Annotated in this window: 55 protein-coding genes (2 of these 55 running past the window's edge); 16 read left to right on the top strand and 39 right to left on the bottom strand. The window is 71.4% G+C overall.

Going from position 1 to position 55,588, the window contains the following annotated elements:
- On the bottom strand, positions 1 to 931 hold the 5' portion of the coding sequence (gene ald, locus ACUYMY_RS16640; RefSeq protein ID WP_481704631.1) for an alanine dehydrogenase. Its footprint begins 188 nt before the window's first position; the window shows 931 of its 1,119 coding nt (coding positions 1-931); the start codon lies at positions 929 to 931; its stop codon lies off the left edge, out of view.
- Positions 932 to 1,179: 248 nt separating this feature from the next.
- Here ald and ACUYMY_RS16635 point away from each other — a divergent pair, with 248 nt between their 5' ends.
- Positions 1,180 to 2,376, top strand: coding sequence for a PucR family transcriptional regulator (locus tag ACUYMY_RS16635; RefSeq protein WP_481704630.1), 1,197 nt, complete (start codon positions 1,180 to 1,182; stop codon positions 2,374 to 2,376).
- Between the two features lie 26 nt (positions 2,377 to 2,402).
- Here the strand turns inward: ACUYMY_RS16635 and ACUYMY_RS16630 are convergent, their stop codons facing one another.
- From ACUYMY_RS16630 to ACUYMY_RS16620, 3 genes are all read right to left on the bottom strand, one after another.
- On the bottom strand, positions 2,403 to 2,798 hold the full coding sequence (locus ACUYMY_RS16630) for a helix-turn-helix domain-containing protein (RefSeq protein WP_481704629.1): 396 nt from the start codon (positions 2,796 to 2,798) through the stop codon (positions 2,403 to 2,405).
- Complete coding sequence (locus tag ACUYMY_RS16625) at positions 2,795 to 4,075, bottom strand: MFS transporter (protein WP_481704628.1); 1,281 nt, start codon at positions 4,073 to 4,075, stop codon at positions 2,795 to 2,797. The genes ACUYMY_RS16630 and ACUYMY_RS16625 overlap by 4 nt, the downstream gene beginning before the upstream one ends.
- A 124-nt stretch (positions 4,076 to 4,199) precedes the next feature.
- On the bottom strand, positions 4,200 to 5,669 hold the full coding sequence (locus ACUYMY_RS16620) for an amino acid permease (RefSeq protein WP_481704627.1): 1,470 nt from the start codon (positions 5,667 to 5,669) through the stop codon (positions 4,200 to 4,202).
- 228 nt (positions 5,670 to 5,897) lie between these two features.
- On the opposite strand from ACUYMY_RS16620, the gene ACUYMY_RS16615 reads away from it, so the two are divergent.
- Positions 5,898 to 6,116: a hypothetical protein gene (locus ACUYMY_RS16615; protein WP_481704626.1), complete on the top strand. Its 219-nt coding sequence runs from the start codon at positions 5,898 to 5,900 to the stop codon at positions 6,114 to 6,116.
- A 100-nt stretch (positions 6,117 to 6,216) separates the two neighbouring features.
- Here ACUYMY_RS16615 and ACUYMY_RS16610 read toward each other — a convergent pair whose 3' ends face one another.
- The 9 genes from ACUYMY_RS16610 to ACUYMY_RS16570 all read right to left on the bottom strand — a co-directional run bounded on the left by ACUYMY_RS16610 (position 6,217) and on the right by ACUYMY_RS16570 (position 15,143).
- Positions 6,217 to 7,611 carry a sugar porter family MFS transporter gene (locus ACUYMY_RS16610; RefSeq protein WP_481705084.1) on the bottom strand — a complete coding sequence of 465 codons (1,395 nt, stop codon included), beginning with the start codon at positions 7,609 to 7,611 and terminating at the stop codon, positions 6,217 to 6,219.
- 283 nt (positions 7,612 to 7,894) lie between these two features.
- Positions 7,895 to 8,911 carry a cyclase family protein gene (locus ACUYMY_RS16605; RefSeq protein WP_481704625.1) on the bottom strand — a complete coding sequence of 339 codons (1,017 nt, stop codon included), beginning with the start codon at positions 8,909 to 8,911 and terminating at the stop codon, positions 7,895 to 7,897.
- Positions 8,908 to 9,156 carry a hypothetical protein gene (locus ACUYMY_RS16600; RefSeq protein ID WP_481704624.1) on the bottom strand — a complete coding sequence of 83 codons (249 nt, stop codon included), beginning with the start codon at positions 9,154 to 9,156 and terminating at the stop codon, positions 8,908 to 8,910. The genes ACUYMY_RS16605 and ACUYMY_RS16600 overlap by 4 nt, the downstream gene beginning before the upstream one ends.
- Before the next feature lies 1 nt (position 9,157).
- On the bottom strand, positions 9,158 to 10,501 hold the full coding sequence (locus ACUYMY_RS16595; protein ID WP_481704623.1) for a TRAP transporter large permease subunit: 1,344 nt from the start codon (positions 10,499 to 10,501) through the stop codon (positions 9,158 to 9,160).
- A 121-nt stretch (positions 10,502 to 10,622) separates the two neighbouring features.
- Positions 10,623 to 11,411, bottom strand: coding sequence for an NAD(P)-binding domain-containing protein (locus ACUYMY_RS16590; protein WP_481704622.1), 789 nt, complete (start codon positions 11,409 to 11,411; stop codon positions 10,623 to 10,625).
- 17 nt (positions 11,412 to 11,428) lie between these two features.
- A complete protein-coding gene (locus tag ACUYMY_RS16585) occupies positions 11,429 to 12,058 on the bottom strand; it encodes an RraA family protein (RefSeq protein ID WP_481704621.1) in 630 nt (209 codons plus the stop codon).
- 31 nt (positions 12,059 to 12,089) lie between these two features.
- Positions 12,090 to 13,091, bottom strand: a complete 1,002-nt coding sequence (locus tag ACUYMY_RS16580; protein ID WP_481704620.1) for a tripartite tricarboxylate transporter substrate binding protein — start codon at positions 13,089 to 13,091, stop codon at positions 12,090 to 12,092.
- 41 nt (positions 13,092 to 13,132) lie between these two features.
- Entirely contained in the window at positions 13,133 to 14,635 is a 1,503-nt protein-coding gene (locus ACUYMY_RS16575; RefSeq protein ID WP_481704619.1) for a tripartite tricarboxylate transporter permease, read from the bottom strand.
- Position 14,636: 1 nt separating this feature from the next.
- A complete protein-coding gene (locus ACUYMY_RS16570; RefSeq protein WP_481704618.1) occupies positions 14,637 to 15,143 on the bottom strand; it encodes a tripartite tricarboxylate transporter TctB family protein in 507 nt (168 codons plus the stop codon).
- Between the two features lie 132 nt (positions 15,144 to 15,275).
- On the opposite strand from ACUYMY_RS16570, the gene ACUYMY_RS16565 reads away from it, so the two are divergent.
- From ACUYMY_RS16565 to ACUYMY_RS16550, 4 genes are all read left to right on the top strand, one after another.
- Complete coding sequence (locus ACUYMY_RS16565) at positions 15,276 to 16,064, top strand: IclR family transcriptional regulator (protein ID WP_481704617.1); 789 nt, start codon at positions 15,276 to 15,278, stop codon at positions 16,062 to 16,064.
- 360 nt (positions 16,065 to 16,424) lie between these two features.
- The gene (locus ACUYMY_RS16560; RefSeq protein ID WP_481704616.1) at positions 16,425 to 18,668 is read left to right on the top strand and encodes a heavy metal translocating P-type ATPase; all 2,244 of its coding nucleotides are present in this window, start codon (positions 16,425 to 16,427) and stop codon (positions 18,666 to 18,668) included.
- An 82-nt stretch (positions 18,669 to 18,750) separates the two neighbouring features.
- Positions 18,751 to 19,176 carry a hypothetical protein gene (locus ACUYMY_RS16555; protein WP_481704615.1) on the top strand — a complete coding sequence of 142 codons (426 nt, stop codon included), beginning with the start codon at positions 18,751 to 18,753 and terminating at the stop codon, positions 19,174 to 19,176.
- A 46-nt stretch (positions 19,177 to 19,222) separates the two neighbouring features.
- Complete coding sequence (locus ACUYMY_RS16550) at positions 19,223 to 19,831, top strand: DUF305 domain-containing protein (protein WP_481704614.1); 609 nt, start codon at positions 19,223 to 19,225, stop codon at positions 19,829 to 19,831.
- A 40-nt stretch (positions 19,832 to 19,871) separates the two neighbouring features.
- Here ACUYMY_RS16550 and ACUYMY_RS16545 read toward each other — a convergent pair whose 3' ends face one another.
- A complete protein-coding gene (locus ACUYMY_RS16545; RefSeq protein ID WP_481704613.1) occupies positions 19,872 to 20,543 on the bottom strand; it encodes a GntR family transcriptional regulator in 672 nt (223 codons plus the stop codon).
- Between the two features lie 150 nt (positions 20,544 to 20,693).
- Here ACUYMY_RS16545 and ACUYMY_RS16540 point away from each other — a divergent pair, with 150 nt between their 5' ends.
- From ACUYMY_RS16540 to ACUYMY_RS16520, 5 genes are all read left to right on the top strand, one after another.
- Positions 20,694 to 21,980: an MFS transporter gene (locus ACUYMY_RS16540; protein WP_481704612.1), complete on the top strand. Its 1,287-nt coding sequence runs from the start codon at positions 20,694 to 20,696 to the stop codon at positions 21,978 to 21,980.
- A gap of 196 nt (positions 21,981 to 22,176) precedes the next feature.
- Entirely contained in the window at positions 22,177 to 22,800 is a 624-nt protein-coding gene (locus ACUYMY_RS16535) for a TetR/AcrR family transcriptional regulator (RefSeq protein ID WP_481704611.1), read from the top strand.
- Positions 22,801 to 23,115: 315 nt separating this feature from the next.
- Complete coding sequence (locus tag ACUYMY_RS16530) at positions 23,116 to 24,327, top strand: NAD(P)-dependent malic enzyme (protein ID WP_481704610.1); 1,212 nt, start codon at positions 23,116 to 23,118, stop codon at positions 24,325 to 24,327.
- Between the two features lie 84 nt (positions 24,328 to 24,411).
- Positions 24,412 to 24,915: a DUF456 domain-containing protein gene (locus ACUYMY_RS16525; RefSeq protein ID WP_481704609.1), complete on the top strand. Its 504-nt coding sequence runs from the start codon at positions 24,412 to 24,414 to the stop codon at positions 24,913 to 24,915.
- Between the two features lie 85 nt (positions 24,916 to 25,000).
- Complete coding sequence (locus ACUYMY_RS16520; RefSeq protein ID WP_481704608.1) at positions 25,001 to 25,930, top strand: hypothetical protein; 930 nt, start codon at positions 25,001 to 25,003, stop codon at positions 25,928 to 25,930.
- Between the two features lie 60 nt (positions 25,931 to 25,990).
- Here ACUYMY_RS16520 and ACUYMY_RS16515 read toward each other — a convergent pair whose 3' ends face one another.
- From ACUYMY_RS16515 to ACUYMY_RS16500, 4 genes are all read right to left on the bottom strand, one after another.
- Positions 25,991 to 26,311 carry a hypothetical protein gene (locus ACUYMY_RS16515; protein WP_481704607.1) on the bottom strand — a complete coding sequence of 107 codons (321 nt, stop codon included), beginning with the start codon at positions 26,309 to 26,311 and terminating at the stop codon, positions 25,991 to 25,993.
- A 307-nt stretch (positions 26,312 to 26,618) separates the two neighbouring features.
- Complete coding sequence (locus tag ACUYMY_RS16510) at positions 26,619 to 27,164, bottom strand: Lrp/AsnC family transcriptional regulator (RefSeq protein WP_481704606.1); 546 nt, start codon at positions 27,162 to 27,164, stop codon at positions 26,619 to 26,621.
- A 444-nt stretch (positions 27,165 to 27,608) separates the two neighbouring features.
- Positions 27,609 to 27,893 (bottom strand): WXG100 family type VII secretion target, encoded by a 285-nt coding sequence (locus tag ACUYMY_RS16505; RefSeq protein ID WP_481702737.1) that lies wholly within the window; start codon positions 27,891 to 27,893, stop codon positions 27,609 to 27,611.
- A 126-nt stretch (positions 27,894 to 28,019) separates the two neighbouring features.
- On the bottom strand, positions 28,020 to 28,517 hold the full coding sequence (locus ACUYMY_RS16500) for a hypothetical protein (protein WP_481704605.1): 498 nt from the start codon (positions 28,515 to 28,517) through the stop codon (positions 28,020 to 28,022).
- Positions 28,518 to 28,690: 173 nt separating this feature from the next.
- Between ACUYMY_RS16500 and ACUYMY_RS16495 the strand changes: the two genes are divergently transcribed.
- Positions 28,691 to 29,716, top strand: a complete 1,026-nt coding sequence (locus tag ACUYMY_RS16495; protein WP_481704604.1) for an LLM class flavin-dependent oxidoreductase — start codon at positions 28,691 to 28,693, stop codon at positions 29,714 to 29,716.
- 142 nt (positions 29,717 to 29,858) lie between these two features.
- Here the strand turns inward: ACUYMY_RS16495 and ACUYMY_RS16490 are convergent, their stop codons facing one another.
- From ACUYMY_RS16490 to ACUYMY_RS16430, 13 genes are all read right to left on the bottom strand, one after another.
- Positions 29,859 to 30,743, bottom strand: a complete 885-nt coding sequence (locus ACUYMY_RS16490; protein WP_481704603.1) for an HAD family hydrolase — start codon at positions 30,741 to 30,743, stop codon at positions 29,859 to 29,861.
- Positions 30,736 to 33,651, bottom strand: a complete 2,916-nt coding sequence (locus tag ACUYMY_RS16485; protein ID WP_481704602.1) for a phosphoribosyltransferase domain-containing protein — start codon at positions 33,649 to 33,651, stop codon at positions 30,736 to 30,738. Before ACUYMY_RS16485 ends, ACUYMY_RS16490 begins: the two co-directional genes overlap by 8 nt.
- Entirely contained in the window at positions 33,648 to 34,919 is a 1,272-nt protein-coding gene (locus ACUYMY_RS16480; protein WP_481704601.1) for an HpcH/HpaI aldolase/citrate lyase family protein, read from the bottom strand. Before ACUYMY_RS16480 ends, ACUYMY_RS16485 begins: the two co-directional genes overlap by 4 nt.
- A gap of 48 nt (positions 34,920 to 34,967) precedes the next feature.
- Positions 34,968 to 35,816, bottom strand: coding sequence for a hypothetical protein (locus tag ACUYMY_RS16475; RefSeq protein ID WP_481704600.1), 849 nt, complete (start codon positions 35,814 to 35,816; stop codon positions 34,968 to 34,970).
- Between the two features lie 32 nt (positions 35,817 to 35,848).
- Positions 35,849 to 36,412, bottom strand: coding sequence for a TerD family protein (locus ACUYMY_RS16470; RefSeq protein ID WP_481704599.1), 564 nt, complete (start codon positions 36,410 to 36,412; stop codon positions 35,849 to 35,851).
- Positions 36,412 to 36,966, bottom strand: a complete 555-nt coding sequence (locus ACUYMY_RS16465; RefSeq protein WP_481704598.1) for a hypothetical protein — start codon at positions 36,964 to 36,966, stop codon at positions 36,412 to 36,414. The genes ACUYMY_RS16470 and ACUYMY_RS16465 overlap by 1 nt, the downstream gene beginning before the upstream one ends.
- A gap of 114 nt (positions 36,967 to 37,080) precedes the next feature.
- A complete protein-coding gene (solA, locus tag ACUYMY_RS16460; protein WP_481704597.1) occupies positions 37,081 to 38,244 on the bottom strand; it encodes an N-methyl-L-tryptophan oxidase in 1,164 nt (387 codons plus the stop codon).
- Between the two features lie 16 nt (positions 38,245 to 38,260).
- Complete coding sequence (locus tag ACUYMY_RS16455; RefSeq protein WP_481704596.1) at positions 38,261 to 39,667, bottom strand: NAD(P)/FAD-dependent oxidoreductase; 1,407 nt, start codon at positions 39,665 to 39,667, stop codon at positions 38,261 to 38,263.
- A 37-nt stretch (positions 39,668 to 39,704) separates the two neighbouring features.
- Positions 39,705 to 40,439 carry an SDR family NAD(P)-dependent oxidoreductase gene (locus ACUYMY_RS16450; RefSeq protein ID WP_481704595.1) on the bottom strand — a complete coding sequence of 245 codons (735 nt, stop codon included), beginning with the start codon at positions 40,437 to 40,439 and terminating at the stop codon, positions 39,705 to 39,707.
- A gap of 78 nt (positions 40,440 to 40,517) precedes the next feature.
- Positions 40,518 to 41,621 (bottom strand): alanine racemase, encoded by a 1,104-nt coding sequence (locus ACUYMY_RS16445; protein WP_481704594.1) that lies wholly within the window; start codon positions 41,619 to 41,621, stop codon positions 40,518 to 40,520.
- A gap of 28 nt (positions 41,622 to 41,649) precedes the next feature.
- Positions 41,650 to 42,135, bottom strand: coding sequence for a RidA family protein (locus tag ACUYMY_RS16440; RefSeq protein ID WP_481704593.1), 486 nt, complete (start codon positions 42,133 to 42,135; stop codon positions 41,650 to 41,652).
- Between the two features lie 38 nt (positions 42,136 to 42,173).
- Positions 42,174 to 42,863, bottom strand: coding sequence for a haloacid dehalogenase type II (locus ACUYMY_RS16435; RefSeq protein ID WP_481704592.1), 690 nt, complete (start codon positions 42,861 to 42,863; stop codon positions 42,174 to 42,176).
- Positions 42,864 to 43,257: 394 nt separating this feature from the next.
- Positions 43,258 to 43,737, bottom strand: a complete 480-nt coding sequence (locus ACUYMY_RS16430; RefSeq protein WP_481704591.1) for an Lrp/AsnC family transcriptional regulator — start codon at positions 43,735 to 43,737, stop codon at positions 43,258 to 43,260.
- 297 nt (positions 43,738 to 44,034) lie between these two features.
- Between ACUYMY_RS16430 and ACUYMY_RS16425 the strand changes: the two genes are divergently transcribed.
- Positions 44,035 to 44,703, top strand: coding sequence for a haloacid dehalogenase type II (locus tag ACUYMY_RS16425; protein ID WP_481704590.1), 669 nt, complete (start codon positions 44,035 to 44,037; stop codon positions 44,701 to 44,703).
- A 44-nt stretch (positions 44,704 to 44,747) separates the two neighbouring features.
- On the top strand, positions 44,748 to 45,773 hold the full coding sequence (locus ACUYMY_RS16420) for a threonine ammonia-lyase (RefSeq protein WP_481704589.1): 1,026 nt from the start codon (positions 44,748 to 44,750) through the stop codon (positions 45,771 to 45,773).
- A gap of 285 nt (positions 45,774 to 46,058) precedes the next feature.
- On the opposite strand, the gene ACUYMY_RS16415 is transcribed toward ACUYMY_RS16420, so the two are convergent.
- Positions 46,059 to 46,706, bottom strand: coding sequence for a GntR family transcriptional regulator (locus ACUYMY_RS16415; protein ID WP_481704588.1), 648 nt, complete (start codon positions 46,704 to 46,706; stop codon positions 46,059 to 46,061).
- 214 nt (positions 46,707 to 46,920) lie between these two features.
- Here ACUYMY_RS16415 and ACUYMY_RS16410 point away from each other — a divergent pair, with 214 nt between their 5' ends.
- Positions 46,921 to 48,837 carry a vWA domain-containing protein gene (locus ACUYMY_RS16410; protein WP_481704587.1) on the top strand — a complete coding sequence of 639 codons (1,917 nt, stop codon included), beginning with the start codon at positions 46,921 to 46,923 and terminating at the stop codon, positions 48,835 to 48,837.
- A 17-nt stretch (positions 48,838 to 48,854) separates the two neighbouring features.
- The gene (locus ACUYMY_RS16405; protein WP_481704586.1) at positions 48,855 to 50,018 is read left to right on the top strand and encodes a hypothetical protein; all 1,164 of its coding nucleotides are present in this window, start codon (positions 48,855 to 48,857) and stop codon (positions 50,016 to 50,018) included.
- Between the two features lie 7 nt (positions 50,019 to 50,025).
- Here ACUYMY_RS16405 and ACUYMY_RS16400 read toward each other — a convergent pair whose 3' ends face one another.
- The 7 genes from ACUYMY_RS16400 to ACUYMY_RS16370 form a co-directional block, all read right to left on the bottom strand.
- On the bottom strand, positions 50,026 to 51,228 hold the full coding sequence (locus ACUYMY_RS16400) for a toxic anion resistance protein (protein ID WP_481704585.1): 1,203 nt from the start codon (positions 51,226 to 51,228) through the stop codon (positions 50,026 to 50,028).
- 49 nt (positions 51,229 to 51,277) lie between these two features.
- Complete coding sequence (locus tag ACUYMY_RS16395) at positions 51,278 to 51,859, bottom strand: TerD family protein (RefSeq protein WP_481704584.1); 582 nt, start codon at positions 51,857 to 51,859, stop codon at positions 51,278 to 51,280.
- A 36-nt stretch (positions 51,860 to 51,895) separates the two neighbouring features.
- Positions 51,896 to 52,477, bottom strand: coding sequence for a TerD family protein (locus ACUYMY_RS16390; RefSeq protein WP_481704583.1), 582 nt, complete (start codon positions 52,475 to 52,477; stop codon positions 51,896 to 51,898).
- Between the two features lie 25 nt (positions 52,478 to 52,502).
- Complete coding sequence (locus tag ACUYMY_RS16385; RefSeq protein ID WP_481704582.1) at positions 52,503 to 53,105, bottom strand: TerD family protein; 603 nt, start codon at positions 53,103 to 53,105, stop codon at positions 52,503 to 52,505.
- A 55-nt stretch (positions 53,106 to 53,160) separates the two neighbouring features.
- Entirely contained in the window at positions 53,161 to 54,267 is a 1,107-nt protein-coding gene (locus ACUYMY_RS16380) for a DUF475 domain-containing protein (protein ID WP_481704581.1), read from the bottom strand.
- Between the two features lie 293 nt (positions 54,268 to 54,560).
- Positions 54,561 to 55,430: a metal ABC transporter permease gene (locus ACUYMY_RS16375; RefSeq protein WP_481704580.1), complete on the bottom strand. Its 870-nt coding sequence runs from the start codon at positions 55,428 to 55,430 to the stop codon at positions 54,561 to 54,563.
- On the bottom strand, positions 55,430 to 55,588 hold the 3' end of the coding sequence (locus tag ACUYMY_RS16370) for a metal ABC transporter ATP-binding protein (protein ID WP_481704579.1). 603 nt of this gene lie beyond the right edge of the window; only the last 159 of its 762 coding nucleotides appear in the window; the start codon falls outside the window, past its right edge — the gene reads right to left on this strand; the stop codon is at positions 55,430 to 55,432. The genes ACUYMY_RS16375 and ACUYMY_RS16370 overlap by 1 nt, the downstream gene beginning before the upstream one ends.

The following is a 55,588-nucleotide window of genomic DNA, read 5'->3' as shown; positions in this document are numbered from 1 at the left end:
CGTAGGTGGACGTGTTCGGCACGGCGCCGGGCATGTTCGCCACGCAGTAGAAGATCGAGTTGTGAACCCGGAACGTCGGATCCTGGTGCGTCGTAGGGTGGGAGTCCTCGAAGCAGCCGCCCTGGTCCACAGCGATGTCCACGAGCACGCTGCCGGGCTTCATCCGGGCCACCAGCTCGTTGGTCACCAGCTTGGGCGCCTTCGCCCCGGGGATGAGGACGGACCCGATGACGAGGTCCGCCTCGACGACCGACTTCTCGATCTCGTACTTGTTCGACGCGACCGTCTTGAGCCGGCCGCCATAGAGCGCGTCGAGCTCCTGGAGCCGGGCGATGTTGATGTCGAGGATCGTCACGTCAGCGCCGAGGCCCATCGCGACGACGGCGGCGTTCGTCCCGGCGACGCCCGCCCCGAGGACGACGACCTTGGCCGGGCGGACCCCGGGCACGCCGCCCAGCAGGATCCCCTTCCCGCCCGCGGGTGCCGTGAGCGCCTGCGCCCCGACCTGGACCGAGAGGCGGCCGGCCACCTCGGACATGGGGGCGAGCAGCGGCAGGGTCCGGCCGGACTGGACCGTCTCGTAGGCGATCGCCGTCACGCCGGAGCGGAGCAGGGCGCGGGTGAGCGCCGGCTCGGCGGCCAAGTGGAGGTAGGTGAAGAGGATGAGGCCCTTGCGGAAGTGGCCGTACTCGGCGGCGATCGGCTCCTTGACCTTCATGACCATGTCGGCACGGGCCCACACGTCCGCCGCGTCCTCGACGAGCTCCGCGCCGGCGATCATGTACTCGTCGTCGCTGATCCCCGAGCCCAGCCCGGCCCCGCTCTCAACGAGCACGGTGTGGCCGTGCGCTGCGAACTCGTGGACCCCGGCGGCCGTGATGGCCACGCGGAACTCGTTGTTCTTGATCTCCTTGGGGACTCCGATGATCACTGCGGTCTCCGATGCTTTCCGTGGGGTTCCGGCCTGTCCGGCCGGCCTGCGCGAGGGGCGTCAGCCCGTGTCTCCAGCGTAGATCCGGTGTGAGGGGCGCCATACGGCCGCCGCCGCCCACCCGAGGCGAGAAGCCCGGAATTCTGGGGATCGCGCCATCGTGCATCAGACAACTGTCGCGGCCTACGGCGGCAAATGTCGCCTCGTGTGGACGCGGCCGGGTCCCCCGCGGACGTATGCTGAACGGCATGCGGCACGGCGTCGAGGAACTGGTGGAAGAGGCGGCGGCCAAGCTGGGGCGGGGGCTGAGCGTCGAGGACCTCGACGGCGTGCTCATCGCCTACTCGTCCAACCAGCCCCAAGCGGACCCGGCGCGCGTGCGGTTCCTCCTCTCCAAGCGCCTGCCGCCGGACATCCAGGCGTGGCAGCTCTCGCACGGCATCGCGACCGCCGTGCGGCCCGTGACCGTCCCGGCGAACCCGGCCCTCGGCATGTACGGGCGCGTGTGCGTGCCGCTGCTCGTGCGGGGGTTCCGGGTCGGCTACCTCTGGATCCTGCAGGGGCCCGAGGAGGACGGCGCGGCGGCGATCCTCGCGGCCCTGCCGGCCGTGCGGCTCGAGCTCGAGCTGCTCGCGGGGCTGCTCCTGGAGTCCAACACCGCGGAGTCCGCGCACCGGCGCGGGCGCGAGGCCGAGTTCCTGGCCGCCGCCGCGGGGGACCGCGGCGCTCAGGCGGCCATCTCCGGATGGCGCGAGATGCACGGCCGCGCCCCATGGCAGGTCGCCGTCCTCCTGGACCCCGACGGCGTCACGCCCGAGGACCCGCAGGCGGCGACCGTCGCGACGAGCACGGCCGCGATGCAGGCCACCGCCGGCATCGACCCGGCCCTGTTCACCGCGGGGACCGAGACGCACGCCGTCGTCCTCTTCGCCGCGACGAGCGCCCGGGCGAGCCACGCCGCCGTCCTCACCCACTACGAGCGGGAGCTCGCGAAGCGCTCGGGGCGGCCGGCCGGGCGCGTGCTCGTGGGCATCAGCGAGCCGTTCTCCGCCGTCAAGGCGCTGCCCGAGGCCACGGCGCAGGCGCGCCTCGCCGCGCAGGCGGCCGCCGTGGACCCCGAGCTCGGCGAGCTCGTGGACGTGCGCAGTGTCGGCGCCTACCAGCTCATGGGGACGCTGGCAGCCGAGCCGACGAGCGTGTACTTCTCGCTGCTCGAGGCCGAGGACCGCAACGGCGAGCTCCTGCCCGTGCTCGAGATGCTCTACGACAGCGACGGGGCCGTGCAGACCGTCGCGGACCGGCTGCACGTGCACCGCTCGACCGTCTACCACCGGCTCGCCCGCGTGCGGAAGGTGATCCGCGCCGAGCCGCTCTCAGGCAGGGTGCGGCAGGAGCTGCACCTCGCGCTCAAGGCCCGCCGCTGGGCCGGCCGCCCCCGGATCTGAGGCCTCAGTAGCGGATGGCCTCGGGCTCAGGCCTCGCCGACGGCGGGCCCGCCCTTGCGCGGGCCCTTCTGCCCCTCGAGCCACGCGAGCACGTCCTCGCGCCGGATGCGCCGGTGCGAGCCCCGGTACTCGACGGGCCACGTGCCGAGGTCTGTCAGCTTGCGCACGTAGGTGTGGCTCACGCCCGCGAGCTCGGCGGCCTGCGCGACGGTCAGGAGCGGCTCGGCGCTGCTCACCGTGACCGCCTCTCCGCGGGCCAGGCGCCCGAGCAGGTCCTTGACCGCCGCGTCCGCCTCCGGGGTGAGCCGGTGCGCGGTCCCGTCGACGAACACGGAGACGTCCTGCGCGGCCAGCGCCCGCCCGAGCGCGGCGGCGTCGTCGGGATCCAGGGCCGGGGTGGTGCGGGGCGCGAAGCGGCTCATGGGCCCACCTTAGCCGCGCTTCCGCGCATCCGCAGGGCGACGAGGATGCCGGAGGCCGCGGTGAGGACGGCGACGATGCCGATGGCCGCGGGGATGCCGAAAGCATCCGCGGTGATGCCGGAGAGCAGGGCGCCCACGGCGAAGCCGCCGTCGCGCCAGAGCCTGTAGACGCCCACCGAGCGCGCACGCCAGCGCGGGTGGGCCACGTCGCCGATGGCCGCCAGCAGGGTGGGGTAAACCATGGCCGTGCCCGCGCCGAGCAGGGCGGAGGCGGCGACCCAGACAGCGAAGTCTCGACCCACGGCCACCATCGCGAGCGCCCCGGCCTGGACCAGCATCCCGGCCACGATGAGCGGCTTCCGGCCCACCCGATCCGAGAGGGCGCCGGTCACGAGCTGCCCCGCGCCCCAGACCGCGGGGTAGACGGCAGCGAGGATGCCGATGCGGTCGGGGCCGAGCCCCGCCGCCGCGAACAGGAGGGGGAAGAGTCCCCAGGCCAGTCCGTCGTTGAGGTTGTTGACCATGCCCGCCTGGCTGACGGAGGAGAGCGACCTGTCCCGGAAGCTGGTCAGGGCGAAGACCTCGCGGTCGGACAGGTCCGCCACCCCGACATGTCGAGGGGCGTGGGCGGCGGCCTCTGCCCTGACGTGATGGCGCGTCTCGCGGACGGCCAGGACGGACAGGCCCAGGCCGACGGCGATGAACGCGGCGCCGAGCAGGAACGGGCCGGGGCGGAGCCCGGCGGTGGACGCAATGTATCCCGTGGCGAGCGCCGTGCCGGCAACACCGAGGTATCCGGCCGCCTCGTTCAGGCCCATGGCCAGGCCTCGCTGCTCGGGGCCGACGAGGTCCATCTTCATCACCACGGTCGTGGACCAGGTCAGGCCTTGGCTGATGCCGAGGATGACGTTGGCCGCGACGACCCAGCCCCACGAGGGCCCGAGGATCAGGAGGAGGGGGACGGGGACGGCGACGAGCCAGCCTGCCACGAGGACGGGCTTGCGGCCGTAGCGGTCGGCGAGGGCTCCGGCAACGTAGTTGGTGGCGGCCTTGGCGACGCCGAACGCGAGGATGTACGTCAGGGCGGCGGTGTGCCCCTCGAGCCGGAAGTCGTCCTCGGCCAGGAGGGGCAGCACGGTGCGCTCCTGCCCGAGGGTCCCGCCGACGAAGGCGTTGACGGCCACGAGGAGCGTGAACTGGGCAGCGTTCTGGCGCAGGCCCAGAGTGATTGCGCCGCGGTCCCTGGGCGGCCGCCGGGGCGGCCCGGTGCTCCTCATACCGCCCATGATGCGGCCTCGGCCCGGCTGGACGGAGCAGGTGCCTCACAGAAGCACGACGGCGGGTGGCCGGCCCATGAGAGCCGGCACCCGCCGTCGTGCGTACCCAGGAACGGATGCTGGGTCAGGCGGTGACCTTCGCCTCCTCCTGCAGGACCTCGCGGTGGCTGGCGATGCGGGCCTGGTGCAGCGGGGACTTCTTGACGACCTGCCACGCGACGAAGAGGACGGCGAACCAGATCGGCGTCACGAGCAGCGCCGTGAGGGTGTCCGGCTGCGTGGTCAGCGCCCAGACGAGGAAGCCGAAGAACGCGAACACGGTCCACACCATGACCCGGCCGCCCGGCATCTTGTACGTCGAGGCCGCGTGCAGCTCGGGGCGGCGCTTGAGGTAGACGAGGTAGCTCGCGAGGATGATCGACCACACGAACATGAAGCAGACGGCGGAGACGGTCGTGACCATGTCGAACGCCGCGCCGATGCTCTTGCCCGCGTAGAGGAGCACGATGCCGGAGAGCAGCAGGACGCACGAGAGGAACAGCGCGTTCTGCGGGACCTTGCGGGACGAGAGCCTGCCGAAGACCGACGGCGCGTCGCCCTCCATGGCGAGGCCGAAGACCATGCGCGAGGTCGAGTAGATGCCCGAGTTCGCGCTCGACATCGCCGAGGTCAGGACCACGAGGTTGACGATCGTCGCCGCCGCGCCGAGGCCCGCGAGCGAGAACATGCCGATGAACGGCGAGTGCCCGGCCATGAACTCGGTCCACGGCGTGACCGACATGAGGATGATGAGCGCGCCCACGTAGAACAGGCCCACGCGGACCGGGATCGCGTTGATGGCCTTGGGCAGATTGCGCTCCGGGTTCTTGGTCTCGGCCGCGGCGGTGCCCACGAGCTCGATGCCCACGAACGCGAAGACGGCGATCTGGAAGCCGGCCACGAAGCCCATGAACTCCTTCGGGAAGAAGCCGCCGTGCTGCCACAGGTTGGAGAACGAGGCCGTGCCCGCCGAGGAGGTGAAGCCCGAGAAGATCATGTACAGGCCCGTGACGATGAGGGCCAGGATCGCGACGATCTTGATGAGCGCGAACCAGAACTCGACCTCGCCGAACGCCTTGACTGTGGGCAGGTTCAGGGCGAGGAGGATCACGATCGTGGCGAGGCCGGGGACCCACAGGGGGATGCCGGGCCAGAGCTCGTTCGCGTAGCCGGCGATCGCGATGACGTCCGCGACGCCCGTGACCACCCAGCAGAACCAGTAGGTCCAGCCGGTGAAGAAGCTGGCCCACGGGCCGAGGAGGTCCCCGGCGAAGTCGCTGAAGGACTTGTAGTTGAGGTTGCTCAGCAGCAGCTCGCCCATGGCGCGCATGACGAAGAAGAGCATGAAGCCGATGATCATGTAGACGAAGATCACCGAGGGGCCGGCGACCGAGATGGTCTTGCCGGAGCCCATGAACAGGCCGGTTCCGATGGCGCCGCCGATCGCCAACAGCTGGATGTGCCGGTTGGACAGGCCGCGGGAGAGGTGGGGCTCGTCGAGGTGGCTCGACGCTGAGCCGGCAGACGGGACCCTGGGGGTGTTGGGCGTAGTCATAGTGCGCAGACCTTCGCAGTGGTGCCTTCAAATGTGATGCCCCTAACAGGGCCTTTTCTAGGCTACAGCCCCCTGAATGTGGTCCTGACCATACAGAGTGTCTTGATCGTCACAGGGATCGTGCGACAGATGTCGGACGGGAACGGCGTGGCGCGCATAAATTAAGTTGTCGGACAAATTAGTGTGCAACTAAGGTTGTCGGTTGAAAGTTGTAGCAAGGAGATGTTCATGTCCCACAGCCGACACCAGCACGACGCGCTGACCGTCGTCGTCGACTCTGCGCGCGAGCTCGATTCCGTGCTCGGATCCGCCATCGGCACGCTCCAGGAGCGCGCCCTCGCCAACCCCTGCTGCGGCATCCTCGTCACCCGTGAGGAGCCCGGGCAGTACACGGTTGCCTTCGACGAAAGCGTCCCGTTCGGCGTCACGCACCAGCGCTGCACGTGACCGCCACGCACGCGAGAGGCCCCCGGCTACCGCCGGGGGCCTCTCGCGTAGGTTTCGGCCGCCGCCCGCCGTCGTGCGCCCCCGAAAGCCGGGGCCGCAGCTAGCGGGTCCGGGCCGAGTTCTTCTGCACGAAAAGGGTCTCGGCCTGCTCGAGGGACATGCCGTTCGTCTCGGGCACGCGCGCCATGACGAACACGAACGAACCCGCCGCGAACGCCGCGTACAGGGCGTACGTCACGGGCAGGGACCAGGCGGCCATCGGCGGGAAGCTCACGGTGATGAGGAAGTTCGCGACCCACTGCGCCGCCGCCGCCAGCCCGAGGGCGCGCGCCCGGATCGCGGCCGGGAAGATCTCGCCGAGCAGGACCCACACGATCGGCCCCCACGACGCGCCGAAGCTCACCACGAACACGTTCGCGGCGACGAGCGCGACCGGCCCCCACGCGCCGTCGAGCGACAGTTCCCCGCCGTGCGAGCTCGCCGTCGAGAACGCGGCGGCCATGACCCCGAGCGAGAGGGCCATGCCGAGCGAGCCGGCGAGCAGGAGCGGGCGGCGGCCGATCCGGTCCACGAGCGCGATCGCCACGAGCGTGACGAGAATGTTCGTCACCGACGTCGCGACGGAGATCGCGAGCGAGTCCTCCTCGCGGAACCCGACGGCCTTCCAGAGGGTGGTCGAGTAGTAGAAGATCACGTTGATGCCCACGAACTGCTGGAGCACCGAGAGCAGGATCCCGACCCACACCACGGGCTGGAGCCCGAGCGACGGCCCGCGCAGCGAGCCCTTGCGCTCCGAGAGCCGGTCCTCGTCGATGGCCTGGCGGATCTCGCGCAGCGAGCGCTCGGCGTCCTCGGCCGGGGCGATCTCCGCGAACACCGCGCGGGCGTCGTCTTCGCGGCCCTTCAGCACGAGGAAGCGCGGCGACTCCGGCAGCACGAACGCGATCCAGCCGTAGACGACGGCGGGCACGGCGCCGACGGCGAACATCCACCGCCACGCCTCGACGCCGAGCCACAGCTCCCGGTCGGCGCCGCCGGCGGAGGTCGCCAGGACGGCGTCGGAGAGCAGAGCCGCGAAGATGCCCGCCGTGATCGCGAGCTGCTGGAGCGAGGCCAGCCGGCCGCGCAGCTGCCGCGGCGAGATTTCGGCGATGTACGCCGGCGCGATCACGGACGCGAGCCCGATCCCGAGCCCGCCCACGATCCGCCACAGGATGAGGTCCCACAGCCCCACGGCGAAGCCCGTGCCGATCGAGCTCACGAGGAACAGCGCCGCGCCGAGCTTCATCGCCGGGATGCGCCCGTAGCGGTCTGCGACCGCCCCCGCGAGCCAGGAGCCGGCCGCGCAGCCCAGGAGCGCGACGGCGACGGCGAACCCGGTCACGGCATGCGAGAGGGCGAAGCCCGCCTGGAGCGCGTCGACCGCGCCGTTGACCACGGAGGAGTCGAAGCCGAAGAGGAAGCCGCCGACGGCGCCGGCCACGGCGAGGCCGATGACCTTGCGATGCGTCGTGGGGCGGGGCGCGCCGTCGGACCCGCTCGGGGTCGAGGGCGCGCCGGGGTGCTCGAGGGATGTCTGAACCAAGGAGGGTCCTGCTTTCGCGGTACTTCCGGACAGGGAGCGCCGCTGGACCCACCAGCGGGAGCGCAGAGCGCCGTGACAGTCTGCCACCCGCGTGCCTGTCCGGCCAAACGTGGGCGGTGTCACCATGTCATGGACGACGCCGGGGCCCGCCTCTGAGCTGGGCGACGCCGTCGGGTGTGCGGATGGCCGCGCGCTAGCAGACGGCGGTCGCGTTCGCGGGGGAGCCCGTCGCGCCGGTGATGTTGAGGGGCTTGACCGTGATGAACGCGTCCCAGGCGCCCACGTCCCGCAGGTGGCGTGCGAGGGGCCCCAGCCGCCAGAGCTCGCCGAGGGGCAGGCCGAGCTTCGCGAGCAGCTCCTGGTGCATCATGCCGCGGTCGTTCGGCGCAGAGCCGAGGAACGGGCTGCCCGCCGCGGCCGGGAGGCACTCGACCGCGAAGTTGTCCGCCGCGATGAGCGCCAGCCGGTGGTCCCAGGCCCACCGGACGAACTCCCTGGACTGGAGGATCCCGCTCGCGCGCCGGCCAGCGCGCAGTTCGAGCCGCGACTCCGGCGGCAGGGCGAGGAACCACTCGGCCCAGCCGGTGTGCAGGAGGAGGACGTCGCCGGGCCTCAGCGCTGCCGACTGGGCCTCGAGCGCGGCCTCGATGAGCCCAAGGCCCAGGCCCTCGCCCGCCGCGTGGTCGATCGGCCTGCCGTCGCGCTCCCGAAGGCCCGCGAGGTCGGCGAGGACGGCGCGGCCGGCGATGGGCCGCTCCGCCCATTCCTGGATCCCGAGGTCCGGGGTTCCCTCGCGGATCCGCTCGTCAGGGGTGCCGTTGTAGAACCCCACGTCGTCGGCCCGGCGGTGGCGCAGCCCGTCGATCTGGGTCGAGCCCTGGAGGTAGTAGCCGTCGAGGTAGTCGTCGCGGTGGGCGGGGTGCGAGGAGTAGATCGTGTGGCGGGGAGGCGTGCGGGCGAGGGACATCCCCGGGTCGAACGCGTCGGCGGCGTAGTCGAGGCCGAAGACTGTTCCGGTGCGGATGCACGCGCGCGCGTCGAGGATGGCGTCGGGCCCGATGAAGGAGGGGGTGCCGCGGCCGGGCTCGGGGAAGAGCTCCCACGAGGTGCCCGCGAGCGGTCCTGGCCGGGACTGCAGCTCGGCGTAGTCAGGGTAAGCAGCGTCGCCGGGGTTGTCGGCGTCGTCAGGCGAGCGGGGGTGCGGGGTCACCGTGCCTGGGCCTCCTTCGCGGGCTGGCTCAGGCGGGAGTAGCCCAGCAGGTAGCCGGCGACGGCGCAGACTGACGCCGCGATGCAGGCGGGGGTCTTGAGCCACGCGTCGAGGGCGTCGAGCCACTCGCCGCGGCCCACCGCCAGGGCGAGGGCCTGCGCGGCCACGAAGGCGGCCCCGCCCAGCAGCAGGGCGGCGAGGCTCAGGGTGAAGACCGCGCCGACGGCGCGCCGGAGCTGGCGCATGTCATCCTCCGATCGGGAGTACGCCGAGGGCAATGAGGACTCCGATGGCGAGCAGGGGCAGGGCGTAGTGGGTGATCAGGCGGGCGAAGGTCCTCAGCGGGTCGACGTCGGCGATCCCGCAGGCGACGTACAGCGGGGCCCCTCCCGGCGGGACAGCCGCCTCGCACGAGGAGAAGACCAGGACGGCGACGGCCGCCGTCGTCGCCGGCACGCCCGCGGCGACGAGGCTCGCGACGCCGACCGTCCCCACCGCCGCCATCGTCGCGGTGGCGGAGAGCGGGGCCGCGACGGCGATGACGATGAGCCCGACGAGGCATGCGAGCAGCCACAGCGGCAGGTCGAGGCCGCCCAGGAGCGCCGTCATCTGCCCGGGGAGCCCGGTCGCGGCGAGCGCGTTCGCGCCCGCGAACGCGAAGAGGACGGTCACCCCGACGACGCCGAACCTCGGGGCCGAGTGCCGCAGGAACCTGAGCCAGTGGCCCGCCGAGCGGGGGAGCCGCCGCAGGCCCAGGAGGGCGCCGGTGACGATGAGGACGACAGGGATCCAGACGATGACGCTCACCGCCCCGGACACCGCCACGCCCGACCACTCGGAGAGGGCCTCGGCGACCGCGCCGGAGGTGAGGACGAGCGGCAGGGCGACGACGGCGAAGAGCAGCAGGGTCGGCCAGCCGCGGGCGAACGCCTCCCGCACGGGCGCCCGGTGCGCCGCGTCCAAGGGGGCCATGCGGCTGCGGCGCACGAGCAGGAACGTGACGATGAGGCGGTGGAGGAAGCACCACAGGCCTCCGATGAGCAGCGGGAGGACGAGGCTGTTGACGTCCAGGAGCGGGCCGACAGTGGCCGATCCGACGAGGACGAACATCGACGCGCTGAAGGGGAAGGTGATGCCCATCCCGGCGTTGCCCGCCACGAGCGTCGCAGCGGCAGGCTTGTCCAGGCGGGCGCGCTCCATCCACGGGATCGTCACGGAGCCCACGGTCGCGGCGATGGCCGCCTGGTTGTGCACGATGCTCCCCAGCCCCGCCGAGGCGACCGTCGAGACGTACGCCGGTCCGCCCCGCAGGCCGCCGAGGAGCGAGTTCAGCAGGTCGATGAGGCGGTCCAGGACGCCGGCCCGCTCGAGCAGGTAGCCCATGAAGACGAACGCCATGGTGGCGTAGACGATCTCGTCGGTGGCGGCCGTCGAGAAGGCGGACCACGCCGTGGCGAGGGCTTCCTCGCCGGTGAACGGCAGCACGGCGAGGAAGCCCAGGATCATCGCCTCGCCGACGCTGCGCCTGAGCAGCACCGTCCAGGCGAGGATCACCGCGAGGTAGGCGGCGAGGGCCCAGATGCCGGTCATGGTTCCCTTCGGTTGGTCGATCGGGGGCTATGGAATCCGCCGGGGCGGGCGCGGCAGCTGCGGCCGAACGTTCAGCCGACGTGCGGCCGCAGCTGCCTGTAGCCTCCTGCCCGAGATGGCCCTAGGGCAAGGCCGGGGTGCTCTCGGCCGGCGTGCGGGCCATGCGGTCCATCGCCGCCGCGGAGGCGTTCGTCATCTCGGCGGGCACGCCGAGCTCGGCCAGGTAGGCCGCGGTGTCCTGCATCTCCCGAGAGCGGCGCAGGGCATGCTTGGCCGTGCCGACGAGGAACCTGTCGATCACCGCCTGCCCGTCGCCGGCGAGCTGCCGCGCGATCTGCCCGCGGATCCATTCCTCGAGCCCCGCCGCGCGCCCGGCCTGGACGGCCTCGACCACGACCGAGGCGAGCCCCTTCATGAGCACGCTCCGCAGCAGCTTGTGCGCCATGGCGGCGCCGGGCTCGCCCTCGACCACCTCGACGGGCGCGCCGAGCGGCGGGAGGAGCTCAGCGACGTCGGCCGCCCCCGGGCCGCTCGCCATGAGCGGGGTCCGGATGCCGAGCGCGCTGACAGGGCCGAGGATCGCGACGTCGGCGAACCGGGCCGAGCTCGGCTGGCGGCCGAGCTCGCGCATGGTCGCGGGGGACGATGACGTCAGGTCGGCGTAGCAGCTGCCCTCGCGCATCACGGGAAGGCACTCGGCGGCCACCGCCCTTGCGGCCGCCGCGCCCGTGAGGACGAGCACGACGTCGGCCTCGCGGCAGGCGTCCGCCGCGCTCGAGGCGCGCCGCACGCCGTCGGGCGTGGAGGGGGCGACGGGGTCGAAGCCCGCCACGGTGTGGCCGGCCCGGACGAGGGCCGAGGCGTAGACCGCCCCGGCCTCGCCGAGCCCGATGACGGCGCAGGATGTCATGGAGGTTCTCCTTGTGGTCACTGGCGGGCGCTGAGGATGGCGCGACGGCGGCTGGTCTCGTCGGCGAAGACCGCCTCGGCGGCCTCGGCGACCTTTTCGGCCTGGGCCTGCGGGACGACGACGATCCCGTCGGAGTCGCCCACGACGATGTCGCCCGGGAGCACCGGGACGCCGCCGAAGGCGATGGGCGTGCCGAGCCGGGACGGACCGTCCTTGTAGGGGCCGGCGGGGGTCGTGGCCCGGGCGAAGACGGGCATGCCGATCTCGCCGAGCGTCTCGGCGTCGCGCGCCGCGCCGTCGAGCGCGAAGCCCGCGATGCGGTGGTTGAGCGCGCGCTCGCCGATGAGCTCGCCGAGCAGCGCCCGGGAGGTGTCGCCGCCGCCGGCGACGACGATGACGTCCCCCGGCTGGGCCTGCTGCAGGGCGCGGTGGATGCCCTGGTTGTCGCCGGGCCGGGTCCAGACGGTGAACGCCGGGCCCGCCAGGCGGGCCCCCTTCCAGATCGCCTGGATGGCGGAGTCGGCCACGCCGAGCCGGTCCATGGCGTCGCCGATGTTCGCGGCCGGGAGCTTGGCGAGGCGCTCGACGACGGCGGGGTCGGGGCGCCGGAAGCCGGCGTCGGCGTTCTGCACGGTGGGGGTGGTCATGATCGTCTCGCTTTCGGTGGGCGGGCCGCGGCTAGTCCTTCTTCTGGACGAGGGGGAGGACCTTCTTGAAGTCCTCCTCCTGCTGCGCCCAGACGGCCGAGTAGTCGGCGCCGGAGAGGTAGCTGGTCTGCAGGCCGAGGTCGTTCATCTTCGCGACGACGGCCGGGTCCTCGATGGCCTTCTTGAGGGCCGCCTCGAGCTTGGCGGCGATGCCCTCGGGGAGGCCGGCGGGGGCGGAGTAGCCGCGCACTGTGGCGGCCTCGACGTCGTAGCCGGACTCCTTGAAGGTCGGGACGTCAGGCAGGGACGGGGAGCGCTCGGCGGACATGACGCCGAGGACCCGGGCCTTGCCCTGCTTGGTGAGCTCGGTGACGTCGCTGCCACTCGCGACGAGGACGTCGACGTGCTTGCCGAGGAAGGCGGTGGTGGCCTGGGAGGCGCCCTCCGAGAAGTGCACGGGGGCGAACTCGGCTCCGGTGGCCTCCTGGAGCTGGGCGAGGGCGAAGTGCTCGCCGGTCTGCAGGCCGGTGGTGCTCGCGGTCAGGGACTTCGGCTCGGCCTTCACCGCGGCGAAGAGCTCCTCGAGCGTCGTGTACGGGCTGTCGGGGGCGACGGCGATCGCGGCCGGGTCGACGACCTGGCGGCCGAGCGGCTGGAAGCTCGCGCGGGTGTACTTGGCGCCGCGGCTCGGATCCAGCGGGGAGACGACGACGGACGGCGAGCCGGTCGCGCCGATGGTGTAGCCGTCGGGTTTGGCGCTCGTGAGCTGCGTGTAGCCGATCTGGCCGCCGGCGCCGGGCTTGTTCACGACCTCGACGTTCGTCCCCAGCTCCTTCTCGAGGATCGGCTGGACGAGCCGGGCCGCGGTGTCGACGGCGCCGCCGGGGGCGAACGCGACGACGAGCTCGATGGACTTGCCCTTCTTCGGGAAGTCCTCGGCCGCCTTGGCGGCGCCGCCGGCGTTCGCTCCGCAGCCGGTCAGGGCGATGAGGGCCGCTGCCGCGGCCGCGGTGAGGGCATGCTTGCGCTTCATGGTTGCTTCTTCCGTGGGTGGTGGGGGAGTGGGGGTGAGGGTCAGACCTCGGGGTCGTCCGTCAGGGCCTTGGGCTTGCGCAGGCGCAGGAGGGGACTGACGACGATCAGGAGGCCGAGGCCGATGAGGACCGCTGCGATGGGCCGGTCGACGAAGACCCCGAAGTCGCCCTGGGAGATCTCGAGCGATTCGCGCAGCGAGCGCTCCATGAGGGGGCCCAGGACGAGGGTTAGGACCATCGGCGCGAGGGGGATCTCCAGGTGCCTGAGGGCCAGGCCGACGAGGCCGAAGGCGATCATGACGAAGACGTCGAAGACGCTGAAGTTGATCGTGTAGGTGCCGATGACCATGAACAGGAGGATCAGGGCCGTCAGGATCGGCGCCGGGACGCGCAGGATCGAGGTCCACAGGCCGACGAGCGGCACGTTGAGCAGCAGCAGGAGGAGGTTGCCGATGAAGAGGCTCGCGATGATGGCCCACGCGATCTCCGAGTGCTCCGTGAAGAGGGTCGGGCCCGGGGTGAGCCCCTGCTGGAGGAACGCGCCCATGAGCACGGCGATGGTCGGGGAGGCCGGGATGCCGAGCGTGAAGAGCGGGATGAGCGCCGCGTTGGCGTGGGCGTTGTTGGCGGTCTCCGGTCCCGCGACACCCTCGACGGCGCCCTTCCCGAGCTCGCGGCGGTGCTTGGAGAACTTCCGCTCCGCCCCGTAGGAGAGCAGCGAGGCGACAGAACCGGTCATGCCCGGGATGAGCCCGAGGCCGAAGCCGATGCCCGTGCCGCGGGCCATGGCCGGCGCGCTGCGGCGCAGATCGGATCCGGACGGCAGCAGGGAGCGGAGGCCGGGGGCGTGGACCGAGGAGGCCTGGGAGCCGGCGCGGTAGGCGAGGATCTCGGAGAGGCCGAAGACGCCCACGATCACGGCGACGAAGCTCACGCCGTCGAGGAGGTGGTCCGCGCCGAAGGTGAAGCGGGGAGCCCCGGCCACGGGGTCGATGCCCACCATCGCGATGAGCAGGCCCAGCGCTCCGGAGATGAGGGCCTTGACCATGGACTTCCCGGCGAGGGCCACGAGGAGGGAGATGCCGACCACCATGAGGGCGAAGAACTCCGGCGGGCCGATGAGCAGGCCGGCCTCGCCGAGCGGCTTGGCGGCGGCCACGAGGCCGAGCGTGGCGATGGTCCCGCCGACGAACGAGCCGAGGGCAGCGATGGTGAGCGCGACGCCGGCCTTGCCGATGCGGGTCATGGCGTAGCCGTCGATCGTCGTGATCGCCGACGCCGCCTCCCCGGGGGTGTTGAGCAGGACGCTCGTGATCGTCCCGCCGTACTGGGTGCCGTAGAAGATCGCGCAGAGCATGATGATCGACCCGGTCGCGTCGAGGTTGAGCGTGAGCGGGATGAGGAGCGCGACGCCGGCCACGGGCCCGATGCCCGGAAGGACGCCGATGACGGTGCCCAGGAGGCAGCCGAGGAAGGCGAAGATCAGGTTCTGCAGGGTCAGGGCGGAGGCGAAGCCCGCGAGCAGCTCGTTCACGGTGTCCATGTCAGAGTCCGATCGTGTTCAGTGCGGGGATGGCCGAGGTGGGGAGCTCGACGTTGAGGCCGAGGCTGAAGGCATAGAAGGCGCCGACGCTGCCGGCCAGCGCGACGACGAGGGAGAGCGGCCAGGACCGCTTGCCCCGCAGGCGCAGGTGGTAGAGCAGGAACAGGAACATCCCGACCTGGAAGCCGAGGATGTCCAGCAGGGCCGCCAGCAGCACGAGGCTGATGACGACGGCGGCGACGAGGCGCCCGTCCGCGCCCTCGCCGCGGGCGCTGGGTCGCCGCAGCTCCTGCAGGAGCCAGAGTCCGGACATCGAGACGAGGATGCACCCCATCGCGAAGGGGAACAGCCCCGGGCCGGGCCCGAGCGAGGACCACAGGCCGAGGGAGAGGGATTCGACCGCGGCGTAGGTGCCGAGGGCTGCGAAGGCCGCGATGCCGGCCAGGGTCGCGCGGGCCACACGAACCGGCCGTGTGGGTGCAGTGGTGCTCGTTGACTCCATCGTCATCCGGATTGCCTTTCAGGGGATGAACGTATCTTCCAGAGAATGGAAGACTATTACGCTGCTAGAAATAGTGACAGGAGCCACAGGGGCTGTCAAGGCGGCCGGCGCGTGCTCGGAGTTACATAGAATGAAAGAATGACGACGACGCCTGAGGGCCCTTCCGGGGAGCCGAAGAGCTCGAACATGCGCTCCCTGTCCCGGGCCCTCGAGGTCTTCGCGGAGCTCCAGCGAGCGGACCGCCCCCAGCGCCTGAGCGACCTCGCACGCTCGTGCGGCATGAGCCTGCCCACGACGCTGCGCATCCTGCGGGTCCTGCAAGACTTCGGCATGGTCGGCCAGACCGACAAGACGTACCGGATCGGGCCTGCGGTGCTCCCTGCTGCGCGGAGCTATCTCGAGAACGACCCCCTCGTCGTGGCGGCCAGGCCCGTGCTCCAGCAGCTCGCCTCCCAGACCGGGCTGACGGCGTCGCTGTACACGCGGCTCGCGCTCGAACGGATCCTCGTGGCCCGGGTCGACGGCGAGGCGCCCCTGCGCTACGACCTCCCGCTCGGCAAGCGGCTGCCCCTCACCGCCGGGGCCGCCGGCAAGATCCTGCTGGCTTCCGCCGCGGACGACGAGCTCGAAGGCGTCGTCGAGCACGCGGTGGCCGCCGGGCATGAGCCCGACGGATTCTCGCTCGAGGAGCTGCGCTCCCGGCTCCCCGGGCCGGGCGAGGACTTCTCCTACTCCGCCGACGAGCGCGCGACGGGCGTGCAGTCCGTCGCCGTCGCCGTGCCGAACCCCCGCGGCGCCAGCACGGAGTCGATCTCCCTCACGAGCCCCGTCGAGGCATCCGACGAGGCCGCCCTCAAGAGCCGTGTCCCCGAGCTCCGGCGCGCCGCACGCAGGCTCGCCGAGCTCCTCGAAGGCAGCGTCTACTAGCTGCTGATCCGACCCCCGGGCTGACGGTCCGTGCTTCGTCCCGCCCTGCCGTCTTGGGCGGATCGTCCCTTGCTGTGCGTCCGGAGCCTTCCCTGCGAATGGTGACACGGCCCATCGCCAGGAGGACGCCCCGAGGGCGTCTCCGCGACGATCAGGCGTCTCGCGTCTTCCCGGAAGGCGTCTCCAGAGCGACAAGGCGCCGAGCTCGACGGCGTAGCGCTCGTTTGGCCCCTTGACCCATATACCCCCCGGGGGTATGTTGGTCGTGCTGTCAGCGATGGAGGCGGTCCTGGGGATTCCCCCACTCACCGCCGATCGACCACAGCCCGAACGAATCCTCACGGAGAGAACGGGTCACCAGTGAACCAGCACAGCAGGCATCAGCATCCCGAGGTCGCCGATCGAGGCTACACGGCGCCTCAGCCGCACGAGCACGCGCATCTCGAGCACGCGCACGATGAGCACTCCCACCACGAGCACGCCCAGCACGGGCACACGCACACCGAGCACGCGCACCCCGCCCAGCCCACCGCGACCGAACAGGCCCCGGACCTCTCGGCCCACCTCCACCACGGCGACACGCACGCGGTCCACACCCATGGCGAGCACGCCGGCCACTCGGTGGCGATGTTCCGCGACAGGTTCTGGCTCACGCTCGGCCTCACCGCCGTCGTCGTCCTCTTCAGCCCCATGGTGTGGCACCTCTTCGGCGCGATGCCGCCCCTGTTCCCCGGCAGCGAGTGGATCCCGCCGGTGCTGGGCACGGCCGTGTTCGCCTACGGCGGGGCGCCGTTCCTCCAGGGCGGCCTGCGCGAGCTGCGCGGGCGCCAGCCGGGCATGATGCTCCTCATCTCGATGGCCATCACCGTCGCGTTCGCCGCCTCGTGGGCCACGAGCCTGGGGATCGGCGGCTTCGCCCTCGACTTCTGGTGGGAGCTCGCGCTCCTCGTGACGATCATGCTCCTCGGCCACTGGCTCGAGATGCGCGCCCTCGGCGCCACGCGCGGCGCCCTCGAGGCCCTCGCGGCGCTCCTGCCCGACGAGGCCGAGCGGGTCACCGCCACCGGAACCGAGACCGTCCCCGCCACGGAACTCGTCCCGGGCGACCTCGTCCTCGTCCGCGCGGGCGGCCGGCTCCCCGCCGACGGCCGGATCGAGGAGGGCACCGCCGAGCTCGACGAGTCGATGATCACCGGCGAGTCCAAGACCGTCACGCGCGGCCCCGGCGCCACGGTCGTCGCGGGCACCGTCGCGACCGACACGAGCCTGCGCGTGCGCGTCGAGGCCGTGGGGGAGTCGACGGCGCTCGCGGGCATCCAGCGCATGGTCGCCGACGCGCAGGCCTCCTCGTCCCGCGCCCAGGCCCTCGCCGACCGCGCCGCCGCCTTCCTCTTCTACTTCGCGACGGCGGCGGGCGTCATCACCTTCGCCGCCTGGACGCTCCTCGGCAGCCTCCCCGACGCCGTGACGAGCGCCGTCACCGTCCTGGTCATCGCGTGCCCGCACGCGCTCGGCCTCGCGATCCCGCTCGTCATCGCCATCTCGACCGAGCGCGCAGCCCGCGGCGGCGTCCTCGTCAAGGACCGCCTCGCCCTCGAGCGCATGCGCACCGTCGGCGCCGTCCTCTTCGACAAGACCGGCACGCTCACCAAGGGCGAGCCGGAGGTCGTCGGCGTCTCCGCTGTGGGCGGGGGAGCGGGCGACGGCGGCACGGACGACGGCGCGCTGCTCGCCCTCGCGGCGGCGGCCGAGTCGGACTCGGAGCATCCGGTGGCGCGGGCCATCGTCCGGGCGGCCCGGGACCGGGGGCTCGACGTGCCCTCGGCCAGCGGGTTCGAGGCCAGCTCCGGCCGTGGCATCTGCGCCCGCGTCGGCGGGGAGACCGTCCACGTCGGTGGCCCCGCCCTCCTGGCCGAGCTGGGACTCGAGCCGCCCGCCGAGCTGCGCGACGCCGTCGGCGGCTGGGAGTCCCGCGGGGCCTCGGTGCTGCATGTGGTCCGGGATGGGCGGATCGCCGGGGCCCTCGCCCTCGAGGACTCGGTCCGCGAGGAGTCCCGCACCGCGGTCGCGGCGCTCCAGCGACTCGGGGTCCGCGTCGCCATGATCACCGGCGACGCCCAGCAGGTCGCGGACGCCGTCGCGGCGGACCTCGGCATCGACGAGGTCTTCGCCCAGGTGCTGCCACAGGACAAGGACCGCAAGGTCGCCGAGCTCCAGGGCCGCGGGCTCACCGTCGCGATGGTCGGCGACGGCGTCAACGACGCCCCCGCCCTGGCCCGGGCCGACGTGGGCATTGCCATTGGCGCCGGCACGGACGTGGCCATCGAGTCGGCCGGCGTCGTGCTCGCCGGGAACGACCCGCGCTCGGTAGTCTCCGTCGTCGAGCTCTCCCGCTCGAGCTACCGCAAGATGTGGGAGAACCTCGTGTGGGCGACGGGCTACAACGTGATCGCGGTGCCGCTCGCCGCGGGCGTGCTCGCGTTCGCCGGGATCATGCTCTCGCCGGCGGCGGGCGCGGTGCTCATGTCCCTCTCCACGATCGTTGTGGCGCTCAACGCCCAGCTCCTGCGCCGCCTCGACCTGGATCCCCGGCACGTCTCCTAGGATGGCGAGCGTGCGAAACGACATCATTCGCGGGCGGATGGGGGCCCTCCGGCCCCTGTCGGCCCGTGAGTTGTGCAGTTTCGTGCGCCTCGTCGCCGTCCTCGCCCTGGCCCTGGGCCTCCTGGCCATGCACACGCTCGGGTCCGGGCAGGCCGGGCACGAGCTGGCCGCCGCCGGGGTGCATGACGGCCAAGCACCCACTGGCGCACACGTGTCCTCGGGCCATGCCGCTGTGCACGCGGACGGGCACTCGGCCGGTGCCCAGCTCATGGCGCACGCTCAGCGCCTCCGCGACGCGGGCGCCACGTGCGTGCCCGCCGACCCCGAGGAGCACAGCGTCGCCCACTGCGTCCCCGCTCCCGGTGCGGCGGCCCCGGCGCCGCCCGCCGTCGTCGTGCTTGACCGCTCCGACGCCCTCCCGCACCCGCCGGCGGCGGCCGCTCCGCGCTCCGTCCTGGCCCGCGCGCCCGCGCCGGACCTCGCAGACCTCTCCATCAGCCGGACGTGACGGGGCCCGCCCCGCCCACCACCGACCACTGACGAAAGAGACGACCATGACCACGACACTCTGCCGCGCCTTCCCCGCGGCCCTCCTGACCGCAACCCTCGCGCTCGCCGGCTGCGCCACGACGGGACCCTCAACCGCACCGAGCAGCACGGGCGCCGCCCACGGCGACCACCAGGCGCCCACGGGCACCCCCAACGTGGGCTTCAATGCGGGCGACGTGATGTTCGCGCAGATGATGATCCCGCACCACCAGCAGGCCATCGAGATGAGCGACATCGTCCTGGCCAAGCCGGGGCTCGACCCGCGCGTCGCGCAGCTGGCCGAGCAGATCAAGGCCGCCCAGGGGCCCGAGATCGCGACCCTGCGCGGCTGGCTCGGCGACTGGGGCCAGCCGAGCATGATGCCCGGGGGCGCAGGCCACGGGATGGAGGGAATGATGAGCGCGGAGGACCTCGCGAAGCTCCAGGCCGCCGACGCCGCCGAGGCCTCGCGGCTGTTCCTGACCCAGATGATCGCCCACCACGAGGGCGCCGTGTCGATGGCCGAGGCCGAGAAGGCGTCCGGGCAGCACGAGGGCGCCAAGGCGATGGCCGAGGCGATCGTCACGTCCCAGACCAAGGAGATCGAGGACATGAAGGCGATGCTGGCCAGCTAGCCGCCCACCCGATGCGGGGTCAGGTCCCTGCGGTACGGGGTCAGGCCGTGAGGAGGCCCGCGAGGCCGTCCAGGACGGGCTTGCGGCTCGACTCGATGTGCGCCGCGGCCACGGCCTCCGCGAGCTGGGCCTGGCCGGTGAGGATGGCGTCGGCGAGCTCGTCGTGCTCGAGGGCGTTGATCTCGAGCGGCCGGTTCACCGAGAGGCCGAAGATCCACCGGGTCAGGCCCCGCAGCGGTCGGATCGAGCGCTCGAGCAGGGCGTTCCCCGCGAGGTCCACGATCTGCTCGTGGAAGATGCTGTTGAGGTCCGAGGTGCGCACGGCGTCGCCCGCGGCCATCGCGTCGCGGGCGAGCCGGAGCGTCTCGGTCAGATGCGCGCCGTCGGCCCCCGCGGCGACGCGCTCGGCTGCGCGGCGCGCCGCGAAGGACTCGAGCAGCACGCGCAGGTCGAAGAGCTCCTCGACGTCGGCGAGCGTGAGACGGCGGACGACGGCGCCGCGCCGGGGTGCCGTGACGAGGAAGCCGTCCTGCTCGAGCCGGTGGATGGCCTCGCGCACCGGGATGCGGGAGACGCCGTACTGGTCCGAGAGCTCGCGCTCGCGCAGCCGCTGCCCCGGTGCGAGCCGGCCCTCGACGATCGCATCGAGGATCTGCTGGTAGACCTGTCCGGCCATCGCCTCGTCGGGCGCTGCTGCTGCCTGATTTTCCACGGTACGAGAGTACGTCCTCGGCGCTGTCTGGGTCCGCCTGCTCCTCGTGTCATTCATCGCCCCAGCAGGCGCCACGCAGCCCCCACTGACGTAATCTGAGAGCCACCGACCCACTCCGGGCGGGCCGGGACCTCAGCAGGGGAGCGGACCATGACCCATCAGACGCCCGAGAAGCCCCGGGACATCGGCCCGGCACTCGCGTTCGCCGAGCCCGAGGCGCCGGTCCAGGCCCCCTGGATCCTCGGCGTCGTGTTGGTGAACCTGGGCATCAACGCCGCCTTCTTCGGCCCGATCCAGGTGCTCCTCGGCCAGCAGGCCGCCCACTTCGACCCCGGGCAGAAAGAGGCGATCCTCGCCCTCGTGACCGGCGCCGGCGCGGCGGTATCGATGGTCGGCAACCCGCTCGCGGGCGCGTTCTCGGACCGCACGTCGAGCCGCTTCGGCCGCCGCAGGCCGTGGGTCCTGGGCGGGGCGCTGCTCGGCGCCGTCGGGCTCGTCGCGCTCGCCGGCGCGCCGGACGTCGCCATCATGACGGCCCTGTGGTGCCTCGTGCAGGGCGGATGCAACGCCGCCTATGCGGCCATCACCGCCGCCATCCCGGACCGGGTTCCGGTGCTGCAGCGGGGGACCGTGGGCGGGCTCGCGGCGATGGGCCAGACAGTCGGCATCCTCCTCGGGGCGGTCATCGCCGCCGTCGTGGCGGGCGCCTTCGGCCTCGGCTACGTGGTGTGCGCAGCGGTGCTCGTGCTCGGCGTCGTCCTGTACCTCGCGAAGGCCGACGACGACCCGCTCCCCCGCTCGTCGGTGGTGCCCTTCTCGCTGGGCGCCTTCCTGGCCTCGTTCTGGGTGAGCCCCCGCGCCTACCCGGACTTCGGCTGGGCCTGGCTCACGCGCCTGCTCGTGAACATCGGCAACCACATGGTCACCCTGTACCTGCTGTTCTTCCTCGCGGACGCCGTCCACCTCGAGGGGACCACGGGCATTCCCGCCGCGACGGGCGTGCTGATCCTCACGGGCCTCTACGCGGTCATGGTCATCGTCACGAGCGTCCTCGGGGGCAAGCTCAGCGACCGCATGGGCAAGCGGAAGCCGCTCGTCATCGCGTCCTCGGCCGTGATCGCCGCGGCCTCGCTCATCCTCGCGTTCTTCCCGACCTGGACCGGCGCGATCATCGGGGCCCTCGTGCTCGGGATCGGCTTCGGCGCCTACCTCGCCGTCGACTTCGCGCTCATCACCCAGGTCCTCCCGCGAGCGGCCGACCGCGGCAAGGACCTCGGGGTCATCAACATCGCCAACTCGCTCCCGCAGGTAATCGCACCGCTGATCGCGTATCCCTTCGTCGCGTTCCTCGGCGGGTACGTCTCGCTCTACGTCGCGGCGGCCGTGATCGGCCTGCTCGGGGCGGTCTTCGTCACGAGGATCCGCTCGGTGGCCTGACGCACTCCCTCCCGACGATGCGGGGTCACGTCTCAACGATCCGGGGTCACCTCTCAAGGATCCGGGGTCACCTCGTGGGCAGTCGGCCGCGGAAGCCGCGAAGGGGTGCTGGCGTATAGTTGGACAGTCCCCAGCGCGCCCCCACCCTTGGCGTGTGGGCGTTGTGCAGAAGCGTCCGGAGAGAGGTTGCCGCGCTGTGCTCGAACTGCCGCAGGATCTGGTCACACCAGCCCCTCCACCGGCGACCCCGCGGCTTGCCGCGCGCTACGAGCAGCTCCTCTCGACCGCCGCTGGCTTTGCGACGCGGGAGTACGGCGAAGTGGAGGTCAGCGAGGTCGCCGCTGAGGCCGGGGTCTCGTCGAGCACGGCCCACCGCTACTTCCCGTCTGCAGCCCACCTGCTCCTTGCCCTCCACCGCCGCCAGCTCGCAGAGCTCAAGCGCCGGGTAGAGAATCGGGCCAGCGCGGTCCGCGAACGGCAGCAGCGGATCCGGCACCTGGCCGGCGCCGCCGTCGAGCTCTTCCACATGCGTCTCGCCCAGCCGGCAGTGAACGCATGCCTCGCCGAACTCGTCGTCCCCGCGGACCACGAGCTCACCGGTCTCATCGGCGAGGTCGACGAGCTCGCGTGGTCCCTCCTCGCGAAGCTCGCGGGGGATGAGGAACGGGGACGCACCATCCTGCACATCATCACGGGCCTCGTCTCGGCCGTGCGCACGGGACGGCTCCTGCCGTTCCAGGCAGAGCGGCAGCTCAAGGCCGCATGCGAGATGCTGACCCGCCGTGGGGCGCTCCGGGGCGCCCAGGAAGCGACCGGCTAGACCCCGCATCGCTGGGAGGTGACCCCGCATCGTTGGGAGGTGTGACGCAGAACAGGTATGACGTCTCTCACTTCCACGTTGCGGAAGCCCGGAGCCCGCTGCGTATGATGGCTGTACCTCCCACCGAGGCCGCCACCGGCGCACATCCCGCGCCATGACGGCCCCGGGACGCGCCGAACCAGGCGGGAACCCGGATCCAACCACAGGCCGTGCCCTGTCCAGCCCTGCCCGACGACGCGCAGGGTGAGGCCAGAGCGCACGGCCCGCCACGCCGTCGTGCGCATGCGCGGCGGCACGACTCCAGGAGACAGTGCCGTGTCCTCTTCCACGATCGATTCGCCCGCCCAGAACCAGGACGGCCAGTCCCGGGCCCCCATTACCGACGCCGAGATCTTCGAGGCGCACGAGGGCGGCAAGCTCGCCGTCGCCGTCGACCGCCCGCTCGCGACCAAGCGCGACCTCTCGATTGCCTACACGCCCGGCGTCGCCCAGGTCTCCCGCGCGATCGCCGCCGACCCGGCCCTGGCCCGGACCCACACGTGGGCGTCCCGGCTCGTCGCGGTCGTCTCCGACGGCACCGCGGTCCTGGGCCTCGGGGACATCGGCCCGTCCGCGTCGCTTCCGGTCATGGAGGGCAAGAGCGCGCTGTTCAAGACCTTCGCCGGCCTGGACTCGATCCCGATCGTGCTCGACACGACGGATGTGGACGAGATCATCGAGACCCTCGTGCGGATCGCCCCGAGCTTCGGCGCGGTGAACCTCGAGGACATCTCGGCCCCGCGCTGCTTCGAGCTCGAGCGGCGCCTCATCGAGGCCCTGGACATGCCGGTCATGCACGACGACCAGCACGGCACCGCCGTCGTGGCCCTCGCGGCGCTGACCAACGCCGCGAAGGTCGTGGGCAAGGCCCTCGGTTCGCTCAAGGTCGTCATCGCCGGCGCCGGCGCGGCGGGCATCGCCGTCGCGGAGATCCTGCTGACGGCGGGGGTGAGCGACGTCGTGCTCATCGACTCCAAGGGGACCCTGCACACGGGCCGCGAGGACCTCGCGGGCATGAAGGCCGAGTTCGCCGAGCGCACCAACCCGCGCGCCGTCGCGGGCGGGATATCGCACGCGCTCGAGGGCGCGGACGTCTTCATCGGCGTCTCCTCCTCGACCGTGCCGGAGGAGGACATCGCGCGCATGGCCGAGGGCTCGATCGTGTTCGCCCTCTCGAACCCGGACCCCGAGGTCGCGCCCGACGTCGCGCGGCGGCACGCCGCCGTCGTCGCCACCGGCCGCAGCGACTTCCCGAACCAGATCAACAACGTCCTCGCGTTCCCGGGCATCTTCCGCGGCGCGCTCGACGCCGGCGCCCGCCGGATCACGCCGGCGATGAAGCTCGCCGCCGCGGCCGCGATCGCCCAGCTCGCCGAGGAGGGCGAGGACGACCTCTCCGCGGACTACATCGTCCCGAGCCCGCTCGACCCGCGCGTCGCCCCCGCCGTCACCGCGGCGGTCGCGGCCGCCGTCGTCCCCGGGGAGTAGCCAGCCCCAACGCCGCATTGCAACACGCCGTTGTCCCGCCGGGATGGCAGCGTGTTGCGGTGCGGCGTTTGGAAGGATGGCCGGGTGGACACGTCCCTGCTCGCCGCCGTCCTGTGCGGCCTCGCCCTCGCCGTCTCCGTCGCCGGGACGGTCATCCCCGTCCTGCCCGGGAGCATCCTCGGCCTCGCCGCGCTCCTCGCGTGGGCCCTCTTCGGCGGCGCAGGCTGGGGCGGGTGGCTCGTCTTCGCCCTCGGCGGCGTCCTGTTCGCCGCGGGGATGGCGGCCTCCGCCGTCCTGACCGGCCGCCGACTCCGGGAGCGGCAGATCCCCAACCGCTCTGTCCTCGCCGGCGCGGTGCTCGCGATCGTGGGCATGTTCCTCATCCCGGTCGTGGGCCTGATCGTCGGCTTCGCGGCCGGCCTCCTGCTGAGCGAGTGGCAGCGCACGCGCCACTTGCACGGTGCCGCCTCCTCCGCGTGGGCCGCGCTCAAGGCCACGGGCCTGGGCATCCTCGTCGAGTTCGGCTTCGCATGCGCCGCCGTGACCGTCTGGGTCATCGGGATCTGGACGCACTTCGCGACGCGGTAGTAGCGCACGACGGCGGATTGCCGCCTTGGCGGGGCGGCTGGCCGCCTGCTCGGGCCGCCACGGCCGACTCGCTAGCATGGTGGGCATGGCTTCCGGCGAGCTGGGCCGCCAGCCCTCGTTCCACGATCCTCGAGACCTCACGCCCTTCCGCGGCGCGCAGGTCTACGCGCCGGTGCGCGGATTCGGCCGCCGGCTCGCGCGCCGGGTCGCCCACCGGGCGCGGGCACCGAAGCTGCGGCGCTTCGCGGGCAAACCGGAGCGGCTCGTCCACGCCGCCGTCTTCGGCACCGACGAGCCCGAGCGGCTCATTCTCGCCGCGCGCGACTACCCAGGGTGGTCCGGGCTCTGCTACGTCCTCGCCGGGCTCCACGCGTACCGGGCGCACCAGCACGCCCAGGCCGCCGAGCTCCTGGCCCGCGGGCTCAACGGAGCGAGCGAGCCGGCCGCCGCGGCGTTCGCGGCCGAGTACCTCGGCGGCCTGAGCCACTGGATCGAGGTGGCCGAGGGGGTCGAGGTGGACGTGCGGTTCAGCGAGGAGGCGGTGTGCCTGGCCCTCGCGCACAGCCTGCGCGAGATCGGGCGGCCGGCGGACGCCCTCACGGCCCTGGCCCCGCTTCCGCCGTCCCTCCCGGCGGCGCTGGCCTCGTGCCGGCTCGCCGAGGTCCTCGGCAGGCCGCGCGACGTCGTCGCCTGGACCGAGGGCCTCACGAACCGCGACGACCTCGCCGCGGCCCTCCTCGTCCTGCGCGCCCGCGCGCTGCGCAGCCTCGGCCGGCGCGGCGACGCGCAGGCCGCCCTCCGGGAGGCGCTGCGGCGCCGTCGCACGTCCTTCGCCGTGAAGAACGCCGCGGCGACGGAGCGCGCCCTGCTCATGCTCGGCGTCGGCCGCCGGAACGGGGCCAAGGCCGCCCAGAGCGCCCGCACCCCGGGCGAACTCCGCCGGGCGCAGGACGGCGAGGCGCGGGACGCGTGGCTGAGGGACTTCGAGCGGCTCGGCGGAGGGCGGGACGACTAGGCCGTTGCCGGAGCTGCATCGAGACATTCCAGCCTCAGCGGCGGCGGTTACCGCCTTGGGCTAGGTCAGCGAGACCGGGCTCGTGAAGCTCGCGAGGGCTTCCGGTTCCTCGGGGACGGGATCGGTGGGGGCGGCGCCGATGTCGGAGAGCCAGGTGATGAGCTCGTCTCGCTGTTCGAAGGTGAGGTGAGTGCCGTCGATGCTGTCTCCCCTCATCAGCGCTTCGACGTCGTGGGGGCGGCAAATGACAGCCTCCCACCAACCGTTCTCCGTCCAGCCTCCCAGCCGCAGGACGGCGAGGCGCAGCTCGGACCCCGGGGGCAGGCCGGATGCGGCGTCTTCGATCATGTGCCGGTACATGCGCCGGTCGTTCTGTTCCATCTCCAGCACCTTCCGTTGGGGCTTCCCAAGGGCGATTACGAGGCATCCACGGTGGGGTGTTCGGTGGAGCCGCCTGTCGGCTGATGCCGGGACGGGCCCAACGGCCGTAGACCCAGTATCCGCCCTCAGCGGCCCCGGGAGCAGCGCCATCATGAAACAACCCGTCGTCCGGACAGCCCGCTTCGCTGACCCTTCCATCTTTGGCGATCCGGATCGTGGCTGGAGATCGGAGCTGGGGACTTCCCTTTCAGTCCAGGCCCGTCTCCGGTTCGGCCTTTCTGGCCGGTGCCCTCCCCTCCGGACGGGCTCAGCCACGCGGAGAGGACGGCGACGCGGGCGACGGCGGTGCGCCGCCGCCGTCGTGCCTCCCGCCGTTCGCCCCACCCGGCTCGGCGAGCAGCGCCGTCGTCCGGTAGGGGATGACGGTGCGCAGGATCATGCGGGTCGAGGTGCGGCGGATGCCCGGGCACAGCCGAATCTCCTCGGAGACCCGGTAGAGGTCGTCCGGGCTCGTGGCGACGACGCGGATGAGCAGGTCCGTGTCTCCGGCGGGGGCGAGGCACTCGAGGACCTCGGGGATGCCGCGGAGGGCGGCGACGGCGTCGTTGATCCGGCTCTGGTCCAGCTCGGCGGCGACCTCGGCAGTGACGCCCCGGCCGAGCGCCTCGGGCTGGACCCGGGTCGAGTGCCCGCGCAGGACGCCGGAGGCGGCCATGCGCTCGAGCCGCGACTGGACCGTCCCGCGCGCCAGGCCGAGGCGCTGGGCGAGGACCATGATGGGCGCCCGCGGATCCTCGTCGAGGGCGAGGAGGATGCGGCGGTCTGTGGCGTCGAGCTGCTGCGTTCTGATCACTCCTCGTGGCTTTCTGGAGGTGTGTACTAGTCAGATTGACCACTCTACTCCGCGTCGGTTGTCAGTGCAGCCAGGCGGATGGTCCCATGGTGGCAGTCAGCCGCACCGTCCCACCGGCCGGGGCGGCGCGGCAGCGGCCCGCGGCGGGACACCCAGCGCCAGGGACCCGACGGGCACGCCAGCCCCGCCGCGGCAGGATCAGGGAAGGCCCCGCGGCGCGCGCCGCGGGGCCTTCCTGTCGCCGGAGGTCACGGAACTCGGCCTGTCCAGCAGGTCCTGAACGCACAACAGGCGCTGGAGGGCATGACAGGTGTTGCTGCGGGCCTGCTGTGCCGCTCAGCGCCTGCCATGCCTTCCAGCGCCCGCCATGCCGGCTGGACGGTGACACGCGCAAGGGCCCCGCAGCGTGTGCTGCGGGGGCCCTCGGGCTCGTCGAGCCGGGGCTCAGTTGAGCGTGTTGGAGGTCTGCTCCTGGGCGGTGGCGTTGGCGTTGATCTTCTTGGCCGCATCGCGCAGCTGGTCGATGAGCTTGGCGAGGGACTTCATGCTCTCGGACTGCCACTCGTTCTTGAACTGCTCGGCGTCGCGCCCGGCCCAGTTGGCCGGGATGTTGTTGTTGATCAGCCCGTTGAGGTTGTTCTTGATCTGCTCGACCTCGGAGGCCTTGCTGTTGAACTGCTTCGCGACCCCGCGCAGCTCGTTGACGTTGGCACCCTGCTGAATGGCCATCCTGTATCCCCTCTCTGGAACGTGCCCCCGGGACCTCCCCGTGAACTCTGAGTCCACGCTATCGGTAGTCGCGCAGGCGAAGCGATGGGGAGAACTCCACGGGCAGGGGTGCCGGGAGGGGAGGGATCAGCTGGCCTTGCCGATGAGGATCGGCTGGGTGCCCGTGTGGGGTCCGAGGGCCGCGACAGCGGACTTCCCAGTGAGGGCGAGCCGCTGTGCCGCGGCCGGCAGGGAGGCCTGTCCCGCCGCGGGCTGGGCGGCCTGCGCCGGCACGTCCCCGGGCTCGGGCCGGAGCCGCTCGCCGGGGGACCCGGCCTCGCGGGCCTTGACCGCGGATCCGAGGGCCGCCGCCTTCTGCGCGCCGAGGATCGCGTCCGCCTTGGCGACCACCGCGGCTCGCGCGTAGTCCGGGTGAGCGGGCGCGGTCGTGCCCTCGGCTTGGCCGGGCTCGAACAGGCGCGCGAGCGGCCGGAACATGAGCCCGACGAGCGACGCGATGCCCTGCCCGAAACCAGCGAGGAACAGGGTGATGACGAAGGCCATCGCGAAGAAGGTGAAGAGGACGCCACCGATGGCGAGGGTTCCGATATAGACCAGATTGGCCACCAGCAAGGCGTCGTCCACAGCCGCTCCTCCCAACGGATCATGTGTGCCCTCCCATGTTTCCCGGCCGCGCCGCCGCCTAACAAGCCGAACCGCGTGCTGTTGCCGAATAGCAATGGAGCCGTTATCGAACGTGACAAAGTCCTCACGCGGATCTCGGGAACATCTTGCGCCGGCGCCGGGTTGCCGCAGTCGTGACCGCCCTGAGCATCCTTGACCTCGCCCCCGTCGTGGAGGGCTCCACCGTGGCCGCCGCCCTCGCCGACGCGACGCGCCTCGCCCGCCTCGCGGAGGAGTCCGGCTACCGGCGCCTGTGGTACGCCGAGCACCACAACACCGAGGCGCTCGCCTCAAACGCGACGGCCCTGCTCATCGCCAACGCGGCCGCGAACACGTCCACCCTGCGCGTCGGCTCGGGCGGGATCATGCTGCCGAACCACGCGCCCCTCGCCGTCGCCGAGGCCTTCGGCACGCTCGCGAACCTCTACGGCGACCGCATCGACCTCGGCCTCGGCCGCGCGCCAGGAACCGACCCGCGCACCGCCGCGCTCCTGCGGCGCGGCTCGCACGACGACGGCGAGGCGGCCTTCGCGGCAAACATCCGGCTCCTTGGGTGGTACTTCGGTGAGCAGGTCGACGACGCGGAGTCCACCCGGCTCTCGCACGGCGTCCATGCCGGCGTCGCGCGTGGGACGAACGTGCCGCTGTGGATCCTCGGGAGCTCGACGGCGGGAGCCGCCATCGCGGGCCGGCTCGGCCTCCCGTTCGCCGCCGCGAGCCACTTCGCCCCGTTCCAGCTCTCGGAGGCGATCTGGACCTACCGGCAGATGTTCGACCCCTCGGCGCCGACCGCGCAGATCGCCGAGCCGTACGTCATGGCGGGCGCCAACCTGCTGGCCGCGCCGACGCGCGAGGAGGCCGAGTACCTCTTCACGACCCATCAGCAGATGTTCCTGGGCATCCGCCGCGGGACCCGGGGGCCGCTGCGCCCGCCCGTGCGCGAGCTCGACTGGGCCCCGCACGAGGAGCAGATGGCCGCCTCGGCCCTGCGCGTCTCCGCCGTGGGTGCGCCCGAGGAGTGCGCCGAGTTCCTGCGGGCCTTCGCCGCGTCCTACGGCATCGACGAGCTCATCCTCACCGGCTACGCGCACGACCCGGCCCTGCGCGAGCGCTCCTTCCGGCTCCTGGCCGAGGAGTGGGACCGGGTCCCGGCGGTCTAGGATCCAGCCGCCCCTCCCCACCTCACCGCAATTGTCGTGTTGAGGTCCGTGCAGAGGTCTCGCACCGGCCTCAACTCGGCAATTGCGGTGGAGGAGGGGGCGCCGTGGTGGTGCTGTGTCTGGAGTGGGCGTGGGGGGCCCACTACGCCCGGACCCGCACCGCCGCGAGGGCGGCCTCGAGGATCTCCTGCCCCGACCGGACGCCCGGCGTCGACGTCACGACGAGCCCGTCGCGCAGGTAGCCCACGGCCTCGAGCTCGCCGTGGCACGGGCGCATCGGGAGGTCGGCCCTCTCGAGCATGCCGCGGTCCAGGAGCGAGTCTCCCGCCGCGACGAGGGTCGTCGCCCCGACGCGCTCCATGACCTCGGCGATCGCGGCCTCCTTCGTCACGGGCGCCGGGACGCAGTACAGCTTCCGGCCCTGCAGCGAGACGACCCAGCCGCGCTCGGCGCACCACGCCGTGAGCCGCGCGACGTACCCCTCGGGCAGCTCCGCCCGCTCGACGATCGCATACGCGAACAGGTCCTCCGCCGTGCGGACGCGCTGGACGCCGGGCGCCGGCTTCGTGCCCAGATGCGCGAGGACTTCGGCGAGCGGCGCGGAGCCGCGGTCGACGGCGTCGCGCACCTGGGCGGCCCAGTCGCCGTCGGGCTGGCCGTGGTGCAGGAGCACGCCGCCGTTGGTGGTGATGGCGTAGCGCGTACGGGGAAGCTGGACGCGGCGGAACTGGGCCTGGGTGCGGGTCGTGACCGGAACGAGGAAGGAGTGGTCGAGGAGCTCGAGGAGGAGGTCCTCGGCGTCGCGTGTCATGTAGCTCAGCGGGAGCTGCTCGTGGACCTCGCTCACCACGAGCCGCGGCGCCTCGTGGTCCGGGCCCTCGAGGTACAGGGCCTTGGCCGAGTAGATGAGGGTCCGGTCGAGGTCGCAGGCGACGACCGGCAGGCCCGCGAGGTGGGCGGGCAGCGGGGCCCGCGGAATGAGGGGGCCCAGGGTCCCGCCCCTGGTCGCAGTTGCCGTCTCAGACATCGAGCACCGTCTTCCCGTCGGCCCCGGTCGCGCCGGGGGTGTACTTCGGATGGATGAGCCCCACGCAGCTGTAGGGCAGGCCCTCGACCGGCTCGACCGGGACCCCGCGCTGCTCGGCGAGGAGGAGCACGTGGGCGAGCTCCCCGCGCACGAGCCTGCCGCCGGAGGTGCGCGCGAGCAGCTCCGGCCGGGCCAGGACCTTCCACGGCACGCGCCGCAGGAGCACACGCGTCGTCTCGCCGACGCCGGGCTTGACGAGGTTGACCGACCCGATGCCGTGCTCCTCCGCGATGCGTTCGACCGCGGCCCAGCCGGCCCACGTGGGCTCTGCGCCCGGCCAGGGATCCAGGTCCGGGCCGCCCCGCTCGGCGAGCACTGCCGGGAACTGCGCCGCGACCGCCTCGATGAACTCGGCCGAGACGTCCCCGCCCGCGAGCTCGCGGTAGAACTTGGCGCCGTGGTAGTCGTGCGGGCCGATGAGCGCGCGGCTGTAGACCGTCCGCGAGACGAGCCCCGAGACCGTCGAGTTGAGGCATGCCGAGGGGATGAGGAAGTCGTCCCGCGTGCCGAACACGCGCACGCAGTGGCCCGGATCGGCCAGGACCGCGAGCTCGGGGGAGAGCCGCACGCCGTCGGTCGCTTCGAACTCGGCGACCGCTGCGGCGAGCTCCCGCGCGATTGCGCCCTTGCCCGTCCACCCGTCCACGAACATGATCTGCTCGGGCCGGTGCCGCGTGAGCAGGAAGCGCAGGGCGTTGGCGTCGATCCCGAGGCCGCGCACGATGCTCATCGTGTAGTGCGGCACGTCGGCGCCGCAGGCCTCCCGGGCCCAGCGGCGCATGAGGATCCCCACGGGCGTGCCCGCGCGCGCGAGCGAGACGAGCACCGGCTCCCCGCCACGCAGCGCGAGCACCTGATCGGTGACCGACGCGACTGCCCCGGCGATCCGGCCCGCGCTCTCGGCGAGGGCCTCGCGGAAGAGCGCCCGGTACTCGGGGCTGGGCTCGTACTCGTGCGGCAGCGACTCGGCGTAGCTGGCCCGGCCCGACTGGATCGCGGCCTCGCGCACGTGCGTCGGCGCCTCGAGCGCCGCGCCGCTGAGGTCCGTCAGGAGCCAGCCGACCTCATCGGCCGGGTACGAGCCGAAGGTGCCCGGGCCCGTGCCGTCGCCGGCAGTACTTTCCGTCCGGGGGCCGCGCAGCGGCTCTGGGTAGGGCGGGGCCGCGGGGAATTCGAGCACGACGACGTGCCGCGCCACGCGCGCGAGGGCGTCGACGACGCTGGGCTCGCCCTCGGCGGCCGTCCCCGGCGCCCCGGGCGTCTCGAGCGCGGCGCGCGGGGTCCCCGGCTCCGGGACGTAGACGACGACGTCGAACTCCTCGCCCGGCGTCGCGATGTTGTAGGCGAACCGGAGGCCCGTGCCGGGGCCGCCGTCGACGGCGTGATCGTGCGAGGCGAAGCGGACCACGGAGCGGATCGCGTAGCCGGGATCGTCCTGGGCGAGGACGGGGGAGCGGGTCGTCGAGGAGTAGAGGACAGTCGACCGCGGCTGGTCCCGCTCGAACGCGAGCCCGTCCGCGATGGCGAGCGGCAGCGCGAGGTGCTCCTCGGAGCCGAGCACGAGGATCCGGCCCGCGCGCGGGACGGAGGACAGGATGTCGCGCAGGAGGTCCACGGCCTCGAGGGCCTGGAAGTCGAGCGGGGGCTCGCCCGCGGCCGGCGGCGCGTCGGGGGCGTCCGCCCCGGCGGCCGGCGCCGGCACCGCCGTGTCGACGCCGAACCGCGCGCTGCGGATCCCCGGAGCAGCCCCGCCCTCCGCACCGGGAGCCGGCACGAACGACACCCTCCCGCCCTCGCCGAGGTGGGGGCATGAGGCGCCGAGGTGGGGGCCTGGGACGTCCAGGTGGGGGACTGGGTCGCCGAGGTGGGGGTGTGGGTCGCCGAGATGGGGGACTGAGACGCCGAGGTGGGGGTGTGGGTCGCCGAAACAGGGTCCCGCGGCGTCGACCTCGGCCAGCCACGCCGCGGAGCGCTCCCGGAGGTCCGCCGGGAGGGCGATCCTGCCCTCGGCCAGCGCCACGACCGACAGCTCGGCCCCCAGCTCGGCCCCGAGCGCGTCGAACCTGGCCCGGTCCGCGTCGGAGCGCAGGTCCACGAGGGTCGCGACGACGTAACGCCGCGCCACGGCGCCCTCGGAACCGGCCGCGCCGCGCGCCGGCCGCCGGGACGCCTGCAGCTCGCGGACGGTGTTGAGCACGGTCTGGCCGGTGCTCAGCTCGTCGTCGACGAGCACGACGGCGTTGGCCCGGGACAGCCGCTCGGGGTCGGTCGGGGTGAGCTGGTGGCTCGTCGCGTGCGAGTGCTCCTCCTCGAAGGCGCCGTACGGCCTCACGGCCACGGCCGCGCGCGTCGAGTGCACGTAGTACGAGCCGAGGAACTCTGCCACGAGGTGGCCGAGGCCGGTCGCGGTCTCGGCATACCCGATGGTCGCGAGTGCGTGGCCCGCGGCGGGCGGCCGCGCGGGCAGCGGCACGACCTCGCGGCAGGCCGGGGGACTCCCGGCGAGCCACTCCTCGAGCGCCCGGGCCCCGGAGGCGAGGCCCTCGGCGCCGGCCGCGCCGGCGCTGCCCCACGCCGTCGTGCCCGGATCCCACGGCAGGCCGAGCCGGACGGCGACCGCGGCGCCGAGCAGCCGCCCGGCGCCGACCGCGAGCCCCGGCGGGGTGGGGACATGCTTTGCGAGCGCGCGCGAGACGAGCAGCTGCGCGCGGCGGGGGTTGCGCCGGACGGCGAGCCCCACGAGGGCGTCGACGGGCAGGAGGCTGCCGCGCGCCGTCGTGAGGGTGATCCCGAGCCGCTCGCGCACGAGCTCGCCGGTCCACGCCCCGGCCGTGGCGGGTCCGCTCATTTCATGCTCGCTTCCAGGAAGTCGACGAAGTTCACGCGGGGCCGCGCGACCCCGTACGCCTCGGCGCGCTGGAGCGTGCGCCGGGCCCACGCGCGGTGCGGCTTGGACTCGTTCATCCGGGTGCCGGACTTGGACGCGCTCGCGCCGCCGCCCTCGGAGCCCATGATGTCGAGGGCGTCCTGGTACTCGTCGTGGTTCACGACGTGCAGCGCGTGCACGACCGGCACGTGGGTCGGGTGGATGACGGTCTTGCCCGTGAGCCCGTTGGCCTGGTCCAGCTCGATCTCGCGGATGAGCCCGTCGAGGTTCGCGCCGAGCAGGTGCTGGCGGAGCATCGCCGAGTTGGCGACCTCGAACGGCGTCGCGCGCAGGAGGGGCCGCAGGATCCGCTCGGTGTTGGAGTAGTGCTCCCAGACGGTGCCGGAGATGACCCAGCCGTCGTCCGCGCGCCCGAGGATGCCGACGACGTCGGAGATCACGTCCGCGACGACGCCCACGTGGTAGATCGTCAGGTCCCGGGAGCGGCGCAGACCGTACTCGGAGGCGATGTCCGTCGCGCCGAGCCGGATCGAGAGGATCTGCCCGCGATGGGCGCTCAGCAGGTCGCGCACCTCGAGCAGGGCCTCGACCCGGGACTCGCGGTGGGTCGTGACGGCGTGCTCGATGATCGGCATGGCGCGCAGCGGCACGCGCGGGGAGAGCTCGGAGTTGAGCCGGTCGAGGGCTGAGAGGAACCGCTCGCCGCGGCCCGACGCGTTCTCGAACTTCGGCAGGACGAAGCCCGTGAGCAGCTCCGACGCCGTTCCGAGCCGGCGCCCGACGGCGAGCAGCTGCTCGGGCGTGCGCGGCCGGACGAACAGGAGGGGGAGCCGCTCGGGCTGCCCGCCGTTGTCCGTCCACACCCCGGCGGCCGGGTTGCCCGGCTGGGCGGGGACGATGCCGTCGACTCCGGCGAGGCGGCGGCGGGCGAGCTCCTCGAGCGCGGCCACGACATTGTCCTCGGCACCCGCCACGGCCGAGTCGGCGACCGAGTCCTCGAGGCACAGGACGGTGCTCGTGCAGCCGGAGCGGGCGCGCTTGAGCAGTCCCTCCGCCAGGCCCGGGCGGGTTCCCGGCGTGTAGAGGGTCGCGCCGAGCCCGACGGCGAGCGTCGTCGGGTCGGATTCAGGGGTCAGCTCCCGCGGCGCCCGGTGGAAGAGCCGGTCGCGGGTGCTGTCGTTGAGGAAGGAGAAGTGCAGCACAAGGTCCCCCAGAAGTCGTCGGTGCATGCGTGGACCGTTGACGGCGGTCCCGCGGATCTCCGGCCTCGGCCGGCACTAGCGCAGCGGGGCCCCCAGTCCCACGGTCATCGTGAAGGCGAATTCGCGCCAGATCTGGCCATCGTCCCAGTCGGCTGGGACCGACTCTGCGCGCAGCTCGAGCACGGAGCCGATCCGCATGGCGGTCAGGACGGTCCGCTGGCCGGCGCCGAGCGAGCCGTGCACGGCGGTGCCGGCGCCCGCGAACGCGACGGCCGTCATCGGCCCCTCCGCGGCGATGAACAGGGCGCGCCTGAGCTCGCGCACATGCCTCAGGACGAGCACCGCGTCCCGGCTCACGAAGCCCAGCAGCGGCCGGTTGCCTGGCGTCGGGATCGGCGTGCCGATCTCCTCGCGGTGCACGCTCTGGGCGCCGGTCGTGCGGTCGGCGCCCTCCCACGCGATGCCGCGCGCGCCCGTCACGACGAGCGAGCCGATGCCCGCCTGCCGCGGGTTGAGGCGCACGACGGCGTCCCGGGCCGTGAGCTGCCGGAGCTCGCCGAACGCGGGGGCCGGGTAGAGGCGCTCCTCGGGGGAGGCCGGGCGAGAAGGGCCGCGGCCAGCTGCGGGCCGACCCGCCTCCGGCGCGCTGTGCCACGCCGTGGGGGCCGAGAGGTCGAGGGGGCTGCGGCCCCGCCCGGGTGCCTGGGACGCGGGGGCGGAGAGGTCAAGCGGGTCGCGGCCCGGCCCGAATCCTGCCGGGGCCGTGGGCCCTGCCGCTGCCCCGGGGCCGGAAAGATTGAGGGGATTCCGGTGCGTTTCGGCAGCGGGGGCGGCAGTCCCCCCTGCGCTCCCCGCAGCCGCAGTGGGAGCGGCGGGAGCGCTCGCGGCGGGCTGTTCCCGGACCCGGCGGGTCAGGAACGGCACGTCGGCACCGCTGAGACCCCGGAGCCCCCGCATCAGAGCGCCAGCCCGAAGTCCTGGGCCACGCCCGCGAGGCCGTTCTCATAGCCCTGGCCCAGCGCGCGGAACTTCCAGTCCTCGCGGTGCCGGTAGAGCTCGCCGAACATCATGGCCTTGATCCGCTCGCCGTGGGCCTGCGGGACGTCGAAGCGCAGGAGCTCGGAGCCGTCCGGCCGCGCGACGCGGATGTAGGCGCTGCGCACCGCCCCGAACGTGCCGGGCCCGCGCAGCTCGGGATCCACGTAGGCCAGGAAGGCGATCTTGGCGACCTCGGCCGGGACGAGCGAGAAGTCGACGTCGACCTGCTCGACGTCCGCGCGCGCCTGGGGCGACTCGGAGAACCGGACCCCGCCGCCCGCCGTCGTGAGCTGATTGAAGAACACAAGGTGTTCGGGGGAGAGCGCCCGCCCGTCGGCGCCGCAGACGATGGCCATGGCCGTGAGCTCGGAGTGCGGCCCGTTGCTCGGCGTCAGCTGCCATCCCATGGCGACCACGACGCCCGCGAGCCCGGGGTTCTCCGCCGTGAGCGGGGCGTTGCTGCCTGCGACCATCGTGGCCATCAGCGGGTGTCTCCTTCGCGCGTGTCCGGGAGCTGCCCGCCCCCGCCAGGGGTGAGGCGGATGCCGCCCACGTCGAACTTGTCCTGCAGGAACCGGCCGTGCACGCTCAGCTCGGCGATCGCTCCCGAGCGCACCTGGTGGTCGAGGTCGAGGGCGGTCGAGTGCAGGATGTCGAGCTGCTCGAGCAGCTTCTCCGTCTCGGGGCTCGAGTCCCGGTGGGCCGCCGGGGGCAGCGCACGGTAGACGCGCAGGGAGGTCGAGAGGTAGTCCGTGACCATGGCGTTCAGCAGGACACGCTGCTCGGTCGACGCCGTGTGCTCGGCGATGTAGTCGATGAGGGCCCTCAGGAGGTCGTCTGTCTGGCGCAGGCGCGACGAGGCGAGCGTCGGCAGCACGGCGCCGGCGCGCCGGATGGCGCTGCGGAGCTCCCCGAGGGCGGCGCGCGTCTGCTCGAGCTCCTGCTCCTGGGTCAGGGGCAGCTGCTCGTCGAGGACGCGCTGCGGCTCGCGCTCCGCACCGCCCCCGAACAGTGAACCGAAGATCTTCGCCACCATGGCTTCAGCCTAGCGGCTGGGGCCGACAGCGTAAGGCGGGTGACGACAGACGGCCGCTGCGGGATTCCACGACGGGAGTCCCGCAACGGCGGTCAGCTGAGGGGCGTGCCGAGGCTACTGTGCCGCGGCGGCGGAGAGCGTGGCCTCCGTGGTCTTGAACCGTCCCGGACGCACGAAGTCCAGGCCGTCGAAGGTCTGGGTGCCGAGCGCCTCGTTCGCGGCGATGTGGCCGTATCCGGTGGCCATCTTGAAGCCGCCCCCGTTGAACCCGGCCGCACAGTAGACCCGGCTGTTCTCCTCCATCCAGCCAAGGAGCGGACTCTTGTCCTGGGTGTAGAGCTCGGGGAAGGCGTCCGCGCGGACAATGTTGGGGATGAGGCCCGGGAGGAACTCCGTGACGGTTTCCACGGTCTCCGTGATTTCCTCCGGGGTGGGGTCCCTGGGAACGGAGTCCGGGTCGGGGGTCGGCCGGCCGCGCCCGTCCAGCGTTGCCTTGACCGTCACCCCATCGACGGCGGGTGCGCCGTACATGGAGCGGTTCTCGTACACCCGGCTGAAGGTCGTGAAGTTCTCCGGAGAGAACTGCGCGCCGTCCTCGGCGACGAACCAGGTCAGGATGAGCCGCTTGGTCTCCACCGCAGCCTTGAGGTAATCGGGCATGAGTCTCTGAGCCCAGCCGCCCGCGGCGACGATGACCTTCTCGAACGTCCACGTCCTGTCGCCGGACGTGACGACCACGCCGTCCTCCGTCTCCGTGATGCTGTCTACGGGGGTGTTCTGGTGCACGGTGGCGCCGTTGGCCTTGGCCGCCGCGATGGCAGCGCAGACCGCGCGGTCGGTGCGCAGGACGCCCGCCCGGGGGTCATAGACGGCGACGTCGTCCGGGCGGAGGTTGTGCTGGGGGTAGCGTTCCGCCAGGTCCTCGTGGCTCAGGAGCTCGTAGTCGGCACCCGTGACGCGTGCCGTCTCGAGGACGCTCGTGATGTAGCTGCCGTTCTCCGTCCCGATGGACAGGCCGCCCGTGGGCGTGAGGATCTCCTGCCCGGTCTCGGCCTCGAGCTCCGCCCAGAGGCTCCGCGAGCGCTCCATGATGGGGTAGAAGCCTGGGTTCCCGGTGTAGATCATGCGGAACAGGCGGGTGTCCCCGCCCACAGCACTGCGGCCGTGGGCGGGGGTTGCGGCTTCGAAGCCGACGACGGAGTCGGACAGCTTGGAGGCCTGCCACAGGGCCATGCTTCCGATGCTGCCCAGGCCGATGACTGCGAGTTTCGCGTCCATGGTGTCCAGTCTCCCTTTACTCGTGAAGGCCGGCGAGACGGCTGCCGAACTTGGCCAGGAGAGAGGTCTTGCTGGAGCCCCTGCGCTCTTCCCACTGGTCCGCGATGCCGAAGAGCCGGTACATGGCGTGGACGCCGAGCCAGCGGATCGGCTCCGGCTCCCACTTCTTCGAGCGGTAGCCGACCCAGGGAAGGCTGGTCCGCTCGGTCTCCTTCTCAAACGCGAGCTCCGCGAGGGTCCTGCCGCCGAGGTAGGCTGCCGTGACGCCGTGGCCCGCGTAACCGGTGGACGTTCCGATCCCGGAGGCCGGATCCCAGTGCACGCCGCCGTTCCAGTCGCGCGTGACGCCCAGGACGCCCGACCAGGCGTGCTCAGCCTCGAAGGGGATGCCCGGGAAGAAGGTGCTGAGCTTGTGCAGGATGAGGTCGATCGTGGACTGAGCGGTTGCGCCGTCGCCGCCCGTGCCTGAGCCGAAGCGGTAGGGGACACCGCGGCCCCCCATGGCGATGCGGCCGTCCGCCGTCCGCTGCGAGTAGATGAACGTGTGCGCCGAGTCGTTGAGGCACTTGGCACCGTTCCAGCCGATCTGCTCCCAGGCCTCGTCCGAGAGGGGCTTGGTGATGATCATCGAGGAGTTGATCGGGATCAGGGTCCGCTTGCCCAGCAGCGGTCCCGAGTAGCCCTCGGTGCAGATGAACGTCTTGGCCGCCCAGACGCGTCCGTTGGCCAGGGTCAGGGTCTTGCCCTCGACACTGTCCACTCGGCTGCCCTCGTAGATCTGGACACCCATGGACGTCAGGGTGTCGGCGAGGCCGTACACGAGCTTCGCGGGGTGAATGCGGGCGCAGTGCTTGTAGAAGAGCCCCCCATGGACCGTGGAGATGTTGATCTGGCTCTGGAACTCGTCCCGGCCGAGCAGCTGGCTCTCGTCCTCGGTCAGGCCGTACTTGAGATCAGCCTCACGCCTCGCGACAAGCCGACCCAGCCCTGCCTCGGTGTGGGCCGCGACGAGCGCCCCACCCTTGTCCTGGTCTGCGTCGATGCCCTCGGCCCTGAGGATGTCCAGGACAGCGTCGACGCCGTGGACGAATTCGCGCTGCAGTGCCCGGCTTGCTTCGATCCCGCCCTCGGAGGCACGGGCGAACCTGGCGCGGTTTCCCGCAGGCATGGCCGAGAGCCAGCCACCGTTGCGGCCTGAGGCGCCGTAGCCGACCTGCTCGGCCTCGAAGACCGCGACCGAGAGCGACGGCTCGAGCTTCTTGGCGAAGTACGCCGCCCACAGCCCGGTGTAGCCGCCGCCGACGATGGCGACGTCGACGGAATCCTGGCCGGTGAAGCGGGGGAACGACGGCCGCTTGTCTGCCTGCCCGGTCATCCAGAAGCCGAGCTCTCCATTGCGGGGTGTTGCCGCGAGGGCTGTCATGATGTGTCTTTCTCTGTGTATGGCGTAGTGGCCGGTGCTAGAAGGCGGTATAGCCGCCGTCGACGGGGAGGGTGGCCCCGGTGATGTAGGAGGACTCGGAGGAGGCGAGGAAGAGCACCGCGTCGGCGACCTCCTCGGGGGTGGCGAGGCGCTGGAGCGGGATCGAGGCCTCGCGCTCGCGGCGGGTGGCCTCAGGGTCGGCCCTGCGCTGGAAGGAGGCCTCGATGATTGGGGTCGCGGTCAGGCCGGGGGCGACGACGTTGACGCGGATGTTCTTCGGCGCCCACTCGATCGCGGCGCCCTTGGCGAGCATGATGAGCCCGCCCTTGGCCGCGGAGTACAGGACCTCCTCGGGCTTGCCGACCATGCCGAGACGGGAGCTGACGAGGACGAACGAGCCGCCCGTCGCCGGCATGAGGGGCGCGAAGTGCTTCATCACGAGGAACGAGCTGAGCAGGTTGCTGTGCAGCGTGTTCTTCGCGTCCTCGTAGGACATCTCGGTCAGCGGGCCGCTGACCTGGAGGCCGTGGTTGAGCACGACGGTGTCGATCGTGCCGAAGGCCTCTGCGGCCTCGCGGGCCAGGCGCTCGACGAAGGCCTCGTCGTTGAGGTCCCCGGGGACGTACACGCCCTCGGGCTGGGCGCTGTCGATCTGCTCCTTGCGCCCGGTGAGCAGCAGCCGGGCGCCCTCGCGGCGGAAGTGCGAGCACACGGCCTGGCCGATGCCACTGTTGGCGCCCGTGACCAGGGCGGTGACCTTCTCGAGTCTCATGACGACCCTTTCTTCAGGGGTGGAACGGGGTAGAACAAGGCATGAAGGCCGGGGCGGGGGAAACCCGCCCCGGCCTTCTCAGTTGAGGAATCCGCGGGCGTCGACGGGCCAGCGCTCGAGCGAGGTGCCCAAGCTGTCGGTGACGATGTACTCCTCGAAATTCACCACGACCGGGCAGACGTGGTTCGGCACGACCGGGAGCACGGTGCCCACGCTCGGGCGGAAGCCCGCGGGCAGCGGGAGGAACCCGTGGTACTCGTTGAGCTTGGACAGCACGGCGCTGGTGCCGGCGATACCGCCGAACCCGCGCTCAGGGCTGCCCTCGCGGCCGAGCACCTTGGTGCCGATGTCGAGGATGACCTGGTCCGGAACCCAGTCGCTGACCACCGTGCCGGCCACGAACAGCGCGATCTGGTCCTGCGTGCAGGCGCCGAGGCGCGCGTTGTTGAGGTCGTTGAACACGTATTCGCCGGGGCGGATCTCGGTGATCACGCTGTTGGTGGCGAACTCCACGGTGGGCGTGGAGCCGGCGCTGACCACCTCCGGAGTGATGCCCACGGCCTCGAGGCTGCGCACCGCGGCGATGAGGGCGGCCTCCTGGTCCTGTGCCGCACGCTCGCGGGCGTCGGGGCCGGCGCTGCCGTGGCCCGGGTAGGTGAACACCCCCGCCGGGACTAGGCCGCGGCTGCGGGCCGCGGCGGCGAGCTCGCCTGCCGCCTCCGCAGGTGCCCCCGACCGGCGGGCGCCGCAGTCGACCTCGACCACGACCTCGAGCCGCCCGGCGTCGTCGCCCATCGCGTCGGCGAGGGCGTGGATGGCGGCGAGGTTGTCGACGCCGACCCGCAGGCGGATCGTCTCGGCCAGCTTGCGGATCCTCGGGCCCTTGGTCCCCGCGGCCCAGACGGGGTAGGCGATGAAGATGTCGCCGAACCCTGCGGCGGCAAAGACCTCGGCCTCGCCCACGTTGCCCGCGGTGATGCCCACGGCACCGGCGTTGACCTGGCGGCGGCCGATCTCGACGCACTTGTGCGTCTTGACGTGCGGCCGGACCTGGAGGCCCCGCAGGTCGGCGAAGGCCTGCATGCGCTCGATGTTGTCCTGCAGCACGTCGGCCAGGATGATCGGGGCCGGGGTGTCGATGCGCTCGACCAGGGCGTCGAGCGCCTGCTGAAGGCGGTTCACGGCTCTACTCCTCATGGTTGGTTCGCCGCTACACCGCGGTGACGATCATCTGGATCTCTACCGGGGTGTTGAGCGGGAGCCCGGCGACGCCGATCGCGGTGCGGGAGTGCCGACCGTTCTCGCCCAGGACCTCGATGAGCAGCTCGCTGGCCGCGTTGGCGACCTGAGACTGCAGGCCCCAGTCCGCCTGGCTTGCCACAAAGACGAGCATCTGCACGATCCGGACCCGCTCCAGGTCCCCGACCGCCTGGACGGCGGCGGCGAGGCAGTTGAGCGCGGCGTGGCGCGCGAGCTCCTTGCCGGTCTCCAGATCGACGTCCCGGCCGACGATGCCCTGGCCCAGGAGCACGCCGTCCTTGAACGGCAGCTGGCCCGAGATGTGGATGCTCTCGCCCACCGCGTTGTGGTGGACGAAGTAGGCATTGCCGTCGAGGTCGGGCAGTTCCAGGCCGAGGGCCTGGAGCCTTTCTGCGGCCGTGTCGCCCTTGACGGTCTGGGGGAGGGGCAGGGTCATGCTGTCACCGCCTTGCTTCGGATCATCGTCTCAGGTGCTCAGGAGGCGTCGGGACGCGGCAGGCCGAAGAGGACGGGGAGCTCGGCGATGTCGGTGATGCGCTCGTAGCCGAGCCAGTGCTCGTCGTGCTCGAAGCCGCGGTCGACGTAGACCTTCTTCTCGATGCCCATAATTGCCGCGGGACGCAGGTCGTACATCGGGCTCGCCGAGACGTGCACGATCTCGTCCGGGGTCACGCCGAGCTTGTCGAACATGTACTCGAACGCGGCCAGGCGCGGCTTGTAGCAGCGCATCTCCTCGGCCGTGATGATGACCTCGAACGGGGCCTCGAGGTTCGCCGCGAGCTTCTCGGCCATCGCGGTGTCGCTGTTGGTGATGATGACCAGCGGCACGGCCTCGGCGAGCTTGTTCAGCGCCGCGGTCACGCCGGGGTAGGGGCCCCAGGTCGGGATCCGGTCGTAGACCTCGCGGGCCTCGTCGGGGCGGAAGTCGATGCCGACGTAGCGCGAGGCGCGCTGCATGGAGTCGTGGACGATCTGGTGGAAGGGCTTGTACGCGCCCGTGCACTCGTCGATCCGGTACGCCTTGCAGATCCGCAGGTACTCGTCGGCGACCTCCGCGGGGAGCCGGTCGCCGAGGACGTCGCGCATCGTGTCGTTGATCGCGAACTTGATGAGCGTCCCGTTCATGTCGAACGTGACGAACTTCGGCAGGGTGTCGAATGCCATGGGGTGCCTCCGAGAAACTGTGGGACCAAGTTGTCGATTGTCGACGAACTCTCTGTAGATTGTCGACGATACTCCGGTGCCTCAGAGGGTGTCAATGCTCCTGACAGGAGAAGCCCCGCGCTCCGGAGGCCTCCAGCAGGGCGGATTCAACGGATCGTTGCAGCACGGTCTGGCTGATGCACCCGAGGCTAGTCTGTTCCCCGACTGATGGCGGGCTCCTTGTGGTGGGAAGCCCGCCATCGTTTCTTCTAAGGCAGCGGCATTCGACGAAGCCTCATCGGTCAGGCTGAATGGTGCTGATGTCCCCTCTCCCTATGGAGACCCCGACTGTCATGTGGGACTCGGCCGGGAACCGACGTTGGTTCAGCCAAGGAGTTCGCGTGAAGCGGGAGAGTCAGCGTTTCGGGCGCGGCAACAGCCACGACCGTCGTGGCGTCTCGTTGAGCACCAGGAAAGTGCGGATTCCGGCGATGCCGGAGACACGGCGCAGATCGTTCCCGACGAACGCGCGCAGGTGGTCAGCGTCGCGGAACCTGGCCAACACGATCATGTCGAACTCGCCCGCGAGGTCTGCGGCGAACTCCACTTCAGGCATCTGGTCAAACTTGGATGCGAAGTCCGACCACCGCCAGAACTTCTCCCCGCTCGCCCGCAAGAGCATGACTGCAGCGAGGGACAGACCAACGCCATAGGGGTCGACAGACACCGTGAGGCGCTGGATGACGCCGGAGTCGCGGAGATTGGCCAAACGCGCATAGGCAGTGCCTCGAGACACTCCCGCTGCCTTACACAAGTCGGCGATGGGAGCCCGCGCATCGGCCTGGAGAGCGCCGAGCAGCGCCAGATCGATGTCATCGACGGCTACCTTCGTCACGGTTTCCTCCTCGAGCTCGACCCACGCGCAACGCTCCCAATGATACCGAACGCGCCATAAGGCGCAGTTGGACGGTTTCGACCCCAGATGGCCCTGCTGAGCGGATCTGTTCAAGTCTGAAGGCCTATCAGACGAGTTTGTTCAGGTAGTGGCTTTCCTTCTGGATCGCTCTGGACGGCGCGACGTAGCCTCCTCGTACAGATTGCGTGGTCGCATCACCCGACGGAGCATGGCTCCGACGCGCGCCACCTGACCCCTTCCGGCCGCACGTGCGGCCGCACCCGAGAGGAGAACCCGATGATCGACTTCGAGCCGAAGTACATCAGTTTTGACATGCACGGGACGCTGATTCGTTGGCAGATTGTGGACCTGACCCGCAGGCTGCTGGCGGACATTGTGCCGGCTGAGCAGATGGACGAGGTCGTCGCCAGTTTCAAGTGGCAGCGCCTGGACGAGGTCCTGGGCCCGTGGAAGCCGCTGACCGAAGTGATCCATGACTCGCTCCGCAAGACCATGGAGCGCTTCGACCTTCCCTATCGGAAGTCGGACAGCCAGGCCATTGCCGACGCCATCCCGACATGGGGGCCCTGGCCTGAGGTGCCCGAGGCGCTGCGGACCCTGGCCTCCCGTTACCCCTTGGTCCTCCTGACCAACTCTGACAACAACGCTGTCATGCGCAACGTGGAGAAGCTCGAGGCGCCGATCCACGCGGTCCTCACAGCTGAGGACGCCCAGGCCTACAAGCCGCGCTTCCAGGCGTTCGAGTACATGTTCAAGCAGCTCGACTGCCGGCCGGAGGACATTCTGCACGTCTCCGGAAGCCCCCGCTATGACTTGATGGTCGCCAACGACCTCGGCATCAAGAACACGGTGTTCGTCAACCGCGGCTATGAGCGTGAGACCCCCTCCTACCCCTACACCAAGATCGATCTGCTCTCCGAGCTGCCCCCTCTGCTCGGCATCTGACCCGCACCGTCCCCGACATGAGCCAACGTCTTCCAGGAGCAGCAATGAATTTCATGCCGGATACCCCGCGGTCCGACCTACAGATGAGCGATGGGGACAGCACCGGCCCGGCGGAGGCGAACCTCATCACACCGAGTGAGCTTCACCTGGCTCAGGTGCGGATCGGCGCGACGTGCCTGCGGACGCCGGTACTGCAGCTGCCCCAGCCGGCGGGGGCCGGTTCGGTGTGGGTGAAGGCTGAGTCCCTTCAACGGACCGGTTCATTCAAGCTCCGCGGGGCTGCCAACGCCGTGGCGGCGCTCGGTGAAGCCGGGGGCGTGCAGGGCGTGGTGACCTATTCGGCCGGCAACCACGGCCGCGCCCTGGCCTATGCGGCTCGGAGGGCAGACATCGCGGCGACGGTCGTGATGCCCCACACGGCTCCCCAATACAAGATCGACGTCACCCGGGCGCTGGGCGCGACGGTAGTGCTCCGGGCCCCGGACGAGATCGTGCCGCATGCCCACCACCTGGCCGACGTCCGCGGCCTGACCGTTGTGCCCCCGTTCGACGATCCGCACATCATCGCCGGGCAGGGCACCGTCGGACTCGAGCTGCTTGAGCAGGTCCCCGACATCGACACGATTCTGGTACCCGTCGGCGGCGGCGGACTGATTGCCGGCGTCGCCGCCGCAATCAAAAACCAGCGACCGGGCGCGCGGGTGGTCGCCGTCGAACCCGAGATCGCCGCGGACCTGGCCGAGGGCTTCGCCTCCGGGAAGCGGACTGTCTGGTCACGAGAGCTGACCGGACGCACGATCGCCGACGGGCTCCGTTCCGCCGCGGTCGGCGAGCTGGTCTGGGCTCACATCACAGCCTTGGTCGACGACGTGGTCACGGTCTCCGAGGAGGCCATCATCTCAGCGATGCGATGGCTGGCGGACGGCGGGAAGCTCGTGGTCGAACCCAGCGGAGCCGTTGCGGCAGCGGCCATCCTCGAGCACACCCACCGACTGGGTCATGGAAACATCGCTGCAATCGCCACTGGCGGAAACATCGAACTCCGCAACTTCGCCGCACTGACTTCCTGAAAAGGCGGTAGCGGCAGTCCACGGCGATGGCATCTGAGCCGAAGAACCCATCCCCGCACTGGGCTGCGCCCCTTGTGGCGGATGGAGACGGCAGAATGACTCTCAAGACCGTCCACATCGGGTGGAGGCCAGCGCGCGCCTCGCACCGCCAGGCACTATGTGGGGAATATCGCCGTCGTCCGCGTCCGATATCTCACCGAGGGCAGAATGATCCTTCCGTCTCTGCCTCCCGGCTTCATCCCGCGATCGGAATCGGGGAGGGCGCGCACGCGCGGGACGCTGGGCCTACTGGGCCCGAAGCGCGGATTGGAAGTGGCGGATCAGTTCCTGGCGGAACTCTTCGGTGTCGCCCTCGAGGGCTACGGTGGCCAGCCGCTCGTGCTCGACGGCAATGTCGTGCAGGTCGCTGTAGGAGCGGTGGTCGGTCGCGAGGTACAGGCGCAGCTTGTTCTCCCAGCTGTTCCACATGGACTGCAGGACGCCATGCCCCGAGAAGTCGTAGAAGAGCCTGTGGAAGCGGAGGTGTGCGTCGATGCTGGCTGGAATGTCGTTGTTCTCGGTGGCCGCGTGCAGTTCCTCAATGATCTGCTTCAGTCTGGGCCGCTCCGGACCACGCAGCGCCGGGGCGGCGAGTTCGGCGGCATGCGGTTCGACGAGCGCGCGCACCGAGGCGATCTCGGCGACCTCCTGGGCGCTCACCTCCACCACGAAGGATCCGCGGTAGGGGATTTTGACGATCAGCCCCTCCTCCTCGAGCTTCGTCATCGCCTCACGGAGGGGCGACCGGCTGATTCCGAGATCAGCGGCGATATGCGTTTCCCGCAGCTGTCCCCCCGAGGGAACGGTTCCGTCGAGGATGGCAGTCCGGAGCACGCTGTAGACGCCGTCAGGCGTGGTCGCCCTCTGGGACTGCCACTTGAACATCGGGTCCATTCCCGCCTCCTATTGTCGACTGTCGATTATACGGCTCTGGGACACCAGCGTTCGAGAGGGGGCTCCTTCGGCGGAACTTGCTACGCGACGCCCCGGACAGGGCGCGAATATTAAGGATCTGTTCACCTGTAGTTTCCCTGACCTCTGTACGGTCCCACGGGTACCGGGTGGGGGACCCGGCCAGCCGAGCCCCCAGCAGGAAGGTCATCTGGGCATGGGCAGACGAAGCTCCACCCCACCGAACCGCCGAGCGGCACGCCGCCGACGCCGAGCCTCACTGCTGCCGTGGGCGCGCGCCGCCGTCGTCCTCGCGACCGTCGCCGCGCTGGCCGCGGGCGCCGTGCTCTGGCTCCCCTCGCTCTACGAGGCCCTCACCGTCAACCGGCTCCCGCAGGCGAACGCGCGGCTCACCACCGGCCAGGCCGCTCCGCCCCTCGAGCCCGACGCCCCGCCGTCGAGCCCGGGAGCCGGCCCGTGCACCCGGCTCAACGTCCTCGCCTCGCCGGAGAACGAGGCCGCCGTCCGGGCGGTCGCCGCCGCCTACCGTGGAGGCGAGCGCAACGCGGGCGGGCGATGCGTGGACGTCGCTGTCACCGCCCGCAAATCGGGGCTCGCGGCCGACGACGCGGCTCGCGGCTTCGCTGGCACCCCCGCCGATCAGCAGCCCGCGCTGTGGATCCCGGACTCCTCCGCATGGCCGGCCCTCGCCCGCACTGCCGGCGCGCAGGGCGCGTCGATCGTGCCGGAATCGGGGGTCGGCATCGCGACGACGGCCGTGGCCCTGGCCATGCCCGCGGACATGGCGGCGGCCCTGGGCTGGGACGCGAAGCCCCCGGCCTGGGCAGACGTCTATGAGGCGGCCTCCGAGGTTCGCGGCTGGGAGCGCGCGGGCCACCCCGAATGGGGGTACTTCCGCCTCGCGAAGGGCAGCCCGGCCATGACCAGTGCGGGCCTCTTCGCGCTCGCGTCCGCCTACGGCTCGGCGGCCGGTCACGTCGAGGGCCTCACGACGGCGGACCTCGACTCGGACTTCGTCGCCTCCCAGGTGCGCCTCGGCGAGCTCTCGACGAGCAGCTACCTCACCTCGCCCGGGCACTTCCTGCACTCCGTCCGGGACGCGCCGGACGTCGCGGCGGCCTCCGGCACGCTCTCGGCCGTCATCACCGACGAGAGGACCGTGTGGGAGTACAACCGCGGCATCACAAGCCCTGACGGGACGGGCACCGCGAACGGGGCCCCGCCCGCCGTCCCGCTCACGCCGTACTACCCGTCCGACGGCGTCTTCACCTCCGAGTCGCCGGCACTCGTGCTCAGCGCCGCCTGGGTCGGGGACGCGCAGCGCTCCGCCGCCGACGACTTCGTCCGCTTCGCCCGCACCGCCCAGGGCCAGTCCGCCGTGCGCACGGCGGGATACCGGGACATCCGGGGCGAGGCGGACCCGGAGGTCGCCGCAGTCGGGCGCTTCGGGACGGCGCCGAAGCTGCTCGGGCCGCTCTCGGGCGAGCTCGCCGCCGCCCTGCAGAAGGGCTTCGCGTCGGTCCGCAAGCCGGCCCGCGTGCTCTTCGCCGTCGACGTCTCCGGCTCGATGCGGGATGAGGTCTCCCCCGGCGTGACCAAGATCGAGGCCGCGAAGGACGTCGTCGAGGGCTCGCTCGGGCTCTTCGGCTACGAGGACCAGGTGGGCGTGGCCGGCTTCTCCAACTACAGGGGCGGGCCGCTCCAGCCCGGGGTCGTGCAGCCGCTCGCGAACGTCAAGTCGATGCGGGAGCGGATCGCGGCAAAGGTACGGGGCCTCGAGCCGCTGTACTACACGCCGCTCTACGAGGCCGTGGGGCTGGCCGTGGACACGGTGTCCGAGGGGTACCGGCCCGACGCGCTCAACGCGGTCATCCTCCTGAGCGACGGCACGAACGACACGACGCGCCCGGGGTCCCTCGAGGAGACCGTCGCGAAGCTCGGGCGGGACCAGGCCGCGGGCCGGAAGGTGAAGGTCTTCACGCTGGCCTACGGCGACCAAGCGGATACCGAGGCGCTGCGCCGGATCGCCGCCGCGTCGGGCGGCCAGTTCTTCGACGCGACGGACCCGAGCCGGATCAAGGACGTCCTCAAGGATCTCGTGAGCAGCCTCTGACGGCGTAGGCTCGAAGTATGCCGAAGAGCCGCACGCGCAAGCCCAAGAACACCCGCCCGAAGACCGCGACGGCGCCATCCGCCGTCGACCGCCGACACCGGAGGGTCAGCCTCCTGATCGACGGCCTGACGCCGGAGTACGTCGCGTGGGCTTCACAGGGTGAGGACGACGTCGCGGCGTTTGCCGCCGGGCAGCTCGGAGTCGTCAAGGGGTTCATGACGGTGGCCCAGACGTTCTCAGATGGGGCCCCGAACCTGCGCCTCGACCCCGAGCACGTGCGCGGCTTCCTCCGGCCCTTCCTCGACGACGTCGCGTCCATGGCCGAGAACGAGGACGCCGCCCTCGAGGACCAGCGCTACGTCGTGGGGACGCTCATCGACTGGCTGACCTTCCTCGAGGAGACGGGCCGCTGGGAGGGCACGGCCCAGGACCTCGCCGATATCTCCGAGACCCTCGACGCCGAGGCCGAGGCGCTGGGCGGGATCGTGGACGTGACCCCGCGGGACGATCTGCCGGAGCCCTCCGAGGAGGAGGCCGCCGCGTTCGCCTCCCAGGCGCCCTTCGTCCTGCAGGCGAAAGCCCTGCTCGAATGGCTCGGGACCGGCCGCGAGGTCGGCGACAACGGACTCCCGGCGTCGCTCCGCCCCGCGGCCGTGGAGGGCATCGGGTCCGAGGACCGCGCGCGGCATCTGTGGGAGGCGATGGCCGGCGCGGAGCTCGTGGTGCTCGACGACGGCATGGTGCGCCCGGGCGAGGGGGCCGCCGACCTCGGCTCGACCGACGGCCTCGGCCAGCTCGAGGCCCAGTTCCTCGCCACGGAGCTCGTCGTCTCCGTCCTCTCGGACGTCGACCGGGAGGACACCGGGATGAGCGTCGATGAGACGCTCACCACGGTTCTGGCCCGCGCCCTCGAGCAGGAGCCGTTCCCCCTTGAGGACATCGTCTCGCTCGCCTCGGATGCCGAGGCGGACCCGGGCGAGGTCGAGCTGGCCCCCGGTGAAGTGGAGAAGCTCCGCAGCCTGAGCGAGGCCCTGCTGGAAGGGATCCGCGAGCTCGAGGCGCTGGGCCTCGTGGACACCTCCGACGGCATGGTCGCCGTCCCCGTCGCCGCCCTCGACGCCGTGTACGACGCCCTGTACGGCGACGAGGACTATGACGACGACGAGGACGACGAGGAGTAGGCCGGCCTCAGGCGTTGCCCTCCTGGCGGCGGACCCGCTCGATGTAGGGGCGGGACTTCTCGAGGCCGCTCTCGAGGGCGTGGACCGTGCCCTCCATGCTCTTGGCCGCCTGTGAGCGGAAGGTGTCGATCGCGTCCATGGTCTCGTAGATGTTCGCGAAGGCCTTCTCGAGCGTCTGCACCGAGACGCCCGAGGTCGTGGCCTGCTGGTGGATGCGTCCGGTCTGGTCCTTCAGCATCTCCGAGGTCCGCAGGATCATGTTGTTCGTCGTCGTGTTGATCGCGTCGATCTGGTCGAGGACGAGCTTCTGGTTGGCCAGGGCCTGTGCGACGATCACCGCCGTGCGGAGGGCCGAGATCGTCGTCGTGCGGGCCCGGTCCACCCCCTTGATGAGCTCGTTGTTGTTCTTCCGGATCATGTCGATCGCGAGGTAGCCCTGCACCGAGACGGCAAGCTGGGTGAGGATGTCCTGGCGGCGCTGGCGCACCGGGAACAGGACGTCCGACTCGAGCTGCTGCGCGTGCTCGGCCTGGCCCTGGGCGCGGACCTGGTCGATCTTCTCGACCGTCGCCGCGTCCAGCTCCTGCGCGAAGACGGCGTACTCGGAGAGCTGCTGCATCGTCTCCCAGAGCCTGGTCTTCTCCTGCGCGAGCGAGGCGTTGTCCTTCATGAGCTCGTCCTGGCCGGCCATGAGGGACTTGATGATCTTGTCCAGCTGGGTCTGGGCGGACTCGTAGCGCTGGAAGTACTTCGCGAGCTTGTTCCCGCCGGGGATCACGCCGAGGATCTTCCGGCCCACGCTCAGGTCGGCCTGGTTCGGGGTGAGGTCCTCGACCGTCGAGCGGAGGTCCCCGAGCGTGGCCGCGACGTGCATCTGGGCGCTGTTGCCGGTCTTCTTCGCGCTCGCGAATGAGGTGCTCGATCGCTCGAGCAGCCGGTTCGACGCATCCGAGGACGCGACCATCTCCCTGCCCGCGAACCGGTTGAGGCCCTCGACCTTCTGCGCGAACTCGGGGCTGCGCGAGTCCATCGCCGCGATCTCCGCGACGAACGCCCGGGCCTGGCTGCTGATCTCGTTCTTGCGCTCGGCCGCGACCGGGACCATGCCCGGGGCCTCCTCCTCCTTGACGACCGGCGCGGGCTCGGGCGCCTGGAGGACGAGGGCCTGCTGGGTCTCGGTCGGGTCCGGAGGGGTCAGTGAGATGGACATCGCGTGCTCCTTGCTCGTGGTCTAACGTCCGGCGGGGGTCAGGTGACCCTCAGCCGAGGTTCACGCCGAAGTCGGAGGCCACGCCCGCGAGGCCGCTCGCGTAGCCCTGCCCGATGGCCTTGAACTTCCACTCGCCCGAGTGCCGGTACAGCTCTGCGAAGATCATGCACGTCTCGGCGGCAGCATCCTCGGACAGGTCGTACCGGACCACCTCGGCGTCGGTGGCGGCGTTGAGGATGCGGCAGTAGGCGCCGCGGACCATGCCGAAGTTCTGCCGGCGCGCCTCGGCCTGGTCGATGCTCACGACGACGACGACCCGCTCGACGTCGGCGGGGACCTTGGCGAGGTGGACCTGGATCTGCTCGTCGTCCCCGCCGCCCTCGCCCGTGCGGTTGTCGCCGAGGTGCGCGACCGACCCGTCGGCCGACTGCTTCTGGTTGTAGAAGATGAAGTCCGCGTCCGAGCGGACCTTGCCGTCGGCGCCCAGCATGAGGGCCGAGGCGTCGAGGTCGAAGGCGTCGCCCGTCGTCGTGCGCGGGTCCCAGCCGAGGCCGACGATCGCGTTCGTCAGCCCCGGGTCGGTCTTCGTGAGGGAGAGGTTGCCGCCCTTGGAGAGGGACAGTCCAGCCATGGGTGTTGCTCCTTTTGCTATGGGTCGGGGGACCGGTCAGTCGAGGACGATCCCGAAGTCGGTGGCGACGCCGCGCAGGCCGCTCGCGTAGCCCTGGCCGACGGCGCGGAACTTCCACTCGGCGCCGTGGCGGTAGATCTCGGAGAAGATCATGCAGGTCTCGGAGGCGGCGTCCTCGGTGAGGTCGTAGCGGACGACCTCCTGGCCCGTCTCGTCGTTGATGACGCGGCAGAACGCGCCGCGGACCATGCCGAAGTTCTGCCGCCGGGCCTCGGCCTGGTCGATCGAGACGATGATGACGACCTTCTCGATCTCGGGCGCGACGACGGACAGGTCGATCAGGATCTGCTCGTCGTCGCCCTCGCCCACGCCCGTGCGGTTGTCGCCCTGATGGACGACCGAGCCGTCGGCGGCCGCGAGCTGGTTGTAGAAGATGAAGTCGTCGTTGCTGCGGACCCGGCCCGCGGCGGTGACCAGCAGCGCGCTTGCGTCGAGGTCGAAGGCCTCGCCCGCCGTCGTGCGCGGATCCCACCCGAGCCCGACCAGGGCCCGGGTGAGGCCCGGATCGGCCTTGGTCAGAGACAGGTTGCTGCCCTTGCTGAGCGAGAGGCTCGCCATGGCGGCTCCTTCCTGGAAGGGCGGATCAGAGGACGGAAGACGCGGGGCCCACGAGGTCCCCGACGGTCCGGCCGTTCGCGGGCTGGCCGACGGCGGTGAACTTCCAGCTCGCGCCCTCGCGGGAGAGCTTGGCCATGATCATGCCGGTGGACGGGCCCTGCTCGGTGAGTGTGTAGCGCGCGACCTCGGGGCTGCCCGCCACCGAGTCGTCGACGACGCGGCAGAAGGCGTTCTGCACGCGGTCGAAGGTCTGCTGCGAGTAGCTCGTGATGACGAACACGATGTGCTCGACGGCGCCGTTGACGCTCGGGAGGTTGACGGTAATGACCTCGTCGTCGCCCTCACCGGCGCCCGTGAGGTTGTCCCCGGCGTGGCGGACGGAGCCGTCCTTGCTCGCGAGCTGGTTGAAGAACACGGTGTCCAGTGCTTGGCGGCCGGTGTTGTAGAGGATGGCTGAGGCGTCGAGGTCCACCTCTGCCTCGCCGCCGCCGAACAGGCCGCCGAACAGCCCGCCCTTCTTCGGCTGCTGGACGGCGTCCCAGCCCAGGCCCAGGCGGACCTGGGTGAGGCTCGTGCCGTCCTGCTTGGTCAGCGAGAGGCCCTGACCCTTCTGCAAGCTCAGTCCCACAGTGCGCTCCTTCGTCTGTTCTTCTCGTGGATGGATGTCTGCCGGTTCGAGGGGGTTATGCCAGGGCGGCCGGCTCGGGCTCGGCCGCCCTTCGTCGGTTTCGCCGGATCGAGGCGATGAACGAGGCGGCAATGAAGAAGACGCCGATGAGGCCCGTGATGACCTCGTTGACGTGGATCCCGATCGTCAGGAGGAGGATCACGGCGAGGGCGCCGATGGCCCAGTGCGCGCCGTGGTCCAGGTAGACGTATTCGTCGAGCGTGCCCTGGCGGACGAGATAGACGGTCAGGGAGCGGACGAACATTGCGCCGATGAGCCCGAGGCCCAGGGCGATGATGATCGGATCCGAGGTGATCGCGAAGGCGCCGATGACCCCGTCGAACGAGAACGAGGCGTCGATCATCTCGAGGTAGAGGAAGAGCATGAAGGCGGCCTTGCCGGAGACCTGGACGGCCTTGTTCGGGCCCTTCGCCCCGCCGTCAGCCGCAGCCGGGGCGTCCCCGGGATCGATCTCGCCGGTCTCGTCGATGACGAAGAGCTCGCCGAGGCCCTTGACCAGGAAGTACGTCACCATGCCGAAGATGCCGGACATGAGCACCGTGCCCTGGATCTCCGAGCTGGAGAGATGCCCGATGATGGCGAGGGCGAAGAGGCCGCAGACGAGCGAGGCGCCGTTCATCTTCCCGACCTTGGCCAGCGGCATTTCGAGCCAGTGGAGCCACCTGATGTCCCGGTCCTCGAAGAAGAAGTCGAGGAAGATCATGAGCAGGAAGATGCCGCCGAACGCGGCGATCTGCGGATGCGCCTGGTCGAGGATGTACGCGTAGCTGCCGGGCTCCTCGATCGGCCCCTTGTCGAGCGCGAGCTGCACGGCCTCGACCGGGTTGAGCTGCGCGGCGATCCCGACGATGAGCAGCGGGAAGAGCACGCGCATGCCGAAGACGGCGATCACGATGCCCACGGTGAGGAACATCTTCTGCCAGAACGGGTTCATCCGTTCGAGGATGCGGGCGTTGACCACGGCGTTGTCGAAGCTCAGGCTCACCTCGAGGACGCCCAGGACGAACGCGAGGAAGAGTGCCTGCGGGCCGCCGTAGAGGAAGGCCACGACGAGCGCGGCGATGCTGACGGCGAACGACCAGCCGAAGGTTCTCAGAAACACTGCGCGGCGCCTCCTCCTCCAGGCCCGGGGTGCCGGGCGGCATGGCAGCTTCCGCTGCCGACGGGCCTAGGGATCCCACGGGGGCGGGTGCCCCCAAGACCAGCCACGGCCCATTATGTCGTGGGCCACTGACAGTTTCGAACCCTAGACGGAGCCTGATGCGCACCGCGTGGCGATCCGGCCAGCCCCCTCGGGGATTCCAACGGGGGAGCGGCGGGGCAGGTTCCCCGCCCGCCGAAGCCGGCCGCACGCCGTCGGGCGCTGCCGCCGCCCGCCGTCGTCGTCCGCCTGGGCTACACCCGCACCGGCCGACGCCGCCGCGCCGCCGCGAGCCGCTTGCCGAGGAGCCCCTGCCGGGGCGCGAGGAGGTACACGAGCGTGAACGCGATGCCCTGGACGAGCACGATCATCGCCCCCGAGGCCGTGTCCGCGTAGTAGCTCACGTAGATGCCGAGGATCGCGCACGCGGCGGAGACCGTCGGGGCGATGACGAGCATGCGCGAGAACCGGTCCGTGAGGAGGTACGCCGTCGCGCCGGGGATGATGAGCATCGCCACGACGAGGACCACGCCCACGGCCTGGAGCGCCACGACCGCGGTGAGCGCGAGCAGGCCCAGGAGCGTGGCCCCGAGGAGCCGCGGGCTCAGGCCGATCGCGTGCGCGTGCGTCGGGTCGAAGGCGTAGAGCGTGAAGTCGCGGCGCTTGAGCACGAGGATCGCGAACGTCACCGCGCCGAGGATGAGCACCTGCCACAGGTCGTCCCAGCCGACGCCGAGCAGGTTGCCGAAGATGATGTGGTTCAGATCCGTCTGGCTCGGGGTGACGGAGATGAGCACGAGGCCCAGCGCGAACAGGGTCGTGAACACGATCCCGATCGCCGCGTCCTCCTTGACCCGGCTCGTGCCGCGCACGGCCCCGATGAGCGCGACCGCGAGGAACCCGAACACCACGGCGCCGAGCGCGAACGGCGCCCCGAGGATGTACGCGAGCACGACGCCGGGCAGCACCGCGTGCGAGACGGCGTCGCCCATGAGGGACCAGCCGATGAGCACGAGCCAGCACGAGAGCACCGCGCACACGATCGCGGCGACGACCGCCGTCGCGAGCGCGCGGGTCATGAACTCGTACGAGAGCGGTTCGGCGACGAGCTCGAGCAGGTCCATCACGCCTTCCCTCCCAGGACGTCGAGGCCGAAGGCCAGGGCCAGGTTCTCGGCCTGGAGCACCTCGGCCGGGTCGCCGTGCATGAGCACGCGGTGCAGGAGCAGCACGGCCTCGTCGGCGAGCTGAGGGAGCGCGTGGAGGTCGTGGGTCGAGATGAG

This window comes from Sinomonas sp. T428B (assembly GCF_056780155.1).
This window is presented reverse-complemented; position numbering and strand designations above follow the sequence as displayed.

Excerpts from the sequence above, each read along its gene's own strand:
- ACUYMY_RS16635 (WP_481704630.1), top strand. The coding sequence starts at position 1,180 with ATGCGGCACGGCGTCGAGGAACTGGTGGAAGAGGCGGCGGCCAAGCTG.
- ACUYMY_RS16630 (WP_481704629.1), bottom strand. The coding sequence starts at position 2,798 with ATGAGCCGCTTCGCGCCCCGCACCACCCCGGCCCTGGATCCCGACGAC.
- ACUYMY_RS16625 (WP_481704628.1), bottom strand. The coding sequence starts at position 4,075 with ATGAGGAGCACCGGGCCGCCCCGGCGGCCGCCCAGGGACCGCGGCGCA.
- ACUYMY_RS16620 (WP_481704627.1), bottom strand. The coding sequence starts at position 5,669 with ATGACTACGCCCAACACCCCCAGGGTCCCGTCTGCCGGCTCAGCGTCG.
- ACUYMY_RS16615 (WP_481704626.1), top strand. The coding sequence starts at position 5,898 with ATGTCCCACAGCCGACACCAGCACGACGCGCTGACCGTCGTCGTCGAC.
- ACUYMY_RS16600 (WP_481704624.1), bottom strand. The coding sequence starts at position 9,156 with ATGCGCCAGCTCCGGCGCGCCGTCGGCGCGGTCTTCACCCTGAGCCTC.
- ACUYMY_RS16595 (WP_481704623.1), bottom strand. The coding sequence starts at position 10,501 with ATGACCGGCATCTGGGCCCTCGCCGCCTACCTCGCGGTGATCCTCGCC.
- ACUYMY_RS16590 (WP_481704622.1), bottom strand. The coding sequence starts at position 11,411 with ATGACATCCTGCGCCGTCATCGGGCTCGGCGAGGCCGGGGCGGTCTAC.
- ACUYMY_RS16585 (WP_481704621.1), bottom strand. The coding sequence starts at position 12,058 with ATGACCACCCCCACCGTGCAGAACGCCGACGCCGGCTTCCGGCGCCCC.
- ACUYMY_RS16580 (WP_481704620.1), bottom strand. The coding sequence starts at position 13,091 with ATGAAGCGCAAGCATGCCCTCACCGCGGCCGCGGCAGCGGCCCTCATC.
- ACUYMY_RS16575 (WP_481704619.1), bottom strand. The coding sequence starts at position 14,635 with ATGGACACCGTGAACGAGCTGCTCGCGGGCTTCGCCTCCGCCCTGACC.
- ACUYMY_RS16570 (WP_481704618.1), bottom strand. The coding sequence starts at position 15,143 with ATGACGATGGAGTCAACGAGCACCACTGCACCCACACGGCCGGTTCGT.
- ACUYMY_RS16565 (WP_481704617.1), top strand. The coding sequence starts at position 15,276 with ATGACGACGACGCCTGAGGGCCCTTCCGGGGAGCCGAAGAGCTCGAAC.
- ACUYMY_RS16550 (WP_481704614.1), top strand. The coding sequence starts at position 19,223 with ATGACCACGACACTCTGCCGCGCCTTCCCCGCGGCCCTCCTGACCGCA.
- ACUYMY_RS16540 (WP_481704612.1), top strand. The coding sequence starts at position 20,694 with ATGACCCATCAGACGCCCGAGAAGCCCCGGGACATCGGCCCGGCACTC.
- ACUYMY_RS16520 (WP_481704608.1), top strand. The coding sequence starts at position 25,001 with ATGGCTTCCGGCGAGCTGGGCCGCCAGCCCTCGTTCCACGATCCTCGA.
- ACUYMY_RS16515 (WP_481704607.1), bottom strand. The coding sequence starts at position 26,311 with ATGGAACAGAACGACCGGCGCATGTACCGGCACATGATCGAAGACGCC.
- ACUYMY_RS16505 (WP_481702737.1), bottom strand. The coding sequence starts at position 27,893 with ATGGCCATTCAGCAGGGTGCCAACGTCAACGAGCTGCGCGGGGTCGCG.
- ACUYMY_RS16490 (WP_481704603.1), bottom strand. The coding sequence starts at position 30,743 with ATGTCTGAGACGGCAACTGCGACCAGGGGCGGGACCCTGGGCCCCCTC.
- ACUYMY_RS16485 (WP_481704602.1), bottom strand. The coding sequence starts at position 33,651 with ATGAGCGGACCCGCCACGGCCGGGGCGTGGACCGGCGAGCTCGTGCGC.
- ACUYMY_RS16480 (WP_481704601.1), bottom strand. The coding sequence starts at position 34,919 with ATGCACCGACGACTTCTGGGGGACCTTGTGCTGCACTTCTCCTTCCTC.
- ACUYMY_RS16470 (WP_481704599.1), bottom strand. The coding sequence starts at position 36,412 with ATGGCCACGATGGTCGCAGGCAGCAACGCCCCGCTCACGGCGGAGAAC.
- ACUYMY_RS16465 (WP_481704598.1), bottom strand. The coding sequence starts at position 36,966 with ATGGTGGCGAAGATCTTCGGTTCACTGTTCGGGGGCGGTGCGGAGCGC.
- solA (WP_481704597.1), bottom strand. The coding sequence starts at position 38,244 with ATGGACGCGAAACTCGCAGTCATCGGCCTGGGCAGCATCGGAAGCATG.
- ACUYMY_RS16455 (WP_481704596.1), bottom strand. The coding sequence starts at position 39,667 with ATGACAGCCCTCGCGGCAACACCCCGCAATGGAGAGCTCGGCTTCTGG.
- ACUYMY_RS16450 (WP_481704595.1), bottom strand. The coding sequence starts at position 40,439 with ATGAGACTCGAGAAGGTCACCGCCCTGGTCACGGGCGCCAACAGTGGC.
- ACUYMY_RS16440 (WP_481704593.1), bottom strand. The coding sequence starts at position 42,135 with ATGACCCTGCCCCTCCCCCAGACCGTCAAGGGCGACACGGCCGCAGAA.
- ACUYMY_RS16435 (WP_481704592.1), bottom strand. The coding sequence starts at position 42,863 with ATGGCATTCGACACCCTGCCGAAGTTCGTCACGTTCGACATGAACGGG.
- ACUYMY_RS16425 (WP_481704590.1), top strand. The coding sequence starts at position 44,035 with ATGATCGACTTCGAGCCGAAGTACATCAGTTTTGACATGCACGGGACG.
- ACUYMY_RS16420 (WP_481704589.1), top strand. The coding sequence starts at position 44,748 with ATGAATTTCATGCCGGATACCCCGCGGTCCGACCTACAGATGAGCGAT.
- ACUYMY_RS16415 (WP_481704588.1), bottom strand. The coding sequence starts at position 46,706 with ATGGACCCGATGTTCAAGTGGCAGTCCCAGAGGGCGACCACGCCTGAC.
- ACUYMY_RS16410 (WP_481704587.1), top strand. The coding sequence starts at position 46,921 with ATGGGCAGACGAAGCTCCACCCCACCGAACCGCCGAGCGGCACGCCGC.
- ACUYMY_RS16405 (WP_481704586.1), top strand. The coding sequence starts at position 48,855 with ATGCCGAAGAGCCGCACGCGCAAGCCCAAGAACACCCGCCCGAAGACC.
- ACUYMY_RS16400 (WP_481704585.1), bottom strand. The coding sequence starts at position 51,228 with ATGTCCATCTCACTGACCCCTCCGGACCCGACCGAGACCCAGCAGGCC.
- ACUYMY_RS16395 (WP_481704584.1), bottom strand. The coding sequence starts at position 51,859 with ATGGCTGGACTGTCCCTCTCCAAGGGCGGCAACCTCTCCCTCACGAAG.
- ACUYMY_RS16390 (WP_481704583.1), bottom strand. The coding sequence starts at position 52,477 with ATGGCGAGCCTCTCGCTCAGCAAGGGCAGCAACCTGTCTCTGACCAAG.
- ACUYMY_RS16375 (WP_481704580.1), bottom strand. The coding sequence starts at position 55,430 with ATGGACCTGCTCGAGCTCGTCGCCGAACCGCTCTCGTACGAGTTCATG.